Source organism: Xenorhabdus hominickii, assembly GCF_002632725.1.
In the GTDB taxonomy this organism is placed as follows: domain Bacteria; phylum Pseudomonadota; class Gammaproteobacteria; order Enterobacterales; family Enterobacteriaceae; genus Xenorhabdus; species Xenorhabdus hominickii.
In genome coordinates this window covers 1-48,432 of sequence record NZ_NJAI01000013.1, presented here as the reverse complement: position 1 = coordinate 48,432, position 48,432 = coordinate 1, and the positions used below count along the sequence as shown (strand labels likewise).

At 44.5% G+C, this 48,432-nt stretch carries 21 protein-coding genes and 9 pseudogenes; 10 read left to right on the top strand and 20 right to left on the bottom strand.

Annotated elements, in window-relative coordinates; all coding sequences use genetic code 11:
* Positions 1-118 precede the first annotated feature (118 nt).
* Positions 119-328 (top strand): annotated as a pseudogene (locus Xhom_RS47265) (HAD-IA family hydrolase); the annotation flags it as partial.
* A gap of 20 nt (positions 329-348) precedes the next feature.
* On the opposite strand, the pseudogene Xhom_RS23805 reads toward Xhom_RS47265, so the two are convergent.
* Both Xhom_RS23805 and Xhom_RS47260 read right to left on the bottom strand, forming a co-directional pair.
* Positions 349-1,236 (bottom strand): annotated as a pseudogene (locus Xhom_RS23805) (IS982 family transposase).
* Between the two features lie 100 nt (positions 1,237-1,336).
* Positions 1,337-1,446 (bottom strand): annotated as a pseudogene (locus Xhom_RS47260) (IS982 family transposase); the annotation flags it as partial.
* A 464-nt stretch (positions 1,447-1,910) separates the two neighbouring features.
* Here Xhom_RS47260 and Xhom_RS23795 point away from each other — a divergent pair.
* Entirely contained in the window at positions 1,911-2,291 is a 381-nt protein-coding gene (locus tag Xhom_RS23795) for a DUF4158 domain-containing protein (protein WP_274540193.1), read from the top strand.
* 186 nt (positions 2,292-2,477) lie between these two features.
* Here Xhom_RS23795 and Xhom_RS23790 read toward each other — a convergent pair whose 3' ends face one another.
* The 5 genes from Xhom_RS23790 to Xhom_RS23775 all read right to left on the bottom strand — a co-directional run bounded on the left by Xhom_RS23790 (position 2,478) and on the right by Xhom_RS23775 (position 16,517).
* Positions 2,478-7,604: a type I polyketide synthase gene (locus Xhom_RS23790; RefSeq protein ID WP_169928550.1), complete on the bottom strand. Its 5,127-nt coding sequence runs from the start codon at positions 7,602-7,604 to the stop codon at positions 2,478-2,480.
* A 64-nt stretch (positions 7,605-7,668) separates the two neighbouring features.
* On the bottom strand, positions 7,669-10,143 hold the full coding sequence (locus Xhom_RS23785; RefSeq protein ID WP_099140027.1) for a pentapeptide repeat-containing protein: 2,475 nt from the start codon (positions 10,141-10,143) through the stop codon (positions 7,669-7,671).
* 4 nt (positions 10,144-10,147) lie between these two features.
* Positions 10,148-10,801, bottom strand: coding sequence for a hypothetical protein (locus tag Xhom_RS31710; protein ID WP_169928540.1), 654 nt, complete (start codon positions 10,799-10,801; stop codon positions 10,148-10,150).
* Positions 10,802-10,816: 15 nt separating this feature from the next.
* Positions 10,817-12,076, bottom strand: coding sequence for a hypothetical protein (locus tag Xhom_RS23780; protein ID WP_099140026.1), 1,260 nt, complete (start codon positions 12,074-12,076; stop codon positions 10,817-10,819).
* Positions 12,069-16,517 (bottom strand): C-type lectin-like domain-containing protein, encoded by a 4,449-nt coding sequence (locus tag Xhom_RS23775; RefSeq protein ID WP_099140025.1) that lies wholly within the window; start codon positions 16,515-16,517, stop codon positions 12,069-12,071. The genes Xhom_RS23780 and Xhom_RS23775 overlap by 8 nt, the downstream gene beginning before the upstream one ends.
* Positions 16,518-17,022: 505 nt before the next feature.
* On the opposite strand from Xhom_RS23775, the gene Xhom_RS23770 reads away from it, so the two are divergent.
* From Xhom_RS23770 to Xhom_RS23750, 5 genes and pseudogenes are all read left to right on the top strand, one after another.
* Positions 17,023-17,628 (top strand): plasmid pRiA4b ORF-3 family protein, encoded by a 606-nt coding sequence (locus Xhom_RS23770; protein WP_420855274.1) that lies wholly within the window; start codon positions 17,023-17,025, stop codon positions 17,626-17,628.
* A 155-nt stretch (positions 17,629-17,783) separates the two neighbouring features.
* Positions 17,784-18,344 carry a recombinase family protein gene (locus Xhom_RS23765; protein ID WP_099140023.1) on the top strand — a complete coding sequence of 187 codons (561 nt, stop codon included), beginning with the start codon at positions 17,784-17,786 and terminating at the stop codon, positions 18,342-18,344.
* A 49-nt stretch (positions 18,345-18,393) separates the two neighbouring features.
* A pseudogene (locus Xhom_RS23760) lies at positions 18,394-21,401 on the top strand (Tn3 family transposase).
* A 226-nt stretch (positions 21,402-21,627) separates the two neighbouring features.
* Positions 21,628-22,161, top strand: a complete 534-nt coding sequence (gene abiEi, locus Xhom_RS23755) for a type IV toxin-antitoxin system AbiEi family antitoxin (protein ID WP_099140022.1) — start codon at positions 21,628-21,630, stop codon at positions 22,159-22,161.
* On the top strand, positions 22,154-23,074 hold the full coding sequence (locus Xhom_RS23750) for a nucleotidyl transferase AbiEii/AbiGii toxin family protein (protein ID WP_099140021.1): 921 nt from the start codon (positions 22,154-22,156) through the stop codon (positions 23,072-23,074). The genes abiEi and Xhom_RS23750 overlap by 8 nt, the downstream gene beginning before the upstream one ends.
* 179 nt (positions 23,075-23,253) lie before the next feature.
* Here the strand turns inward: Xhom_RS23750 and Xhom_RS23745 are convergent, their stop codons facing one another.
* The 3 genes from Xhom_RS23745 to Xhom_RS23735 form a co-directional block, all read right to left on the bottom strand.
* On the bottom strand, positions 23,254-24,216 hold the full coding sequence (locus Xhom_RS23745; RefSeq protein WP_099140020.1) for a tyrosine-type recombinase/integrase: 963 nt from the start codon (positions 24,214-24,216) through the stop codon (positions 23,254-23,256).
* A gap of 421 nt (positions 24,217-24,637) precedes the next feature.
* Positions 24,638-25,513, bottom strand: coding sequence for a DNA replication terminus site-binding protein (locus Xhom_RS23740; protein WP_099140019.1), 876 nt, complete (start codon positions 25,511-25,513; stop codon positions 24,638-24,640).
* A 276-nt stretch (positions 25,514-25,789) separates the two neighbouring features.
* Positions 25,790-26,281, bottom strand: coding sequence for a hypothetical protein (locus tag Xhom_RS23735; protein WP_099140018.1), 492 nt, complete (start codon positions 26,279-26,281; stop codon positions 25,790-25,792).
* Positions 26,282-26,708: 427 nt separating this feature from the next.
* Here Xhom_RS23735 and Xhom_RS23730 point away from each other — a divergent pair, with 427 nt between their 5' ends.
* Positions 26,709-27,218, top strand: a complete 510-nt coding sequence (locus Xhom_RS23730; protein WP_099140017.1) for an Hcp family type VI secretion system effector — start codon at positions 26,709-26,711, stop codon at positions 27,216-27,218.
* 14 nt (positions 27,219-27,232) lie between these two features.
* Here the strand turns inward: Xhom_RS23730 and Xhom_RS23725 are convergent, their stop codons facing one another.
* The 4 genes and pseudogenes from Xhom_RS23725 to Xhom_RS23710 all read right to left on the bottom strand — a co-directional run bounded on the left by Xhom_RS23725 (position 27,233) and on the right by Xhom_RS23710 (position 29,381).
* Positions 27,233-27,538: a YjeO family protein gene (locus tag Xhom_RS23725; protein ID WP_099140016.1), complete on the bottom strand. Its 306-nt coding sequence runs from the start codon at positions 27,536-27,538 to the stop codon at positions 27,233-27,235.
* Positions 27,528-28,244, bottom strand: a complete 717-nt coding sequence (locus Xhom_RS23720) for a hypothetical protein (protein ID WP_099140015.1) — start codon at positions 28,242-28,244, stop codon at positions 27,528-27,530. Before Xhom_RS23720 ends, Xhom_RS23725 begins: the two co-directional genes overlap by 11 nt.
* A gap of 128 nt (positions 28,245-28,372) precedes the next feature.
* A pseudogene (locus Xhom_RS23715) lies at positions 28,373-28,567 on the bottom strand (DDE-type integrase/transposase/recombinase); the annotation flags it as partial.
* 120 nt (positions 28,568-28,687) lie between these two features.
* A pseudogene (locus tag Xhom_RS23710) lies at positions 28,688-29,381 on the bottom strand (IS6 family transposase).
* Positions 29,382-29,535: 154 nt separating this feature from the next.
* On the opposite strand from Xhom_RS23710, the pseudogene Xhom_RS23705 reads away from it, so the two are divergent.
* A pseudogene (locus Xhom_RS23705) lies at positions 29,536-29,987 on the top strand (IS982 family transposase); the annotation flags it as partial.
* A 564-nt stretch (positions 29,988-30,551) separates the two neighbouring features.
* Here Xhom_RS23705 and Xhom_RS23700 read toward each other — a convergent pair.
* The 6 genes and pseudogenes from Xhom_RS23700 to Xhom_RS23675 form a co-directional block, all read right to left on the bottom strand.
* Positions 30,552-31,370, bottom strand: coding sequence for a class I SAM-dependent methyltransferase (locus Xhom_RS23700; RefSeq protein ID WP_099140014.1), 819 nt, complete (start codon positions 31,368-31,370; stop codon positions 30,552-30,554).
* Positions 31,371-31,389: 19 nt separating this feature from the next.
* Positions 31,390-31,896 (bottom strand): peptide deformylase, encoded by a 507-nt coding sequence (gene def, locus Xhom_RS23695; protein WP_099140013.1) that lies wholly within the window; start codon positions 31,894-31,896, stop codon positions 31,390-31,392.
* Between the two features lie 15 nt (positions 31,897-31,911).
* The gene (locus tag Xhom_RS23690; protein WP_099140012.1) at positions 31,912-38,055 is read right to left on the bottom strand and encodes an AMP-binding protein; all 6,144 of its coding nucleotides are present in this window, start codon (positions 38,053-38,055) and stop codon (positions 31,912-31,914) included.
* On the bottom strand, positions 38,033-43,537 hold the full coding sequence (locus Xhom_RS23685) for a type I polyketide synthase (RefSeq protein ID WP_099140011.1): 5,505 nt from the start codon (positions 43,535-43,537) through the stop codon (positions 38,033-38,035). The genes Xhom_RS23690 and Xhom_RS23685 overlap by 23 nt, the downstream gene beginning before the upstream one ends.
* A gap of 22 nt (positions 43,538-43,559) precedes the next feature.
* Positions 43,560-45,263, bottom strand: coding sequence for a non-ribosomal peptide synthetase (locus Xhom_RS23680; RefSeq protein ID WP_169928538.1), 1,704 nt, complete (start codon positions 45,261-45,263; stop codon positions 43,560-43,562).
* 684 nt (positions 45,264-45,947) lie between these two features.
* Positions 45,948-46,168: pseudogene (locus Xhom_RS23675) on the bottom strand (ISKra4 family transposase); the annotation flags it as partial.
* A 176-nt stretch (positions 46,169-46,344) separates the two neighbouring features.
* On the opposite strand from Xhom_RS23675, the pseudogene Xhom_RS23670 reads away from it, so the two are divergent.
* Positions 46,345-48,144: pseudogene (locus Xhom_RS23670) on the top strand (Tn3 family transposase); the annotation flags it as partial.
* Between the last annotated feature and the right edge of the window lie 288 nt (positions 48,145-48,432).

Below are 48,432 nucleotides of genomic sequence, written 5' to 3'. Positions count from 1 at the left end.
GGTATTGCCTCTGCTTCACCACGATTATTAATATTAAAAATAATTGAGCAATGTGGTATCGATAATTATTTTGAATATATATCTTCAGCAGATGATATAATCATATAATAAACCACACCCATTGGTTTATCTTAATGCAGCCGAAAAAATGAATGTGTTACCTAACGAGTGTATAGGGATAGAAGATTCCAAAACTGGCATGATTGCAGTTAAAGCAGCCTCAATGAAATGTGTAGTTATACCAAATAATATTGAATATGATTACTCATATTGGGATTTAGCGGATTGGAAGATAAAAAAATTATGGGAATTAGGAAACATAATTTAATTAATTAACCTGAGATCGGTTTAAGCCATCACCCGAAGTCCTGTTTTTTCAGCGCTTGTGATATTGAGTGATGGCTTTTTGGGTTTTAAGCAGTAAGCGATTAATCCACCTAATAAATTCAGCATGAAGCCATGCAAACTACGATGGCGGGAATGCTCAATTTGTGTGACGTTCTTAAGCTGATCATTGATGGTTTCGATGATGAACCGTTTAGCCAACATGGCTCTATCCCAAGCCGCCAATAACCCGGGTTTCATGTTTTTTCGTTGCCCTGTAATTAAGGTTATTCCTTCTGTTTTTAAGTCTTCCGTTAATGCCTTGCTGATATAGCCTTTATCCGCATAAAGTTTATCTAAAAGTCCTTTTGATAATTCTCGAACCGGTGTCCTATCATCAACATTCGCGGGGGTGAGTTTTGCCGCAACAATTTCACCAAGATGATTAATAACGAGGTGAAGTTTAAAACCCTAGAACCCTCCCATCGTTCCTTTTCCTCTCGCCGCCGTCTCTTTAAACACTTTATGTCTTGGTATTCTGAGGTTGTGACACACTTTAATACTAGTTGAATCAATAAATTCAATGCCTGTCGGCTTGCCTTTAAGATGCGTAAAAAACGAACTCAATGGGATAAGTACCATTGGCATGACCTCAAGAAAACGGGTGTAGCTGAGCAATGTAGGAAACGCTTTTCTATGATATAAGTAAATGAATCCAAGATAAAAATTCTTGAAATCACGCTGGTGTGACATATGAAAAGCAATAATAATGGTCATAATTTCACTCGTACTCATTCGTCCTTGGCGTAAACGTTGACGTTCACCGCTCTCAATCAGGTACTTTTGCCATTGAGGCATAAAAATCTGACAAAAATCGTCGACATGACAATATAAGTTGACTAAATTACGCATAGCGGGTTCCTTTGTGAGAAATCATTCTTGGTCGAAAGATCTGATCACGGAACTCGCTTTTAGTTCCCTTCTTTTTATCCCGAGTTCAGGTTAATTAACCTCAGCTCTGCTTAAGAAGAGCCAAGTCAGAGCCCCGTAAATTTAAGCTCGGTTTTTGGGTTGAAAAGTGTAAGCAATTAATCCTGACACAACCTCCAATAAAAAACCGAGCGCTTAGGGGTATTGTGCCCAATTCAGCGAAAAGTTCCACGAATGAAAATAAATTTATTAAATTCAATTCATTATGATTAAATTCATTCTATTAATTTAATCTCTTTTGATACTTTAGATATTGTGTGTCTAGAGCAACCGAGCAAGTCAACAATATAGCTATAGCTTTTGTGTTCCCTGAGAAGACCTTCGATTTTTTGGTGCAGTTTCTTGTCTATCGGGCGGCCTTTATACTTACCTTCCTGCTTGGCTTTTTTTACACTTAAATTGTACTACTCGTATCGATTGAGTCATCTTCTCATTATATTATGTCGCCTATTTTTAGCTGATATAGCATGAGAACAATGAAAGAAATCAAATCAAGTCGTATTCAAATTTTGACAGAGCAGGAAATTCATGAGCTGTATTCTCTCCCCACTTTTAATCAAGCAGAGCGCGAAGAATTCTTTTAGTTAGATCCTAGCATCAAAAAATTTCTATCAAAAATGGGAAAGATAGAAACGAGAATATATTTAATTCCCCTGATCGGTTATTTCCGCGCTAAATCAGTCGTACCTAAGTTTAAACTACGAGAGGTCAAGCAAGATGTAGTCTACATCTACGCCACTTATTTCCCAAACAGAGCTCCCAAATATCCATTTGTCGCTAAAAGTACTCGAGCAACATTGATTGTGAAGATGTATGAGATATTGGGATTTGCAAGGCTATTAAAGCGCGATAGACAAACATTAATGGATCGTTTAAAAGACGTAGCAACAATCTGCACGTATCCAAAATATATTTTTGATGAATGTCTGGCTTTTTTTGGGCAAAAACGAATTGGGCTGGTTGGAAGTGGAGCATAATTATGAAAACTTATTTATAATGCTGGAGAATGTTTCTGACAGAAATGGCATTTATATTCAATTAGTTAAAAAACTCTTCCCAAATAGAACATTAGAGACACCGTAGTCCGATAAGTTTCCTATTGAAACCAAATCGCAACTACGTGTCTCTGAATTAGCTATTCTTAAACAATTCGAAGGTTGTTCCTATTTCGTAATTGCCTTAACTTGCAATCGATATGTAATCAATGATGCAAGTTCAGCCAGCGGCTTATCACTTAACAACAATTCCAGCGGAATATCCAAACGTAATTGTTTGTTGATTTTTTGTACCAACATTAAACCATTCAATGAATCAATACCGTTGTTAGTCAAAGGTAGATCGGGATGGAATACTTCTGTTGACGTCCCAACAATCTCACCACAAAAGGTTTGTAGCAAGCTAACGACATCGTCCAGATCACTCACTGCAAGCGCCGCTTCTATGGGTAAAGTCTGAACCACATTTTCTTGCTGAATATCACGCAATAGCGGTAGGTGACGCATCTGGCTGGACAGCAAATTTGACCAATTCGTCAAGAATGGCACCAGTTGCGGCTCAATCCGAGCAAACAAGCGCTCTAAAACAGCTAATCCCTCCTCTGAACCAAATGGCTGTAAGCCACTATTTTCCAATATTGGCAGCGTTCGACTATCCCGCAAAGCGATCCCCGCTTCCCATGGCCCCCAATTAAGGCTTAACGCAGGTAAACCTTGCTGACGCCGTAAACAGGCCAGACTATCCAACATAGCGTTAGCCGCTGCGTAAGATGCCATACCCGGTAAAGCCAATAATGCCCCCAACGAGGAAAACATAACAAAATGCTCTAAAGGTGCATCAGCCAACGCTTGATGCAATGTCCAGGCAGCTAATGCTTTAGTGGCAAATACTCTATCAAACGCCTCGGGGCTGAGTTCACGATATCCCTGATCTTCAACATGCGCAGCGCAATGAATCACCCCACGCAGCGGCTGGCTGGCTTGTTGTCGATACTCAGCCAAACAAATGTGGGTCCTTTCCACATCACCGAGATCAACCGGCAGATAATTAGCCTCGATCCCTTGTTGATGTAGCATTTCCAATAACTTTTGATCAGCCGTATCAAGGGCAAGACGACGCCCGATCAATAACAAATGTTGAGCACCATGCTGTACCATCCAGGGGATCAATTGACGCCCCATATCACCAAAAGCACCAGTCAGCAGATAGCAGCCATCTGGACGAAAACGCACTGGTGGTAGCGCGGGTATTTCAGGTAATGGCACAAGGCGTAGCACATAACGCTGATCATGGCGCAGAGCTAATTGATCCTCGCCATCACCTATCAATAGCGCGTCCCACCATTTGGTTGGAGCCGTGATACTGTCAATATCCAGTAATCCACCCCATAATGCAGTTGCTTCTTGTTGACCAATAACGCGCATCATTCCCCATAATGCGGCGGCAAATGGATCGGGCTGATCCTGCTCAGTAATTTGATGAGCACATTGAGTCACTATCCACAAACGTGGTTTTATCGACCGTTCGGCTAGCGCCGCACACAAATGGATCAACGAATGATAAGCCATCCGCGGAGCCTGCAACGGCCAGAGGATCAGGATCCTTTCGGTTTCAACAGGAAGAGTATCAACTAATTCTTGAATTTTCTGATAACTGTCAGGCAGACCAGAATACAACGAGGCACACCCACCACGGCGTTGCAACTCATCAACTAACTCTTCTGCCAGAGCGTTTTCACCCCCAAGGATAGCCCATTGCGTCACAGACTCTGTTGATGGCTGAGCGGGCAGTTTACGCCACTGTGGTTGGCCGACAACCAGATTGTGCAGTTTGGCAGACAAGCTATTTTTTCTATTACCAACAAGCTGAACGCAAAACCCGCTGATCTGACAAAGCAACATACCGCTATCAGTATAGACGTCAATATCACCAATCCATTGTTGTTGCGTCTGCTTAGTATTTCGGGCATGGGCATGAACCCGACCTGACAATTTACCATTGATACGCAAATGCTGAATACTGACCGGGATACGGAACTCGTTGGCAGGAATTGGCGCGTGAACATCAGCAGACTGAATCGCCAACAATGATTGGAAGATGCCATCCAAAGCCGCTGGGTGAAAATTCATTCCCTCCGGTGCAGGTGGTAATTCAATCTCACAGATTGTTTCTTCTTTACCAACAAACGCATGGCGCAGAGTACAAAAAACACCACTATAACTGAAATGTAGATGTTGAAATGCCTGATACAACATCTCTTGGTTCCACATGCAAGGATAGCGATCATTTACCGCTAATGGAGGAATAGCACAAGCAGTAGCACCCGGTACAACGATGTTCACCTGTGCACTGGCTGCAAGTTGGTAATGTACACTCTCATCCAGATTACGGGTAATGTGTACTTGCACTTCCATTCGCTGGCGATCTAGCTGTGTCTTTAACCTGAATTCTATGCCTGGCTCTAGCAGTAAAGCCGATTGCAACACAATATTATCAAGCGCTAATCCAACGTCAGGAAAACAGATACGAGCCGCCGCCAACATGATTTCAATATAGCCCGCAGCCGGAAACATTGCATTTCCCATGACAACATGATCGAGTAACCAAGGCACTTGTTCTACAGCCAACTCAGCTTGCCAACTCTCGCTGCCCGGCTGAGCTTCGCCCAATAATACACCGCTCAATATACGTAATCGGCGGCGACGGCTAATCTCTGGTTCATACCAATAAGATTGCTGATGCCAGGAGTAAGTGGGTAGATCAATTGGGCAAGCGGTAGGCATCAGAGTCCGCCAGTCCGGTTCAACCCCAGCTTCAAACAGCTGTCCTAACAGTTGTGGCCAGTTCTGCCCTGAGCGACAAGCAAACACCTGTCCTCGATAAGGCTGGCTCCAATCCTTTAATCCTGCACTCAGTAGGGATTTAGGTGAAACTTCCAGAAAATGGTGGAAACCCGCTTTGAGCATGTTTTCTACCGCGTCGTCAAAACGGAATGACGAAACGACATTGTCAGCCCAATGCTCGGGACTCAACTTTCCATTAATCAACTCCCCGGTGACTGATGAAAACACTGGCAACAAAGGTTCTGCCGCGGGAACGGTTGCCGCATCCGCAGTCAACCCAGCCCTGATTGACTCTATATAATGGGAATGAGAAGCAATTCTATAATTGAGCCAACTACTGGCGATACGCTGCTGCTTTAAGCGCTCAGCAACAGCGGTTAATTCACTTATAGGCCCAGACAGTAAGCAACGATTGATACTATTACGCCCCGCTATCACCACGGCAGGCTCGGCACCGGGGGCAGACAAATGAGGCAATATCTGCTCAACTGTCGCCGCCACGATTAATAATCCGCCGCCTTTATTCAACACACGTTCCAGATAATGATAACGCTGATGTAACAGTGTCAGTGCCTGCGTCAGATCATAAATTCCCGCCAGATAACAAGCCGCCGTTTCACCGGAACTATGACCAAGTAACGCAGCTGGTTTGAACCCCCACTTCTGCAACTGCGCAGCCATTGATATTTGTACAGCAAACTGCATTGGCGGCTCTATCAGTTCATCGGCAGAGATCAATGCCGCATATAAGGAAGGTGCAGAAAATCCCGTCCAAATTGCCTCACAACGCTCGAATTGTTCAGTAAATTCGGGAAATTGCTGAAACCAAGCGATAGAGTCTTGCCAATCTTCACTGCCAATACCCGCAAATATCCAAGCCAGACGATCAACTTTTTTATTATTATGCTCCGACGACACATTCAGATTAGTCAACCGCTGTCGCAACTGTTCTCGGTTACTGAATGCGATCCCCTTACGTAACGGAAAGCAGTGACGAGTCGTCGCCAAGCTATAGCACAAATCATCAAGGGCAATATCTGGCTGCTGTTGCAGCAAATCAGCAATGCTCTGCGCTTGTTGCTTCAGAGAAAACTCAGACTGCGCAGACAATGGCAGCATGAAAGCTTGCCCTTGCGTCGTCCGAAGTTGTACGGAAGATTCTGCATTATTACTTAACACCACATGGACATTCGTTCCGCCAAAACCAAAGGAATTCACCCCAGCTATCACTTTTCCTTCAGACAATGGAGTTAACTGCTGTGGAACTTGCAATCCCAACTCAGTAAAACGAATGTAGCGGTTAGGCGGCTCGGCATGTAAATTGCCCGGTACCTGTCCTCGTTGTAAACACAATACCGCTTTAATTAATCCAGCAATGCCCGCCGCAGCTTCCGTATGACCAATTACGGATTTACACGCACCAATCAACAATGGGCGGTCTGTCGGTTCGGGCCGACAGACCAGCCCCAGTGCTTCTGCTTCTATCGGATCACCTACCCCAGTCCCAGTACCATGGGCCTCAATATAATCAATCTCTTCCGGGGAAATCCCCGCCTGAGCACAGGCCATCCGAATCACTCGTTGTTGTGCGGTGCTACTTGGCTGAGTAATCGTGGGAGTGCGGCCATCTTGATTGGCAGCTGAACCGTGGATCACCGCCAAAACGGGATCGCCATCCTGTAAAGCCGCATTCAAAGGTTTCAGCAAAACAGCACCGACTCCTTCACTACGCACATAACCATCAGCGTTAGCTGAAAAGCTATGACAGCGGTTGGTCAATGATAGAAAACCAGTACGGCTTTCTACTACCGAAAAATCAGGCATCAACATTAACTGGCTGCCACCCGCTAGCGCCAGTTGTGATTCTCCGCGCCGTAAACTTTCACAAGCCAAATGGACCGCTAACAGGGACGATGAACAGGCGCTATCAATAGTCAAGGATGGTCCTTGAAAATCAAACGCATGGGATATCCGGTTTGACAACATGGTTCCCATTGCACCGGTTGAGGTATAACCGGTAGTCTGACGCAAATCAGTAAATTGCAGGTGCATATAATCATGAGTGAAAGCACCGATATAGACACCAACCGCCTGACCCGCCAACGATTTTGGCGCTATTCTCGCCCGTTCCAGCGTTTCCCATGTCACCTGCAACATCAAACGATGCTGTGGATCGATAAAAGGCGCTTCTGTATTACTGATATCAAACACCGCCGCATCGAAGCCGGTAACATCAGCGATAAATCCGCCTTCTCGCGCCACCATTTTCCCCGGCAAATTACGATCTCGGGAACTATAAGCCTGAGTTGACCAGCGTTCAGGGGGGACTGGGGTAATTGCGTCACTTGAACCACACAACAGCTGCCAGAATTCCTCTGGAGAGCTAACATCCCCCGGGAAACGGCAACTCATACCGATAATGGCAATCGGCATATTATCGCTTCTCATCATATTAATATCCATAGTGGTATTCTTTACTCCGATTAGTTGTTTGCCAGATCATCGTGCTTACTTATCAACACCAAGTCGTCGGACTGGGAATACATTTTGGCGGATGAGGTGGTAATCCCGGCGTCATCAATGACTGATAGCTGATACCCGTATTGAGTAACTGATAACGCAAACCACTTGGGCAGGTGGTGGCTCCATCCATTGCCTGAGTGATATCAATTGTCACCCCAAAAGCGACATTAACCGGTTGCAATGTATTGTCAGCCGCAGTACGGATGATACGTAATGGCGATCCACCACAAACTTGCAGATGGTTATTACCGACCTCACTCACCCGAATCACCATAAAGTTACAATATCCTCGATAATTCAGATCGGTGTCTGGCGGCTGGTTGGAAATAATCCAATATTGATCACTTTGCTTTTCAATGATTTTGGCATTAGATAACAGGCTGTAGCCGTTATCAGTGAATACCTGACGCAACTCTTTTGAGACTGTGCCACTATTTAATGAACTCATCAGCTCAAGCGCCGCACTGAATAAAGGCACACCTGTTAACTTATTGCCTGTTTCCTCAAACGGTAAAGCCACCGCGCCATTGGTCAGATTAGCGCCGGTCAATTTAGCTTCCGTAAAGATAGTGCCTTGAATTGAAGCAAAGGCCAGAGATGCCGGCTTAAGACCTTCGGTGGGTTCTAACATTGCCTTGCTGAAATCAGTATTCACCAGACTAGCATAGGACAAATTCGCACCAAACAATCGAGCCTGAGTGAAATTCATTGTCGCTAAGTTAGCATTCGACAAATTGACCTGTTCCAAATTGGCGTTATCGGCTCTGGCGTTACTGCCGTACCAATGAGCGCCAGACATATCAACCGCGTACAGATTAGCGCCAGTCAGGATAGCATTAGGCATAAATGTGTTGGCAAGAATTGCCGCATTACCGCCATTATCTTGCGCAACGTTTAATTGCCCATCCTGATAGTGAATAAATAACGGTTTACCATCATGTTCCACCAGCCAGTTCTGGCCCGGCTGACGAACCAACACCTCTGCCTGACCATTAACCAATATCTTTCCCTGATACAAAATTTGACGTAACCGTTCAGGCAGTTGCTGATTATCCAGCGTCTGAGCATCGGCTTCATCCAAATGTGTCACTGTGGATAAAGCACCAAATTGAGCGCCAGTTAAATTAACATTCTCCAGACTCGCATTAGATAAATTCGCGCCAACTAAAGAGACATTTCCCAGAACAGTGGCACCGGCCAGATTAGCACCGACCAGAACTGCGCCATTCAGTGACGTAGAATCCAGATTTGCCTTTTTCATCGACGCCATCAGGAATATGACTTGATCCAGCTTCTGGCTGCTCAGATTAACGCCATCCATCTGTGCCTGAGTAAAATCCGTTTTAGCGGTAATCGTGGCATCAACCAAGTTCATCTCTGTCAGCACCGTCGCTAATAAGGTACTGTCGCTGAGGTTAAGTTGACTATAACCGGTAGTTAACGATAACCGTGCGTTGGTCAGATTTGCGCCACTGAAATTAACATGATTGATATTCGCCCCGGTAAAATCAGTCCCCACTAACGTGGCTTGACTAAAATTCGAGGTCTGCAAAGTGGTATTCTGCAAATTCACCAACGTCATGATCGCCGCGGTAAAATTGCAGGAAGCCAGACTGGCGCCGCTTAGATCAACATTAATCAGATTCGCCTGAGATAAATCAGCATTCTCCATTATCACCGAAGGTAACAATGCTCCAGAGAAATCCGCACCGGGCGCTTTTAGACGATTCAATATCGGCTGACCACCACTGCTCTTACAGCCACGGAAAATGGCGTTCGGTAGCTCAGCGTCAGGCATATTGGTCTCACTACCGACGATACACTTTTCAAAAAGCGCATTTTTACCATGAATATGCGTTAGATCAGTCTTGCTTAAGTCACAACCACTAAAATTACAATCATCAACTTTGACATTAGTTAAATCAGCATCAATCAATGTCGAACCATGCAGGTCGGCATTGGACAAATCGACGGCCATCATCACCATTTCATTCAAATTCTCTTCGGCGAGATAAGCAAAACGCAGATCTGCTCCCATTGCCCCCCATTCTTTAAGGAATTCCAAGTCCTTTGTCACGATAGTACGAGTAAATTGGGCTGACAGAGGCGGACTGCTAGTGACTACCTGCCAAACCAGCCCAGATTGTTGCGCCACCAAATAGCTGTCACCACTGCTACTGATACGACGCAGGCGAAATCCAGATCCTTCTACCTCTTCCAACCGGATCTCGGCAACCGCGCCATTGCGCGATTGATTAGCTTGAGGAGTATTACCGCTCGCGGCCAAGTATTGACCATTGCCCGCCTGTAACCAAAAGCTACTAATGCCATAAGCATTAATCATTTGATTTATCGCCCCTGATTGCTTGGCTGACAGGCTGAGCGTACCATCCGTCTGAACAGTAATCAGTTGGCCGGAAGTTGCTGCAAATTGCCATTTACCGGCAAAAGATCTGGATTCACTCATGTCATTATCCTCTTGATTGAACTACAGAAACCTTTCCGGCTCTCCCGGCCTGACCACCACTGGCGCTAATACCGCCAATGCCATATCCCCCATCGGGTGCATGTGAACCATCACCATTTACACCCCCGCGCCCAGCAATCCCCCCAGCGCCACCTGGCTGTCCGACGCCGCCATCCCCGCCATCAGAGGTGGCAGATATTGGTTTCGGTAAGCTAGTCTGGATGTATCTGACCCAAACATTACCGCCATCGCTGCCAGCCCCGCCATTGCCTCCATTTCCACCATTGCCACCGTTACCGCCGATACCACCCGGCTTCCCTGACGATAATGAACTACCACGGCCACCATTACCGCCATCACCACCATTGCCGCCATAACCCGCTGTACCACCATTACCGCCATTACCGCCACTATTGCTAATACGCACCACGCTCTGTACGTCAAAACGATTACAACGCAGGGCAAACCACCAGCCAGAACCTGATTGACCATCCAGGCCATTCTGACCGGGTTGACCATCACCACCAGGGCCACCGGCAGTGGGTGGCTTGCGTCGAGAGCCATTCTGACCATCAACCCCCCGTTGACCATCAGCGCCATTGGCTCCATCGGCACCATTCACGCCATTAGTACCCAAAATTTGAATATCTGCGACCATGACTCCTCCTTGCCGTTATTGTTTTTTGCCGTTGACATAAACTGAGCCTACGGTACCTGCTTTTCCGGCAGTTCCTGTGCTCCCTGATGTACCATTTTTACCTGAGCTACCACTGGAATAACCACTACCGCCGCCGCCGCCGACACCACCAGAACCACCATTGCCACCATTACCACCATTGCCGGCAATTGCCCTGGCCTTAAAGGATGCGCTCCCCCCTTCGTCGTAAGTAAAATAGATGTTACCGCCGTTACCCGCGTTACCACCATTACCGCTGGCACCACCATTGCCACCACTACCGCCATTACCGCCGTTTCCAGCCCTACATTCGCTGGTAGAGCCACCGCCATTCCCTCCTTTCCCGCCATTACCACCGTTACCACCATTACCGCCATTACCACCATTACCGCCTTGTGTCAGCATATTCACAAAGCCTGTGATGGTACCGGTTTTAAAATTGACATCCTCTGCATTCCCTCCTTTCTCGCCGTCACTTCCTCTGGCGCCATCAGTACCACCGCCACCCGCAGTACCTGACGTAGCCTGCGTTGCACAGGAGTTTTTATTATCTTTACCGGGGTTACCATTACTGCCGTCTTTCCCATTGGAGCCACTGTTTCCGCTCCCGCCATTGCCTCCGTCCCCTCCAATATTTTCAATGTTCGTGCCATCATTATCTGTACCTAAGGTATTAACTATGATCACTTCGTTCGCCTGAACCGTGCCATTGGTGAGATAAATAATTTTACCGCCAGGTTGAATCGTTATCTTATTAAAATTTAAGTTAACAGGTTCTCCGTGACTCTCTTTACTTCCAACAATCAATGGATTACTGGCAGTAACAACGATATCTTCACCACTGTATAACGCGACTTTCATCGGGAAACGTTTAGCGTTCAGAATATCTTCATAATCTTTGACCAAAGGAGAATAACCATAGATATAAGCGCGGAAAGCTTTACATATATCAGCATGATTACCGGTGACATTTGCCAACCGTTCAGCAGAATAGGGTTCAGGTAGCGGATGATGGGGTTCCATTCCGCCTGGTCCATACTCACTGTCAGGCACACCCCCAAGTTCCTTCAATTCTTGTATGGTTTGTACGGTAAAAAACGCGGGTGGCACAGTGGCTATTTTCGGGTCGTTAGAAAATATCACCGGCCCGTCAAAGTCCGAAGTGTTCAATTGCTTTGGCTGCCGCTCGGTACCGGTCAAATGATAATGCTCACGCAATTCAGCCAAAGTTTCGTTAACCGTTTTCATTTTATTCATGGGAATTCTCCTGAGTTTTGGTATAAGTTTGTACGTTTAGAATCACAGAGGCGTCACATATCAGTTGCCCACCTTGCTTAAGCGCCAAAGTGTCAACCACCACCACTATCGGTCTTGAAGTCGGATTGCTAATGTTCAGAACCCCGTCATCAGCAATCTCCAGTTCAGCAATCGCAAAAACATCAACGGTTGCCGGAAAGGATATCGGCGCTTCAACAGGGGGGATACCAGAAAGGGTCAATAGCTCCGATGCTGACGACACTTCTGCCGTATAAGAAGGAGCCAGTGACTGTGGGTCGTCAGGCCGTAAAGAGCCTTGCGACGAAGATGCAACAACGACTTTCTCCGTTACATCGCTCTCTGGGATACCTAATAATTGCAAAACCTCTTTAAATCCTGAGCTATAATTTTTTAATGGCATAGTTGTCTCCGAGAAACTGTAAACAGAAATAATCTGCTGATTATCGCCATCCACGGTGCAAATAACTGGGTAACGGGTACTAACATCAGTAATGATGAAATAACCATTTTCATTGATAGTTTCGATCGTTGCCTTGTTACTAAGAGGGTGTTTGTTGTCAGCAAAAACTGAGCGGATTTTATCCATATCGTGTTGCTGGAATATCGGTAATTGATCGATACCCAGATCGAATATTGGTGTAGTTGGCATCCACTGGCTGATCTGTGGTTGGGTACGTTGATTTTCACCCAAGAATTTGCCGTAATTCATCGCCACCAGAGTACGGAACGAATCTATCGCCAGATGTCCAGCAACAATATGCTGGCGTTTAGCTGGATCAGGCACTAATGTCGAATCAGGGACAGTTACCAGGAAAGTACCGTCAGGATTATAGATATCAAGGATATAATCCGTTGGATCCCGCCCTTCGTTACGGTATGACAAGACATAAATATATCCCTTCGCCTCAACCGCAACATCCAGATACGTAATCCCGGCTGGCTTATTCAGTGGCATATAGGACAGATAATCCGCTACCGTAATCTGAGCAGGATTCGTTGCATTAAGGGTTAACAGCCAGGATCGAGCGCTGCTAAGATCATCAATTTGCCATTTGACACCTTGACCGATAGCGATAACCCGTACATTACTCAAATCGTTATATACAGATACCGTTTGTCCCTGAGCGGTCAGCGTGTAAGTCACGGGTTTCTGCGGATCATATACCAACCAGCTCTGCCCTTGCTGTATCACGTCAACCGTTGTGCTGCCAACTGGGTCAATATTACCGTCTGCGGTCTGGTTATAACTTAGATAGATCCCATCTTGCGCAAAGGTGGCAATAATCTGCTCGTCCAGTACTCCAGCATTCAGCGAACGTATAAAGTTTGGATCACTGTTACTGAACAGGAATGTCAACCCCTGCTCACGAAATGCTTGTTGTAATGCCGGGGAAAACTCCTGAGCATTCAGTGTTGCCTGATAATCAGCGGTAGCAAGTTGAAACAGTGTTGCACCCGCAAAACTCGGGAATGAGTTCCCTTTAGTATCAAACGCCTGAATACGGGTATTGATTGTCTCCAATAATAGTATGCGGCCATCTGGCGTTACGGTCAGGGCAATTGGCCCATGGGTTAGCCCTTGCCGAATCCCTTCTCCAGAGACAATCTGTGCCGCTGGAGCCTGATCATCCGGATAGCCCTGATCACCCAACGCCAGGATCTGCATCTTGCTATATTGCCAACTGACAGCAATGACATAGCCGCTCGGGTGAACCACCATCGCATCAAGATATGGAATGGTAAAAGTCCCCCACGAAAGCGGATTATCCGTCAAACCAAAATTATGGCTGCCATCACGCAGGTCCACCCGACGTAAGTGATATTCACCAAACCGTGAATCAATAATAAAGTTATAAGGCGTGATGGTTTTTTCGTCCGGTCCAGCGCCGAAACTGTTATAACTGATCAGCGGTTGTACTTTGAAACCCACCTCGGATAATTTCAGACGTTCATTCAACGTGTCGTTGCTCAGAGTGGAAATGTTTTGCAACACATACATCTGGCCGCTATTTGGCGGACTTAATGGATCTTCTAGTGGGATATCCTGACCGGAAGCTTGATAGCAATAACCAACCTGATAATCCGAATCCAATATTGTCATATTGACCAGTTTACAGATGTTCTTGCCCACATTGCTGCAATTGAGTGAAGACTGGGTTTCCAACGGCACGCTGCCTTCAATCCACTGGTACTCTTTTTTATCTCTATCGTAAGACAACTGTTCCCAATATTCGTATTGAGTCACCTGAGTCAGCGGCACCAACATCTCTTTTATATTACCGCTGACGCGCATGATGCCTTCATTAGGGTCGTCTGGCTGCGCATTCAGCAGATCACTGGTGTAGCTCCCCGCTAACCAGCCAGTGGCTGAATAGACATTAGCCTTGATTTTGAGTGTTCCACCCCAGCCAACCGAATTGAAATTAAAAGATAGTGGTGTATTGGAACCTGTCGTGGGTAATGGAATAGTCTGGGTATAGTAGGTGCCGTTGGTATATTCAACGGTCACCTGGCACTGTACTGCCACCGGCGGCCAGATTGCGGTTTCCGGACGGCCCGCTTCACCATGAGCAGGATCAGGATGCAGAGTAAAAGCCAGTGTCATCTGACGCTTGATATCCACTTCCAATGTGGCGGGCGAGGAAAGTAATTCACCTGTAGTTACAGCGATCTGTGCCACATCCAGCGCAATTGCAGCTAGCCGGAACGCCCAACCAACCACCGGAACCGCCTGCGCAGCCGCACTGGCTGCTACTTGGGCTGTAACATAAGTCGCTAACGCTTCCATCCCTTTTTTAGCCAGAATACCAATGGCAATGCTGGCTAAACTGGTTAGCACCTTTTTAGTATTGAATAACGCTGAACCGACAGCGGCACCACCACCAATCAATGGGAAAGCAATACCGGCCAGTATGGCAACGTTGTCCTTATTAGAAATAAAATCTTTATACCACTGGCTGTTAGTTACCATGGCTCCAGCTAACATCATCAGAGCCGGAATACCGTATTGGAACATACCGGTCAAAATCACACCCGGCCAAACAATCGGGTTCTCCCAACGGGAGGTTCCCAGGCCACCAAACAAGAATTTAGCTGCCTGGGCTTCAGCCGGCCAGGGCAAGCCAAATTTAGTGGGATCAGTGGGCATCGGGATCCCCATGATCGTATTGACATTAGCCAATACGCCCAGGGCCTTTTGTGATGGCGTTTCGAATAACGCGGCCAACTCTTGAGGGAAATAAAATGGCCAATTACCGTCAACCTTTGGATTATCGATCGGCTGTTCCATCTTCGTGTCTTTAAAAAATTGAATATAGACACCTAGCTGACGTAAATATTTGTTCTTAAAGTCAATGGAAAAATGGTTTTGGCTGCTATCGTAACGGATGCTGTTGGCATACACATCCATACCGTGATTAGGAGTACGGTTGGTGGCAGTCCAGATTTGGCTGGTGTCCCGCTTAAGAGCCAATGCTGCTGCCTGATCTTTGAATTCGGCAACGTCCAGAGACGCACTTTGGCTGACACTCCAATTATGATTTTGCAGGCGACCATCATCACGCGAAGTTCTCAACGCATTGGACGCAGGTGAACCTGATCCTCCCTCTGTTTCATCTGATAAATTATATTGCATCACCGGATCACCAGCGGGAAAAATCACCTGCCCATCTTGACCGACCCAATCAAACTCGTAGAACATTTCGCTGCCATCAGGGGCAACCAATTGCCCATAAGTGGCAAACCCCCCAGTTTCCGTTGCTGGCCCTTGACTCGATATCGATATAGCCAGTTCATAAACTCGGTTATATTGCAACGGGTCTATTGCCTCCGGTGGGGCAATATGTGCATTCATGACAATTGATGCCGAATAGGCCTGACTGTTAGCCAATTCCGGATGGGAAAACACAATAGAACAGGCAACATCCCACGGCGTTTTTACTTCATTAGCTGCAATCAACAGATCACTGCAATGAATAGAATTTAGCGCCAAATGTTGACTATTAACACCAAAAGCACTGAGTTTGCCAGGTAAAGCTATACCCACATTATTTACTGCGAGTTTTTCTATATTACGTTTAGCATAACGACGTAAATGAGCATTAGGAATATGATAAGAAAGATGATAAAGAACCGGTAATGAAGAACGATAAGGCCCGGATTTATCACCAACCACTTTAATTAGCGTAACGTGATGAGGTAAAAAATAGTGTTCAGGTACCTCCGCGAAATGGCTAATATTGTGTGAACCGTAACGCAGAACCATATCTATTGCAGGATTTTCTCCAGCTGCTCTGGCTAAACTTGACTCATCATGTTCTTGCAACGGTATATTATATTCACCAACCCAAAGGTTTAATTGACTGGATTGGGTACGTAAATGGCTTTGAGCTAGGTCAAAATGTAGAATATGCGTTTTCATTTGGATTTTATCTCTCTAAATAACTATTTTCGTTATCACAATAAATACTCAATAACCGTATAAATAATTCGGCGGAAAATCCCGAAAAAATAATCCCCATGAGAATGAATACATCCTCCTATAAACTTATTTTTTAAATGATAAATACCTGAAACTAAGTAGAAAAAGATTTATCTACTTTACAAAAATCAATTGAATGTGACATTTAAGCTACACAATTAATAACATTAATGCGATTTCAAACTTTTTTCATCAGTTAAAGAAGATATTTATGTGACGCATAGCTAGCTTTCAATTTTAGCTAATTAATGGTTTCAATTTTAAATCTTTATTATCCGATGTTATTAGTATGAGTTAAATTAAGAGTAAAAATAATCATCTAAAATTATAAAACCTATCTTCAATAATAAAACAAACCTTTAAATAAACTAATCTCATAAATTAAGAGGAGACCATAAAAAACTGTGGGGCACGGTGTTAAACCGGCGATAGAATGAACAGTTAAGTGCACTTATTAGTCCGATATTTCACCATGAAAATTTATGTCGTTAAAATCGCCCTTCGGGGTATTAGCCCAATGGTCTGGCGCCGATTCAGACTATCAGGCGAGACATCTTTAGCCGCTTTTCATTATATTATTCAGATCGCGCAGGGATGGCAGGATGATCACCTTCACCAATTCCGTATTTATGCTAAAGATTACGGCATTTCCTACTCCGGCGGGATTGCATTTTCTGATAATCCTTACAAAATCGCGCTGGATGACTTTGGATTTGATGCTGGTGACCGTTTTACCTACGAGTACAACTTTTTCGAGCACTGGTTTCACGATATCCGTATTGAAACTGTTTTCGAAAACGCTAACCTGAAGTCACCTTTTTGTTTGGCCGGAAACCGAATGCCCGGGGCGACATTAGCCGATGAAACGACTAAAACACTAGCATTGCTCAACGCGATTATTCATGCTGATGAAACGACCACGGTCGGAGAGATCCGTCCCTTGATTGAGGCACTTGATGCCGTCAGATTCAACCGTCCAAAGGTGAACCGCCAATTAAGCAGACTCAACCTTGATTCACCGGAACTGGAATCCATCGTGATCGGGCTGTAGTGGATAGCGATGATCGGTATCCATAAAGGTATACCCTAACCTGACGTCAGGCCTGATAATGAAAAAGTGTCAGAGTAAAGTCTCTATGCACATTTATTGACACAGGCAATTAAAGGTCATAGATTCTTTTCTGACACATTCAGTATTGGAGGAGTATGAAAGGTCAACGTATTGGCTATATACGGGTAAGTAGCTTTGACCAGAACCCAGAACGACAACTGGATCAGACTCAGGTGGACAAAGTCTTCGTCGATAAAGCATCGGGTAAAGATACTCAGCGGCCAGAGCTGGATTCACTATTGTCATTCGTGCGTGATGGAGACATCGTGGTAGTTCATAGTATGGACAGGCTGGCTCGTAACCTGGATGATTTGCGCCGTTTGGTACAAAAGCTTACCCATAAGGGAGTGCGTATCGAGTTTGTTAAAGAATGCCTGACATTCACTGGCGAAGATTCACCCATGGCAAACCTGATGCTCTCAGTGATGGGGGCTTTTGCCGAGTTCGAACGTTCTTTAATCCATGAACGTCAGCGTGAAGGGATCGCTTTAGCCAGGCTGCGTGGAGCTTATCGTGGACGGAAAAAATCACTGTCCTCAGAACAACAAATTGAAGTTCGACGGCGAGCAATGGATGGTGAGAAAAAAGCTCAGCTTGCTCGCGAGTTTGGTATTAGTCGTGAAACGCTGTATCAATATCTGAAACAGCCTGATTAACATCTTATTTTTATGTATTCGTATGTGATCCGTAGCTAGGGAGGCACATTTGCCAGCAGATTTTTTAAACACGGAACAACGTGCAAGTTATGGTCAGTTCTCTGGTGAGCCTAATGGCATTCAGCTTGCTCGTTTCTTTCTGCTGGACGAAGTGGATATGGATTTCATTAACCATCGGCGCGGAAGGGCAAACCGTCTGGCGGTGGCATTGCTGATTGGCAGCGTTCGATTTCTTGGCTCATGGCCTCATGACTTGTCAGCGATCCCAACCAACGTATTGTGGTTTGTTGCCCGACAGCTGGGTATATCCGATACGAATGTTCTGTCCGACTACTCCAGAAGAGAAACCACGCTGCGTGAACATCAGGCTCTGATCCACCGTCAGTATGGCTATCGTGATTTTTCTTGGCCGTGGACTTTCAGATTGAGCCGATTACTGTTCACCCGCAGCTGGCTCAGCAACGAACGACCGGGTCTGCTTTTCGATCTGGCTACCAGCTGGCTTCTGCAAAATAAAATACTGTTACCGGGCGTCACCACGCTGACCCGTCTGATATCCGAAATACGTGAAAAATCAGCAGACAGGCTCTGGTCACGGCTGTCCGGGCTGGCATCAGGCGAACAGTGCTCATTACTTGAAGAACTGTTACAGGTGCCTGAAGGAGTACGCACCTCACGTTTTGATCAGTTAAGAAAAGGTCCGGTTTCCATCAGCGGCCCAGCATTTAATCAGGCCGTTTCGCGCTACCTGAAACTGAAAGCATTTGGCATGCAGGATCTCGACTTCAGCGGTATTCCTCCAGTGCGTTTCAATGCACTTGCCCGGTATGCTGATATGATTTCAGTGTACAAAATAGCCCGGATGCCGCCGCAAGACGAACAGCGATGCTGGTTGCCTTTGTCCGCTCCTGCGAAATATCGGCACTGGATGACGCGCTGGATGTTCTGGATGGGGTTATCGCTGATATCGGCCGGGAGGCGAAAAAAATTGGGCAGAAAAAACGACTGCGGACACTGAAAGACCTTGATAAGTCGGCATTAGAGCTGGCACAGATCTGCTCGGTGCTCCTGGATGAAAATGTTGATAGTGAATTGCTCCGTTCGACGATATTCAGGAAATTTCCTCCAGCCAGGCTGGCCGATACCATCGCATTTATAAACGCCATCGCCCGACCTTCTGACACCAGCTTTCACGATGAAATGGTGGAACAGTATGGGAGAGTCCGCCGCTTTCTTCCCTGTTTGCTGGAAAATATTGAATTCAGCGCCGCTCCGGCAGGTGAAACAACGCTGGAGGCTATACGCTACCTTGCGGCGATCCGGTCAACCCGTGGGCAACATATTGATGATGCGCCAATGGCGATAATTACCGGCCCCTGGAAACGACTTTGCTATGGTAAAGACGGTCATTTATCCCGACAAGGCTATACCCTTTGTGTGATGAATAAGTTACAGGATAGTCTTCGACGTCGGGATATTTATGTCGCACGGAGCGAGCGCTGGGGAGATCCGAGGGCTAAACTTCTCCAGGGTCAGGACTGGCATACCAACAGAGTGCAGGTATATCGCTCCCTTGGGCATCCCCTCAACGCCGGAGAGGCCGTCAATGCGCTGACCCGGCAGCTTGACGCTGTGTATCGGCAGGTCGCTAAAAATTTTGCCGATAATCAGGCTGTTTCGCTGGATTTCACTGGTAAACGCACGAAGCTGACCATTGCTCATCTGAACGGACTGGATGAGCCACCAACGCTGAAGTTACTCTCGAAGCGTATATCTGACCTGCTGCCAGTTGTCGATCTGACTGAACTCCTTCTTGAAATTAACGCGCATACAGGGTTTGCAGATGAATTTACCCATGCAAGCGAAGTGGGTGCGCGTATGGATGACCTGACCGTCAGTATCTGTGCGGTATTGCTGGCTGAAGCCTGTAATATTGGTATGGAGCCCTTTATTCGACCCAATATTCCGGCGCTGACCCGTTATCGCCTGAGTTGGACCAAACAAAATTATCTCAGGGCAGAAACGCTGGTAAAGGCAAACGCCAGGCTGGTTGATTATCAGTCTACCCTGCCTCTGGCTCAGAAATGGGGCGGTGGTGAGGTTGCCTCTGCTGACGGCATGCGATTTATTGCCCCGGTACGAACGCTACATGCAGGCCCCAATCGAAAATATTTTGGTTCCAGCCGTGGGATCACCTGGTACAACTTCATTTCAGATCAGTACTCCGGATTTCATGGCGTTGTCGTTCCAGGCACGCTAAGGGATTCCATATTTGTACTGGAAGGGCTACTGGAGCAGCAAACCGGACTAAATCCGACTGAGATAATGACAGATACGGCCGGTTTCAGTGATCTGATCTTCGGTCTTTTCTGGTTGCTGGGCTATCAGTTTTCTCCCCGTCTGGCTGATGCGGGAGCCTCTGTATTCTGGCGTGTGGATAAAGATGCAGATTATGGCGTGCTGAATGATATCGCCCGTAATGCTGCGAATGCCCGGAAGATAGAGCAGCACTGGGATGACATGATGCGCATGGCCGGTTCCCTGACGTTGGGGACAATTCGTGTGTCAGTTTTGATTCGTTCGTTGCTGAGCAGCGATCGCCCTTCAGGATTAACACAGGCCATTATCGAAGCCGGGAAAATAAATAAGACACTATACCTGCTGAATTATATTGATGATGAAGATTATCGACGTCGCATCCTGACCCAGCTTAACCGGGGAGAAAGCAGGCATGCTGTCGCCAGAGCCATTTGTCACGGGCAGAAAGGCGAGATCAGAAAGCGCTATCAGGATGGGCAAGAGGAGCAACTGGGCGCTCTGGGGCTGGTGACCAATGCCGTCGTGCTCTGGAATACCATGTATATGCAGGCAGCACTGGAACATTTGCGGGATGAGGGCGAAGCCATTAATGAAGATGATGAGTCCCGGCTGTCACCACTGCGCCATGCGCATATCAATATGCTGGGTCACTATACATTCACGCTGGCAGAACAGGTAACAAAAGGACAGCTAAGGCCACTTAAGCAAGCGGAAGAGAGCGATGAATGGCCTTTATAATTATCTTTTGTCATGGCAGCGAAAGTACTGGTTTGGTTAAAAAACATACTTAGCGTACGTTTTCGTACGGTTGGGCTTCAGACCCCTAATCCTGCCGCGTTCCCCTTATTATTATATCTTTACACAAAACACCCATAAAGGGGGTTTATATGTGGATATATAATTGGTATGATAACTATCTATACACAAAAAAACATATCAAGGGTATAGCTGTGGAGATAATGGAATGGATAGGATTACAGCAATTAACACATTAGACAAGTTCAGCAAAATGGGAAAACGTATTTTCCTTTTGCGGGATTTGGAAGTTATCTTTGCTGATGACTCCCCTCGGACACTGCAAAAATCTATTGATCGCCTCATCAATGCCGGATTGTTAGTCCGTATCACCAAAGGTGTTTATGCGTATGCGCGGGATGGTCTGGGGTCTTATCCGCTGGAGACAATTTCAACAAATATCCGTCGTGGCGAATACAATTACGTCAGCCTGGAATCGGCGTTGTCTCAGTATGGCCTGATTTCACAAATTCCCATCGACCGACTGACGATTATGTCTACTGGCAGATCGGGAGAATTTGAAACGCCGTGGGGCGTTATTGAGATCACCCACACCAGCAGGGAGCCAAGCGAAATTCTGAAAGAAACATTGGAAAACCGGGGACCACTGCGCATCGCAAGAAAAGAAACCGCTCTTCGTGACTTGAAAAGAGTGGGGAGAAACATGCACCTGGTTCAAATGGAGGAATTTGCGCATGCCTGAATACGTCAATTTTAACGCCCTTGTCGATGAGGTCATTACCCAAGATGGGCTTGCCAATATCAGGCCTGTCGTGGAGAAAGAGCTGCTGCACTATGACATTCTGTTTTGCCTCGCTAAAGACGGTTTGCTCAGGGAAATGACCTTTCAGGGCGGCACATCGTTAAGACTCTGCTACAGTTCCAACCGATTCAGCGAAGATCTAGATTTTGCTGGCGGCCGTGACTTTTGTTCAGCGGACATGAGCAGGATTAAGGTGAGCGTGGAAAGTTACCTGGGGGCGCGTTATGGGATTGAAGTCACGGTGAAGGAACCCAATGAGCTTCGAAAGGAGCCGGAGTATGCCGATGTGAAAATCGATAAATGGCAAATCTCCGTCACAACAGCCCCGGAAAGGAAAGATTTACCAAAGCAACGCATCAAAATTGAGATCGCCAACGTCCCGGCGTATACAAGAGATGCACGTCCATTAAAGCGGAATTACTCCGTGCTGCCTGATGGCTACTCCGAAACCATCGTATCGGTCGAGACACTGGCTGAAATCATGGCGGATAAGTTGATTTCGTTCCCGGTGACAACATCTCACATTCGCCATCGCGATATGTGGGATTTGGTGTGGCTGAAACAGCAAGATGTTGAGCCCGATTTAGACCTAATCAAGAGCAAATTATCAGATTATCGTATTACTGATTTTTACAAACTCGTTCAGGCACGACTGGACTCTATCGACAACCTTATTGCTTCCGGTAACTTCCAGACTGAAATGAAACGATTTATTCCCGCGCCCGTTTACAACAGAACTATCGGGCAGGATCCTTTTTTACACTATCTCACAACGATCCTAAAAGAATTACTAACGACTGTGCAAAAAGGATTGTACTCACCGGGAACCCGTACCGTTCCATTCAAAATGTAACGATTAAACCTGTAATCATTTTTATGCTCTCTAAGAACTCCAAGTTAGCTAATCGTTTTAAGCCGTTATCAGGTCAGATTTTTTCAGCCCTTTATTGCTAAAGATCCTGTATAGTAAAAACCAATAATAACTTCATATTGTTACAATTTAACCCTCATTATCACTTTTTCATCTTTTTCTTATTTGAATGTTAATCGCTGAGCCGCCTCTTGAAGACGTTTTTTACCCCGTTTATCGTATTGCTGGGTTGTCGTTACACTGGCATGACCCAGGGCATCTTTCACGGTGAAAATATCTTCACCATTTTCAAGTAATGATGAAGCATAGGTTCTTCTTAAATCATGTGGTGTAAATTCCTTCATATTACTATTTAAATTTTTCAATAATCGTTCAAAAATAAAACGAATTGATGATGTGCCCAGCTTGTTACCTGTCACATCATCATTTTTTAATATACGGTTAAACAGATAGCCTGCGTGGGGTCCTCGTACCTCATTCACCCATAACAATAACCGTTCTTTAATTTCGTCAGGCATATAATTCTCACGCTCTTTATTCCCTTTACCGTGAATAATGATAAGTGAGCTTTCAAAATCAATATCCTCATATTTCAAATCTACAACTTCAGAACGCCTTAACCCGCACCCTACCATGACGGCAAACATGGCTGCATCACGGACAGCAATGGCACTGTTAAGACTGTCAAAGTACTGGAATATTTTTTGAATTTCACTCTTCTCCAGCATCCTGCCTTTACTGACACGGACACCTTTGAGCCGTTTTACCGATTTAATGTCCTGATACGTATGGCTGTCGATGTGACGGCTGGATCTCGCTTCTTCAGCGACACCTTTGATCGCACATAACATGAGATTGATGGTATTGGGGGCTTTGTTTTGGTTAATTAACCGTTTGATCACTATCTGGACCTTCGTTTTATCTAATGTTGACCAGTCAAATGTCGTTAGGTCAAAGGCTTCGAACATGTTCGCTATTTTATTCAGACATGAGCGCATGGTTATTTGGCTTTTGGTCGATCGTAATCTCAGCAGATAACTGACCGCCGGGTTGATAGCATTATGTGTATTGACTGTGAGGTCATACGATTTTGTTACGTTGTCACTAATTATCAAATCATTCATTATTTACCTCACAGGAACACTCAATCTGAACAGGGTTCATTTTTTAAAATTCAAATGGATTTCATTGGACTATAGCATGGATTTTTTCTTACTGCTTTAAACAGCTATTTAAAACAGTAATGTTGCAGGTCTGTCTTAGGAATAGGAATTTGTTGTTGTGTAGGGACAATATAGTTTGTACACAAGGGATGACTACTGATGTGCAACATGTTGATATTGCTATTTTATATTCATCAAAAACTACTGACTTAGTGAAATACTAGTAAAGTGAAACGAGCATGATAAGCAACTGTGTAAATATTAGAAGGAACATATTTAGGTTCTTTCTCTGGTAATTCAGACATGATTTTCCCTTTGCTAACGAAACACCTTATGTATTATTGGGGATTTGTGCTCATTCCCGCGCAAAGTTCATTCACCGCTATTCCGGGAAAGATTCGATGGTGACGCCAGCGAAAGTGCCAAGGACTTCCGATGCCACTCGGTCCGAGCGTGTCTTACGTTGCTCTGAGGCATCGAAGCTCCGAAGCATCTTGATCCGGATGTCGTGGTCCTGGAGCAGAATCAAGGGCATTGGGGCGGTTACCGTCTTCAATACGCCCGCGGCCATGATGTTCGCTACCGGCTGAACCTTTACTTCCCTTCTCTCTCTGAGAAAGGGTTCAGGCGTTGTAGCAATCTTCCGAATGAGTTGTTCAAGAGGGAGTTGGTAATCAGGCCCTGACCGTTCCAGCTCATCCCTGATCCGTTGCAGGAGCTCATCCTTCACCGGTTTTTTCAATGCGTCCTTCCGTTGCCAGGTAAAACCGATGGAGTCCACGTCACCTTGCGAGTAGCAGCGGATCTGCCTGTACAGGTGCAGTGTCATGACCCCGGGACATTCGGCCCGAAGCGCCTCAAACCGTTCTTGCCTGGTTGGGTATGTCGCGATAATGAACTCTTCTATGCCTGCTTTGGCCGCGTTGATGCGGTCGACCACAGCCTGTATGTCGTCTGCTGCGCCGCTCCGGGCAGGGGAGAACCAGAGAGTCCCCACCGTGCGCCGGGCGAACTTCTGAGAAAAATCCGGGTTGATATGGAGATCCTGATAGCAGGTTGCAGCGAGAGCCAGCGCTTCGCGTCCGGTCTGTTCCGATACGACAATCTTTCTGACGGGCTCGCTTTCCATTCCTTTAGACGTGGGGGTTATGGCCGCCACTCGTGCGTACCGGGGAGAGAGCCGTTTTATCAGGGAGGACAGTTGCGTCAGGTCGCGGCACATGACCGAGTATTGTTCAGAAATGACGTTTTTAGCCATGTTGCTGCCTACGTGTGAATGTGTTTCAACCGGTCATGAGTTGCATAATAGACAACAGTAGACCATCATGCAAATTAGAATACAAAAGACCCCAGCTACCTCCCTACCTTGCCCTGCCTTTTCTTCTTTCTCCCTTTTTCTCAATTTTATCTCAAAAAGGGTCAATCAGGACGCCTGACGACGCTCCGCGGAGACGGATATCGGTTTTTTTCCTTTATTGCATGATGGTCTAATATTGTGGGGTTGTCCAATTTTGGTTGGCCAGGGTTGGGGGTTTTAGGACAGATTGCGGTCCATCCAGGCAGACTGGCGTAAGAGGGCGATGGCATCCGATGGGGTGACTTTCCACGCGGCGGAGAGCTGACGGACCGTGAACACCGCGAGCTCCATGCGGTCATCGTCATTGATGAAGTTCTGGAGCGGGTTACCGCGCTCGCTCAGGACGATGGCGACACCGGCCTTGCCGTTGTTGTAGACCGCAAAGCTCTTATTCTTGGCCTCGCCATGATAGGAACCCTTAGCCTCGCTCCGGAGACCAAACAGTACACTGCAAAACGCGGTCAGCTCCCCACGAGTGAGCTGCACCGTGATCTTGCTCTTCCAGTCGGGGCTGGTTACGGACTCCCTGATGGGGGCGACCTCTATGCTCACCGTCGGATAATCCCCCCTGGTCAGCGTATGCTGGACGTTCAACCCGGTACGCTTTGTGGGGTCTTTCTGCCCATCGGAGAAAAACTTGAGGCTTTCACCGTAAGACTGTGCTGTCATGTCACATTACCTTGTCGTTTTCATTATCTTCATGGTTGAACGGAACCGGCATGAAGGTGTGTTTTTTGGGCGATTCAGCGGCACTGTAATGATTTCGCTCTGCAAAAATTACGATTATTTATCCACATCATCTTACTCAATCCACCTGACTTTTTCAAAATGTTGCCAGGTGAAACTTCTTTAACTGTTTTGCCGCATAAGGGCCCCAGACTTAATGGGATGGCCACCCTCACTCATTTTGGTCAAGGTTACAGTGAGGTCGTCATAAAACTTATAACAATTTGTTTTTAATGATATTGTCTGCTCTATTTAACCTCTTAACCGTCATTATGGTTCCTTTGCTCCTGAAACCCCGTTATAGTGGGATGTTTTTGTATTATTGGCGCTGTTAATGGCAGGAATACTCTATTAATCGAAAGGAGTTTGTGTGGCTAATTTAATATACGCAACGATAAAAGGAAAGAAACAAGGTTTAATATCTGCGGGGTGTTCTACCGTTGATTCTATCGGCAATAAATATCAGACGGGTCATGAAGATGAAGTGCTGATACTTTCTTTTGAACATGAAATAACAAGAATGAGTAATGTGAATTATCGGCCAGTCTCATTCATTAAGCCTATCGATAAATCTTCTCCCTTGTTGGGGGTGGCGATAGATAATAATGAAGAACTGGAAATAGAATTTTTCTTTTATAGAACCTCGATGTCTGGCGGAAATGAATTATATTACTCCGTGAAATTAAAAGGCGCATCTATCGAGAGGGTGAACGTTAATTACCCTCATTCGATAAATCACAATAATCATCAGCCAGAAGAAATGATTTCTATCAACTACAAAAGTATCACATGGCAACATCACACCGCTGGAACATCGGGTTATAGTTTCTGGGAAGTTTCTGGGAAGATAGAGTTTATTGATGTGAAAACCCCCTCTTAACGCCTATGGAGGGGTTAACACCACATTATTCTGATGAAGAATCGCCATACCCAATAGGCGATTAATGATAATGTCATGATATTGACCAGCCATGATTTACATTTCAATTTCACCGCGATAATAAGCAATGGAATGATGAATAACGCCGCGATAGGTGCGGTCACATCCCTGATATCATCAACCACCAGCGCCCTGTGAGCTTCACATGCGTTTTTGATGTCAATACCATCAATATAGAATTCCTCTTCAAAAAAAGAGCTGATATTTATAATCAATAAACAAAACGCGAAGTATGTGAGAGATAGTATTTTACTCCTCATAATTGATACCAAGAATCATGTATGTTGATTTTTTCTTTTCCAATAGTCTTCTACCATATGAACTATATTCTCTTTCAGGTGCGCCTATAGGGGCTTTCAATGAGTCTAATATGCTTTTTTTATCCCTTTCTATTCCTCGATTATATCTGACAGCGGCTAACAATATCTGTTCATCATTTAGCTTTCCGGTGTCAGTAATATTGGGATTATCATGAAGAATTAAATCTCGGAGATGAAAAGCGACAACCCTTATGTTGAATTCATCCATTAATAAGCAATTTGCTAATTGTAGTTGCTGAGTGTTTGTCAATGTAGATGGGTCTATGCCTAATGTTTCAGCCGCTGCCCTTAACTGAATGGCTAATACCCCCACAGAGGTGGCATTTGATTTTTTATTATTCCCATTCCATGTATCATTCAGCATTTGCCTTATTTGAAGAACGCCATAAGCCTTGAATCTATCTGGGGTTCCTCCTGCTTCTGCTACTGCCACGCCAGCCAACAAAAGAACAGGAATATTTGCTTCATGGGCATATTTTTTTATTCTCTCCTTGTTATAGTGTAAGTACGCTGCCTTATAAGCCCATAAGTAACTTTCTCCTGTCACAAGGTAAGGATTATCGGGAAGCCACTTGGCTCTCGCGTAATCAGTAGCATCAAATCGGGGAAATCCTAACTCATCAACGACGCAATAAGGATTTTTCATTTTGACATTTTCCATTCCATTATGAGATGGAATAATTTTGTGGCAATTGCAGAAGAAAATCCATGTATATTTACAGGGCACTGTTGCAAATAAAGTTGTCAATTTGATCTGTTCCGGCTCGAAGCAGGTTATAGACCAAATACTCGATTCACTAGACGCACTTCGCCTAAAGGTTGCCCATAATAAAAGCTTTCTGCCTGACCTTTGCGCAGAGCGCGCATCACTTCAATTCCTTTTATCGTCGCATGCGCGGTTTTTATCGATTTAAACCCTAATGTGGGATTGATAATACGCTTCAATTTACCATGATCACATTCAATCACCTGAGTGGGTCTACTCATCCAAATCCCCGATATTAAATCCCGCCGTTTTGATCTCCCGGAGTTGGTTTGGCAGTGTCGCGTTAACAGCGGCAAGTTAGCAAAAGTGGTGTTGCCGGTTATTTAGGCAGCCAGCAAATAGAATTGTTCCGCGGGTGATAATCCATCACTTTGTGGATGTTGATATTGCCCTTTGCGTATCATGTGAATCAGTTCGGTGCCGACCAGGAGCGTCTGTGCCCGGCGAAACGATTTGAACCCCAGCATCTGCGTATCCGACGTTTGATATTACGGTGATCTTGCTCAACCAGGTTATTCAGATACTTGCTTTGCCTGATGGTGATGTTTTCCTCTTCAGGTTTGTCGGCATTGAGCGTGGCCAGAGCCGCAGTATTGGTGCCGCTTTTATCGATCGTCACCATTTCAGGTTCGCCGTGGTGACGGATGGCCTTGCGAAAGAAACGCAACGCGGCGGCGGCATCCCGTTTGGCGGTTAGCAGAAAGTCGATGGTCTGCCCCGTGCTGTCAACGGCCCGGTACAGGTATTTCCACTGGCCTTTGACTTTGATGTCGGTTTCGTCCATTCGCCAGCGGCGGCCTACCGACCGGTTATGCCGGCGAAAGGCCTTATCCAGCAATGGCACCAGACGGATGAGCCAACGGTGAAGCGTGGAATGATCAACGATAACACCACGCTCAGCCATCATCTCCTCGAGATTGCGCAGACTCAGGGCATAGGCCAGGTACCACCGAACACACTGAGGATAACATCGGTGGGATAATGCAGGCGCCGGAAGGCTTTTCGGATCAATGACATGGTCAGGTAACACCATAAAAAAACAGCATGTTACCCGACGATGCCTTAATGCGACAGAACCTCATGGCGCGGGCAAATAAGTCCTTTATGACGCCGGATATATGGTAGCAAACCGTATCGACTCAATGCTTGCACAACCGGGGGCGTCCATATATGGTTTTACGGTTTCAAATTACACTTGATTGTTAACCATCAGGGCGAAATTCTGGCACTTAAAGTCACCGCGGGTAATGTGGATGATCGGGAACCTGTTCACGAATTAGTAAAAGAATTAACGGGTTCTCTTTATGGTGATAAGGGTTATCTTAGCCAGGAACTGGCAGAGGATTTAGCGCAAACCGATATCACTTTCATCACGAAAAAACGCCGTAACATGAAAGCGCATGCGCTGGCCGGTGGGATAAGATGATGTTATCAAGGCGTTTTATCATCGAAACAATTAATGGGCAATTAAAAACAATTTCTCAAATAGAGCATTCTCGCCACCGAAGTCTAAAAGGATTTTTGTTGACCGTTTTAGGTGGACTGATTGCTTACTGCCTTAAATGGAAGAAGCCGTCACTGAAAGTTTTCTACTCAGAAGAAAATTTTTCAGAAACGGCTTAAACGGAATTCGGGTTAAAGAAGCTTTAGAAACGTCAATGCCCACGCAAAGTGGATTTGGCTGACTCATATTACCCTGCCTTGCAAATACGTTATGGATGACGGACAACTGTTCGGGTTTCAGATGAGTGGCTCAGTGTATGCGTCAATAGCTCCTCAACGGGCTTAAAACCCTCAGGGGCTGGCGAGTTGCATACACTGTGCCAAATCATTTTTATGATAGTCGAATTTCAAGATACAAGGGGGCTGTCTGGGTGACTGGACAGCTCTACTCACCCAATACCCCGAACCGGTCAACGGATTACATCGAGGCTCGCAGCATCGACTGCAATAAGGCCGGAGAGCTGCAACCTACCGTCGATGTCAGCGTGATTTTTGTCTTGCAAACGGGATGCGTTCATATAGCCGATTTATGATTGAATTCGGTGACTGCCTAAACGGTCACATTTAATAAGATTAAGTGGCGATTACACAAAATCTTAAACAAGGTCAATTATTTATGGTCTCCAATATATGAAACACAATGATATTCAAAAAGATTCTGAATAACTTCTTAACTAGTAGGTTCTATGCGAGCTCTGTTTCAACCATAAAGAAATGTTTAGTCAACTCACCTTTTTCTAACTGACGGCAAATGATATGTGCTTCTTTATAGCCAGCTTTTTGTAATAACTGATTGAAATCATACAGTTCAAAACCAAAGAAAACCCCTTCATACATGCTGGTTTGTGCCGAATCGGTAATCACCATATTTCTATCAATCAGGGTTTTTTGATCTTCAAACCAGACTCGTCTACATAGCTGATAATGCGGTTGTTCACTTAGCAGACCACCTTCTGGATGGAACACCCAAGTACCATTACCCTGTTCCAGTGACTTCATGAATTCCAGATCCATCAATTCAAAGACCAGCTTTGCACCGGACTTTAAGTTGCGTTTTAGTTTTCTTAATAATGTATCAAGTCGTTCCAGATTGTTTGCGATACCGAAAAGTAACAGCACTAAATCAAACTGTTCGTTAGAGTCAAATTTATCTAAGTCAATTTGTTGATATGTTTCTGCTGATGTTGCGTGCTCTTTTGCATACTCTATTGCAGCAGGCGACACATCCACCCCTAATGTGGTTACACCTTTTTCTGCAAAACGCGTGGTGTATAGACCTGGGCCACAACCCAGATCAAGTAACTTATCTCCTTGAGTCAGATATTTATCAAACAGAAAGCTCACTTGGCGGTCTATTTCCGAAATAGTTCGACTGGCAAATTCACTGCCTTGATTCAAGTGTTCTTTGAGCATTCTTTGACTAAATGCCCTATCACCAAAATCCATGATGTAATCACTGCTACGTATCGCAGGAAGAAAGTCCTTTAATATTTCTGTATTCATTGTTTGAATTCCTAACACTTCATTTGTTATTTATCATTTTTTGCTTTTTAATCTTTTTCATCGCCATTTGACGCTTTAGTGGAGATAGGTAATCAATGAATATTTTGCCATGCAAATGATCTATTTCATGCTGCATAACGATTGCTAAGTAACCGTCATCCTCAACAAAAAACTCTTCACCTTCACGGTTTAGCGCCTTAACTTTGATTTTCTTAAAACGCTTAACATTGGCATAAAAACCGGGTACTGAAAGGCATCCTTCTTCACCAATATATTCACCATCGGTTTCAACAAGTTCCGGATTAATCAAAATTAATGGATTATCCCTAGTTGTAGAGATATCTATAATTGCTACGGCTTCTGTTCGCCCGATTTGTGGCGCGGCTAAGCCAATACCATGATCGGTGCTGTAAACAGTGTCTAACATATCGTCAATCAGTGTTTGCACCGTGCTCACACACTCAACTTTTTGATAAGTTACACGTAATCTTTCATCTGGAATCTCTATTATTTTTCTAACTGTCATTTATTTGCCTAATGTTTAATTGCCTAAATTAATTTTTTCAATGACTGCCGTAAATGCAGCAAAGAGCTCACTTGGAGTACCTTGTGTATAGAGATCTTTGACACATTCGACTTCAGCCATGCCACCTTGTTCATTCAGTGTCAGATTAAACACACTATCAAAGCGGCTGTATTTGTTGTTTAGTTCTACATCGAAACCCAACACTTCGGTTGTCTCACCAGTGTGGAATGAAAACGCATTCTGTACGAGTAACGCGTAATGCTCATGCCTAACGACATCAGGCACAAACGGAATGGTTTGAGATGTAGGACGCATCTGTATGAAACGTCGGTTTTGTGCTATCACTTCTTTGAGTTCAGGCACGCTATGCTGCGGGGACACCAATTGCACTCTGCTAGGGATGATGTCAACAAAATACCCAACCGCATCAAGCAGATTGTGTTCGGCTCGTTCAGAATAAGGGAAACCAATCACGATGTCATCTTTTTGTGTAAGCTGAATAACTGCTAATTGGTATACAGCCAAAGACAGCTCAAATAGTGATGCCTGAGTTAATTGGCTAAGCTGCGTTAGCTTCGCCGTATGAGCCGAACTCAGTTCAAAGCGTGTTTTAAAAGCCTCATTATTAGTTTCTTGCAGTCGCTGTTGAGTCGTGAACTTAAGTAATCCATTGTACCCAGCAAACACGTCCTGCCAAAACAATAAATTATCCTGTGGATTTTGCTGTGCAATCATCGAATTCTGATACCAGCAGAAATCCATAAAATCACATTCTGACGCAGGTAAATCGTCGCCATTATATAGTGCAATAAGCGCTTTATATATAGAAACGATACTCGCTTCATCTGCAATGATGTGATGTATGTTGATGAAAATCAGTGATTCTACTTTGTCTGCCAACGGCAGATAATAACATTCAAACAGCTGATCTGAATCCAACTCAAACGACTTCATCGCCAGCTCTTTACAGATTGTGATAGCTTCTGCTTCGTTCGCAACAGGATACACCTTGAGAGCCAATGTGGTGTGCTGCTTACACATCATCACCAGCTCATCGTTGTCATCATATTCAAAGGTTGCGCCTAACACGCGATGCCTGAGCAACAACTGTTGTAACGCAATTTGCAACTGAGACTCGTTAAAATGTTGTGTAAAGCGCTTACCAACCGGAATGTTGTACAGCGCTTGATGACATGACAACTCATGAGAAAAATAGAGATTTAACTGCTGAGAGGTCATCGGGTAACTAGGGTACTCAGTCGGTATCATTATACAACTCGGCACATCGTCTGATGTCAGCGAATCAATATGTTCAGCCAACCCTTTGATTGTAGGGTGCTGTAAAAAGTCTACAAAAGAGAGACGTTTTGACAGCGTGCTTTGCACAAAGTTAATAACTTTAGGTACTAGTAAAGAGTGTCCACCAATATCAAAAAAGCTATCAGTAATACAAAACTGGTTGGAATTTAATAATTGCAGCCAACATGTAAGGAGTTGCTTTTGGGTGTCTGTCGTCGCAGCGATGTAGTCACACCCTACACTACCTACCTGTAAAGGTAGCTTCGATTGATCAACTTTGCCATTAATCGTTAATGGAATTTCATCAACCACAATAATTGCCGAAGGGATCTGGAAAGGCTCTAACTTATGACGCAAATAGGTCAGCACATCACTGTGTAAATCGTTATCAGTAATATCGTGTTTACCCTTAACAACATAGGCATAAATGCTCTTACCATTATTGTCTACCACGCAGACATGAGAGTTTGCCACGTACTCATGAGCAGAGAGCACTTTGTTGATACCACCAAGCTCAACGCGATTACCACGGATCTTCACCAGTTTATCTAAGCGCCCAATGTACTCAATGTCCAGGTCTGGATTGTAACGAGCAAGATCTCCTGTCAGGTACAGGTAATAGCAATCATCCAAATCATAGTTTGGATTGATAATAAATTTCTCGTCGTTCAGCGCTGCTCGTTTGTTGTAGTTCGGTCTCAGCCATGGCGCACCTATAGCTATTTCGCCGACTTCACCGACTCGACAACTCTGCTTTTCAGTGTTAAGAATATACACAAAGGTGTCATTGATAGGCTTACCAATCGGCACACAGGTATGTTTATCCTGCAACTCGAAAATATTAAACCAGGTAGCAAAGGTTGTGCACTCTGTCGGCCCGTAGCCATTAACAAACTGATTTAGTCGGCAATGTGAGCTGCTTAAAAATGCACGAACGGTGGTGATCTGTAGTGCATCTCCACCAATTAACAGGTTTTGGAACGGAGCCAAGGCTTGTGGGTAGTTCGCATAAATATCGTTAAAAAGCGACACGGTAAGCCACGCGGTGTTAATCTTTTTACTGATCAGCTGCGCTTCGAGAGTCTGATAATTTAGTAATTCTTGCTTGGTTAAGATACTGCAACTGATACCGTTGAGTAACGGCACAAAAATCTCCAGCAAAGACGCATCAAACGCAGGGGACGATGCAACCAAGAAGCGATCATTTTTATTCAGCTTAAGAAAATTAGGCTGTTGTGCCAAACGTAAAATTGAATCTCGACAAATCGACACGCCCTTAGGAACCCCAGTAGAGCCTGAGGTATAAAGTAAACAAGCTTCGTTACTATGTATGTCAGTCGTTACAAGGTTTTCATTAGTCATTATGCTCAGTTCAAGTTGGCCAACATAAATAGACTGCTCGGCAGGTTGAGTCACAATAGTGGCAACAAGTTCTGCATCCTCGGCGATAAACTCTAATCTTTGTTGTGGGTAATTTGCATCGAGTGGCACAAATGAACACTCGGAAGACAAAATCGCCATAATAGAGACAATGTATGCATATGATGGTTCAATCTGCACCCCGATACGGCTACTAGATGGCATGTTACGTTGTTGCAAAAACTGCTGCATACGAACAACATCACTAGCCAGTTGTGAAAACGTGTAACTGTTATCTTGCTCAATAACGGCAATTTCATTGGCCGCGGTCTGACAGGCTAATGTAAGACAATTCATCAGTGGTGTTGGCTTAAGTACATGATGACTATTCTGTGCTATGAGGTTCAGCTTTTGGCTCGTCTGAGACTCGTCATCCCATTCCACAGAATTGCGAATTTGCTGTTTGAAAATATCTGCGATAACTTCAACATACGCTAGATAGATGTGTTCACTGTCAAACTCAAATGACACCTCTAATTGATCATCAATTAAGCGACAATGAGCAAATAGGTCAAAGCGTGCTTTTTCAATCGGCAACTGCATAAACTGAGACTCACAACCCACAAGAGTCAGAGCTTTATCATGTCCCGTATTTTGCATTGCGATGCCTACCTGTAAGCAATTTAGGTTTACATATATTCGCTGTGCAGCGCAGTGTTGCTTGATTTCATCTAAATAGGCCTTGGCATGGCACAAACATTCACAAATATTTTGATGCACCTGTTTTAAAGTAGGTTGTTGTTTGTAATTCAGACGCACAGGAATGGTATTGACAAACATTCCCACGATATCAGCAGCGTCATCTCTGTTTGCACTAGGAACGGCCAGTAACACTTCATCTAATGCACTGAAGCGACAAAGTGCTACGCCGTAATAATACACTAAGTAGCCAAATAGGCTGATGTTATGCTCTTTTGCCCGTTGCGAGATTAAGGCTGTTAACCGACGTCCAAGCGTTACGCTAAACTGATTTTTGTGCGTAGTTATCTGGCTGGTTTGATTGAGCGTTACATCCGTTCTTGGAATGATCACAGGGTCTGGACTGTCTTGTAAGTAAGTCTGCCAGTAAGCTAAATCACTCACAAACTGCTCAGAATCACGATAATTAAGCATATTATACGTGGCTTTTGAGTAAGCAAAATTCGGCGTGTAATCAAGAAATTGCCCACTGTTGAGCAACTGATAGTTAAAACCAAGCTGTTCTATGAGCAAGCTAACTGACCAGCCATCCAAAACAAGGTGAGTCGAAAACACCAGCAACACGAATTGATGCTTTTGTTGTTCAATCAGTCGAAAACGGATCAATGAGCCGCCATCAAGCTCTATAGTATGCTGAACTTCGTCTTGATAGATCTCTTTCCAACGTCGCCCTGTCAGGTGCTCGAAGTCTAATACATTGCTGGTCGCAACATGTTGCATTAGCTGACCTTTGTCTTCTTTTAGACTGGTTTGTAGGACATTGTGTTTGGCAAGTAACGCAGCACACGCTTCACGCAAATGCTCCACGTTTAATGGGCCGTGAATTCGATAGCCAAATGTCAGCAAATTCTCATGTTGTTTGGTAGAGATCTGCTCTACATACCACAACCTTTTCTGGGCGGGTGAAATAGGTAACTGACTTAGCAACTCACTACTTATCTGTTCATTAGGCTGCGCAACATGTTGCGCTTGTTTGGCAGTAATACACTTCGCCAGTGCCGCAATATTGTCATTTAATAAAAACTCACTAATCGAAATTTGTATACCGAGTTTGTCGGCAATTTGACCCAACAATGCATATATCTGTAGAGAGTTACCACCTAGCTCAAAAAAGCCGCGGTGGATATCAGTGTGTACATTAGCATGTACCAATGTTGTCTCAAATGCGCGCGCAACAGCCTCGCTCACTGCACAGCCATAAACAACATGCTGTGATGGAGCTGTTTGTTCAATTCGTAACTCCAGTGCTTTTAAATCAGCTTTACCATTTCGTGTCATGGGTATATCATCTACCACCACAAAACGATTCGGGATCATGTATTGTGGTAATTTTTTCTGTAGATGACGACGAACGGTTTGCTCACATGTAGATAAGAAGTCTTGACTAGTTTCAATGTAGGCAACCAGAGCCTCATGATTGTAACGCGTATCAGGTCTGACGTAGCAAATACGCACTGCTGGGACGGTATTAATGATTTGCTCAACCTGTGACAGATTGACTCTAAAGCCCCTAATTTTTACTTCGTTATCTTTACGGCTAATAAACTCTAAATTTCCACACGACAATTGTCGTACTATGTCTCCAGTTTTATAAAAGCGTTGTCCTTCAACCCAGTAGAATTTCTTTTTAGTTTCTTCTGCACAGGTATACCCCAGCGCCACGCCCTCGCCTGAGGCGATTAACTCCCCAGCTTCCCCTTCTTTTACCGGATTTAAATCGCTATCCACAATGCTCAGTGAAGTACCTGAAATCGCCTTTCCAATTGGTACACTGGTATGCTGCTGCGCTAACTTAAAAATATCATAAATTGTTGTAAAGGTAGTATTTTCTGTTGGCCCGTAGCCATTTAAAAACACCTCTAAATGACAATGCTCACTGTTTAAAAACTGCCTAACTATTTCAATATTCAGCACATCGCCACCGATCAGAAGCTTACGGATATGCGATAATGCCTGAGGGTGACGCGTGACTATCGTATTGAACAATGCCACCGTGAGCCAAAGTGTATCCACCTTCTTAAGTTGCTGTTCAAAACACGCAAAGTCTAAAACATCATGTTTATCGATAACATATACACTGCCGCCATTGAGCAATGGATACCAAAGTTCAAGGGTCGATGCGTCGAATCCAATCGATGAACAATGTGCAACACATTCACCTTCACTGGGTGTCAAAAAATTATTATTGATCACTAACCGTGTTATGCCTGAATGTGGTATTAGTACGCCTTTTGGCGCACCAGTCGAGCCTGACGTATACATAATATACGCCGAATGACTCATCATATTTTCGGCGATCGAAGTGGTTCGTCCGTGTGCTAAAATATTATCCACCAGATAACAGTGAATATCTTGCGCTAACGCTTCATCGCTCATCACTTGTTTAGCGCCACAGTCTTGACAAATAAAGGCCAATTGCTGGGTTGAATAAGTTTTATCAACGGGCACATACGTCAGACCCGCTTTCGCAATACCCACTATCGCTATCACTGCTTCAATAGATCGCTGAATGTACACAACAACGGGCGTATTGACCTTATCTGCAAGCAAAGTATTGGCCACCTTGTTAGCAGCCAAATCTAGTTCCCGATAGGTTAAGCGCTGATGCTTATCAAACAGGGCAATTTTGTCTGAGTGGGTCTGTGCAGAGGCATTAAATAATGAGCCAATGTCAACACCGCTACGTTCAGTTAAACTTTTATCCTTAATTACTGATATATCAAGACGCGAAAAATTGGTCATTTTCCAAAAACTCCACCAAATTACTCATAAAATCTTTTGGCTCAGGAAAAGCCAAGTTCAATGAACGTGTCAAAGCCGCTGTGTTATCTACCACAACATTACGATAGTCATGAGCCAAGTCATCTCTATGCGTCTGCTGCGCGTAGTAAGGTAAAATTGGGTACAGTGCATTGCTTTGGTCAACTTTGCTTAGCTCATGCTCAATCCAATGCTGATAAGGTACACCCTCAAGCTGGTGGCCACGCGTTTTGAGCAGCGAAAAGATGTCTGTCATTTGTGCTACATGAGGGGTGGGCACGTTGTACACTGTGTTTTCATTACACAGACAAATAGTCACTATCAGCGTCGCCATAAAGTCTACCGGTGTGAGATTGATTTCATTTTCAACATCGGGATAACTTCCTAACTGCAAACAGCCTTTTACAAACAACCATAAGTGGTCACTGTATGGATTGAATGTGCCCTTGGCTGAGTCGCCCATAATACTTGAGGGTCGAATCACGTTGACACTGTATTTTCTGTGCACTGCTTGCTCTAACAACACCTCTGCCGCCCACTTAGAACGGGCATAACCATTTGCACCTGATGCAGGCTTGATAGCCAAGGTTGGCAAATGCTCGGTATAACGATGGGTATCATTCAGCTCAAACGCACACGCGAGCGTCGACACAAAGTGTAAATGCTTGTGCTGATGAGTAGACGCCATTTCCAATAGCGTTATTACACTAAGCGTGTTTGTTGGCTTTAGACTACGATAATCCAGAATATGATTAACCTGTGCCGCATTATGTAGGATATCCGTAACGCTCTCGCATAGTGCTTGATATTTATTGCTATCAAGGCCCAGTAAAGGTTCTGCCACATCGCCACACAATACACTTAACTTATCTTGTGACTGTCCTGGCGCATAGCGCTGCAACTGAGATGTGACTCGCTTGTACGCATGCTTATGATCTGTACCTCTAACCAGTGCAATCACCTTGGCCACTTCATCACGCGCCAACAAGGTAGAGACTAAATTGGTGCCAAGTAAACCCGAGGCACCTGTAACTAAGAAGACTTTCTGGGGGTTGCCTGCCAAAGCAAGTGGCTGTAACGATGCCGGCAGTACTAAATCGTCATACACATCATCCGTCGTAGAATGTGAAGCATCTTTGCAAATTAGTTCTACCAAGTGTGAAATCGTCGGATTATCAATAAACTTGTGTAGAGGCAGCTGAAAACCTAGCTGATCACGAATACGCTTGGATAGTTGTGTAAAGATCAACGAGTCACCACCTACATCAAAGAAATTATCGTTCTGATTAACCACAGGTAAATCAAGTAATTCTTGGAAAATCTCGGTTAGTTGCTCACTTACTTGTTTTGTGGATAACCCTGTTAGGCCCGCCTCAGCCTTAAGTATCTCTATCACATTATGCAGTGTTGGGTTATTGATGAATTCATGAAGCGGCAGCGACAAACCTAGCCTATCTCTGATTTTCGCTATGAGCGAAGTAAACATGACAGACTCACCGCCTAGGTCAAAAAAGTTGCTGTTCAAGTCAACTTTTTCAATCTCAAGGCAGGTAATAAACGCCTGTTTTGCAACTTCTTCTATATGATGTAGTTCATGATTTTGTGCACTTGCACGCGTCGATATTCCCGTCGTCACCCATTGCTCAATACGTGTTTGTAAGTCATGTGTCGATACAATCACATGGCGCTCATTCATCAGTTGGAAAACATGATTAAAAATGTCGGCACAATCCAGATTATTAATAGACAATGCTTTGATTTCTTTAGACAGTTCAGGATCATCATGTAAGTCCCAGCCATCCCACGACACACTCAGCCAACGCGTACCCGTGGTACTTGCTTTGAACGTTGCAAATTCATTCATATACTGGTTCACAAATGCATACGTGCCAAGACCAACACCACCAAGTACCGTGGAGATGGAAGACATTAATAAACAAAACTCTGGCTGATATTTTTGGCACAGGTTATCTAATGTCGTTAAGCCATAGATCTTCGCAGAGAAGTGCTTTTGCATATTCTCAGCATCTGTTGATAGCACAGGTAACAACCCTTTTGAATCTGTGTATGCGGCACTGTGAATAATGCCTTTTAACGGACCTGACTGCGCACTGATGTTGTCGATGAGATCATGCCAAAGTGGTTCATTGGTTACACATGCACAGGCATATGAAACACGTTCACAGTCCTTTAACATGGCAAACGCATGCTTGTTTTCGATGTTATCAATAAGCGAGTCATCCAGCGCGGCCAATTTAACATGAGGGAGGTTTGTCGATTTTCGACCAAGCAGCACTACATCTAATTGGGTCTGCTCAATCAGATATTGCGCCAGCGCTAAACCCACTTTGCCCAATCCACCTGTGATCATCACAAAGCCTTGTTGTGGCAAGGTATAAGGTTCATCCACTGCGCGCAGAGGTGCGTACACCTTGTGCCAAAGATGTCTGCCATCGAAGTGCAGTGCATTAGATTGCATATTCACTTTGCTTAATTCTGATGTCAGTAACTGTTGTCTATCAGTGCCATAGCTCAGCAGCTTAAAACTAATGCTCGGTGATTCTTGTGCGATGACATTACACAAAGCGCTCAGCGCATAACCATAACATTGTGACAATGACTCAGCACAGGGCACTGAGCTACTTTTGTACAGTACATAACCCTGCATAGTCCCTTCCGGACGCAGGGTTTTAAGTTCATCAATGAATGTCGTTAAGCTATCAGGTGTAATGTCATTAGCTAATTCAAAGCCGGTATAAATAAAGCTATCGCGCTGTTGCAGCCAGTTTGCATAACCCGCAATTGGAGTCGCTATATCGACAACCGTCAAATTCGCTGGGTTGATAGCCCATGAATCTTGATATAACCACTGAGCAACATCTTGTTTTCCCTGCTTGTAGAATACTTCACTAGGCTTTTGAAAGTATTCCACTTTATCAAAAACATATCCAGGCATATTCAATTTTTGCCACTGGAAGTCGATATGTGGGTTAACCTTAATACCGTATGACCAGCACTGCCCCAGCAATTGGGTTATCCCGCCATTGTTTAATGTGCCTTTTACTTTGACATATTTATCGCTCACATTAGTGGTATTGTTAAAAACTATATTCTGCATAGTACTGCTGACCCCTAAGTCAACATATACCGCGCTTTTTGCATTGATAGCCTGAATACTTTGCCCAGCCAACACCGGAGCCATAACCTGATCTAGCCAGTATTGTGCATTGCATGTTTTTCTAAATGGCAGTTTTTTACCCGTTAAATTAGAGTAAACGCTGCCACCGACCTTATTAAATTGCACTGAGTCTAAAGCGGCCTGTAAGGCTGGCAGTGCGCTTGCAATCATAGGGCTATGAAACGCTTTATTGGTTTTCAATTGATTACATTTAATTCCCACACTGTTCAAAGTACGGTTCAAACTTGCAATATCATTTTGTGAGCCAGATACCACAGTCATGCTTTGGCTATTAATCGCGGCGATGGTCAAAGTACCAAATAAAGATGATTCAAGCTTATTAGCTTCCTGAAAGACCGCTAACATTGCGCCATCTTGACATGCTTGCAATGCCACCGCACGACAAGCAATTAATTTGACCGCATCATCAAAGCTCCACAAGTCTGCAATAGCAGCAGCTATCCACTCACCTAAACTGTGACCAATATATGCGTTAAATTGAACGCCTTGCGATTTTAACAGCTGTGCCAATGCATATTGAATAGAAAACAAAATGGGCTGCGCGTAGAGCGTCTGATATGAGCTAATATCTTTATCGTAGACTTCATCCAGTGCCACTTTTGATAAATCATCTGGCATTCCCGAGCAGTTTGCGAAAGCTTGCATACACCTGTCAAAGTACTGGGCAAAACCTGTCACATGCTCATAGTAAAAACCAGCAGCCCCTTTGATATCACTGCCTTGTCCTTCAACTACCACAACAACGTCTGGAGTTGCCACGGTTGAGACAATTTTGTGCTCTGCACTGCGCAGGCTATTTTTCAGAGTCTTGATATCGTTTACTATATGAAAGCGGCGGACTTTTTCCTGTGCCCGGCACAAGGTTTGTGTACCAAGAACATCTTCAAATCGCACCTCTGGGTGTACGTCTAACCAGTGAGCGAGAGTTTGTTCCAAGGCATTAAGTGCACTTTCACTTCTGGCCGAAATAGGCATAACATATTCACCCACCTGAGCCGATACAAGTGATTGCGGCTGCGTGCCTTGATACGCCTGCATGATCAGGTGACAGTTGGTACCACCCATACCAAATGCGCTCACTGCGGCGTACGGTTGAGGCTGGCTAAACGGCTGATTCGCGCTAGGAACAGTGAATGGACGGCACTCCATCGCCAACTCAGGGTTGTAGTCAGTCAGATAAGGTGAACCAACAACCATATTGTTTTTCAAAGACATCGCTACTTTGATAACACTGGCAACTCCCGCCGCAGCATCGGTATGGCCTATGTTCCATTTCACCCCACCCAGTGCATAATGGCCGGCACTTGGCTTGTCATACACTTCACTCAGTGCTTCTATTTCAATCGAATCACCAATCGCTGTGGCCGTACCATGGCATTCTATAAATTCCACTGCTGATGCATCAACGCCGCTATTCACTAGGGCTTGAGCGATAACCTCGCTTTGACCTTCTATACTCGGTGCAGTGTAACCTACTTTTCTGGCACCATCATTATTGATAGCGCCACCTTTGATCACCGCATAAATTTTGTCATCATCGGCAAGTGCGTCTTCTAATCGTTTAAGCACTAACACACCAACCCCACTTGAAGGAATTGTACCGTCACTTTCGCTCGAGAATGGCTGACACCTCCCCGACTCAGACAGCACGCCACCTGGCATGTACTCATATCCTTCACCGTGCGGTGTATTAATACATGCACCCCCAGCCAACGCGACATGGCTTTCGCCATTTGTTAAGCTACGGCACGCTTGATATATAGCGACCAATGAGGAGGAGCAGGCAGTAGATAGCGTATATGCAGGCCCCTGCAAATTTAATCGATAAGCAACCTGAGTTGCTACACAGTGATGACTATTCCCTATGGTCAATGAGTACTGTAAATTTTCATCCGCATTATACTTTGAATTCGCAAGGGATTTATTAAAATACTGATTTGTTCCCACACTCAAAAAAGTACCGATGTGATTTCTATCAAGGTGTGCTGTGATATTGCCGTCATAAAGCGCCAATACACTGTGTTCAAGTAACTTTCTTAACTGTGGATCCGTTAGTTTTGCATCACGTGGGGAGAGATTAAAATAAGGCGCATCGAAACTATAAGCATCTTTTAATACTCCCTCAGCAGCTATTTTGTGATTAAGCACTGTGACAGGATCCAAAGACGTCACAACCTTGTGATCTTTAATCATCTGCCAGAATTCATCTTTTGAATCTGCGCCGGGAAACGCGCAAGAGATACCGATTATTGCCACATCAGCCATGTTTACTCCGTTAACATATTAATTATTGGCAAACAAGAGATTTGACTAACTCTGCCTGTTCCTTGATGGAAGGTTTTTTGAACAACTCTGTGACTCTAACCTTTATCTTAAAGGCTTTATTCACTTCTCTTTGAAGCTTTAAGATCAACACCGAACTTCCGCCAACATCAAAAAATCTGTCATCATGGTCGATGTCATTGGTGCCTAGTAACTTGCTCCAAATTTGGCAGATTTGCCCGTCTATATCAGACGCGTCGTGGGTATCGCTCGCTTCGCACGCATCTGTGATTTGTGCCAATAAGGCTTTTCTATCAACCTTGCCGCTAACGGTATGCGGAAATTGCTTAACTCTGATTAAACGGTTGGGTTGCATGTAGCGTGGAAGGTGCTGCGATAGCCAGCTTTGAATATCAGACTCAGTTAACTCGCTTGCACAATAGAACGTAATGATCTGATCTTGTAGGTTATTCTTGTACAAAACAGTGGCTGAACAGATTTGTTTATCTATTTGCATCACCATATTATCTATTTCAGTCAGATTGACACGAAAGCCATTGAACTTAATGGTGTTATCAGTTCTGTGCGAGTAAACCAGTAAGCATTCCTCATTAAAATAAGCAATGTCAGAGGTTTTGTAATACCTTTGCTGATCTATCTCAATAAATTTTTCCTGAGTTTGTACCGCATCCTTAAAGTAACCTAGAGTAACGCATTGACCACCAATCAAAATTTCGCCATGTACATTGGGTAAAGTAATGTCATTTAGGTGTTCATCTACGAGCTTAATCGTGGCGTTACTCAAAGGTTTGCCCAAAGGCAAAGGGAATGAGTCATGAGTTACAGGATAGGTAACATTCCAAATACATGCTTCAGTTGGCCCATAGCAATGAATTAGTTCAAAATCGAGCTTGCTAAAGATATCTGATATGATGTTGTTTTTTAATGGCTCCCCACCAAAAAAAAGGCGATTGAAGCTATCGATATGTTGAAAATAAGGGAGAACCCCTGCATTGATCAACGCGGTTGTGATAAACGCTGTGGTTACCTCTAGATCCTTGAGTGATTCTTGAGCTTTGTGTGGATTTGACCACACTTCAGGTGGCATTAAACACAGTGTTCCTCCGTTTAATAGAGCACTCCATAATTCAAACTGAAAAGCATCGAATGCCACAGAAGAAAACTGTGCAATACGAGCTGTACCATCTATATTTTTTGTTGCCTCGATAAAACTGAGTATATTCTCATGGCTCACCATAACTCCCTTTGGTTCTCCAGTACTTCCAGATGTATAAATAATCGTAGTAAGTTTATTTTTGGCTGTTTTGAAACCAGTTACTTCGACTTTAGCAGATAATTCATCAAATCGGATTGAATCACAAACATCATTTTTACTTGATATTATTAATTTTGATTCGGATTGTTTAATTATATTCCGCTTTCTAGATAATGGGGTTTTATTATCAAAGCAAATATACGAGCAATTAACTTTTAAAACCCCAAGAATACATATTATTAACTCAGGAGAAGGAGTTATATCAATACATATTGTGCAACCAATGAAACCTCGATTATACAAATTTTGTGCAACCAAATCAGATTCAGTTTGAAGCTGGGAATATGTAATTTCTATTTTATCACCCAATATTGCAACTTTTCCTGGGTTATTCTTGATACTTTGCTCAAAAGCATCCACTATACTAGAATGTAAAAAATTATCTTTATTCATTGAATAGCCTAATTTTTTTATGTTCACCATGGAGGTTGCGATTAAGTGAAACGCATCTTCCTTGAGGAAACCTTAAATCATCTTTTTGATGCTATGAGGCTCAAATATTTAAATTTTTAAATTTTTACTAATTAAACATTGCCGCAATAGCGCTTTACTGACCTTTGCGTTCAAAGGTTTCATGTTCTTGGTTCTGCCGCATCAGGGTGAGAGTGTGAACGTTTTATGAACACAATTGGCGCAAAAACAACCCTCAATTAGATTGAATTTAGAGCAAACTAACACACCCTGTCACCAAAATAGCTTGGATATTGTTCGTGTTGTTTTTAATTTAAGCACTCGCGCTCTCGCCCTATCTGTCGCATTAAGTAGTGCTCGGGTAATATATCGTGTTTTGATTGATAATTCTGATGGTTCTGTCGCATTAATCAGTGCTCGGATTAATTACATTAGGAATGATTTACCCTCTAAATAAACTTGATATTAATTCATGTCAATATTATTTTTTGTTTGGTTGAAATGGTATTTTTATCGGACTCGTGCTTTTAGCTGTTTTATTTAATCTAAATAAGAACCATACAGGTGTTAATATCGGATACTTATGCAAGTTACTTATTTTGGTTGCTATGATACTTTTGTGTATTGGTACAGGGTGAGGGCGGCCATCTCATTAGTGTGGGGCACTTATGCAGCCATCTTTTCTGCCCAAGAATGCTCAGCTTCGTCACCTAATTTTATGCCCGGATACCAATGCTCAAATTGGGTTTTCAAATCATCATTGAGTACCGCCATGCGGGTTTGAATTAAATAATGCGTACCTTGCTGGCTCCATTGCATCTGCTGCCTTTTCACCATCTGTTTGGCATGACTTTATTGATCGTCCATTCAACAAATGAAGAGGAAATGAAGAGCGTAAAAAAGTGTGGGGCATGGATTTGGTGAGAGCTGGATAAAATAGTTTAACAACTCAGGTTACGGGGAATTGTGGCGATTGAGTGATTCTCACCGCTATCTGATAAATACGCTTAATTGCTTAATTATATTGAGCTAAAAAAGTGCCCCACACTTTTTTACGCTCTCCTATATCGGTCTGGATTTTGCCGGTAGTGATCCTGCCAGTCCATGGCTTAAAGCGCTCATCTGGGCTAAAGATATCTTCAGCAAAAAACAGCGTTTTTCACAGCGGCCGCTGGCAACATTACCAAAGCGACTACGCCCGTATCTGCTGATATTTGACGAGGACGGCAATCCGGCTCATTTGCACGCCGACCGCTATGAATTCTGGCTATACCGTCAGATAAGAAAACGGTTTCAGTCAGGCGAATTTTACCTTGATGACAGCCTGCAACACCGCCATCTTTCCGACGAGCTGGTTGCAAATGAAGAAAAGCGCGATGTTCTGGCGCAAATGGAGATCCCTTTCCTACAGCAACCTGTTGATGTTTTGCTGGATACCCTGTCATCTGAATTACATCAGCAATGGCAGGTTTTCAATCGCGAACTGAAACAAGGCCAGCTTAAACATCTGGAATACGACAAGGACACACAGAAATTACATTGGCGCAAACCCAAGGCGGATAATCGAAAACCCCAGGAGCAAATATTTTATGCCCGGCTGCCGTTCTGCGATATTGCCGATGTCCTCAGCTTCGTGAATGAACAGTGTCATTTTCTGTCGGTGATGAAACCTTTACAGCCACGTTATGCGAAAAAACAGGCCGAAACTGACAGTTTGATGGCGGTCATCATTGCTCAGGCCATGAACCACGGTAATCAGGTGATGGCACGAACCAGTGATATTCCCTACCACATTCTGGAAAATACTTATCAGCAGTATCTGCGTCAGGCGACATTACAGGCCGCCAATGATTGTATCAGTAATGCGATTGCCACACTGCCGATCTTTCCGCATTATTCGTTTGATCTTGACGTCTTGTACGGTGCGGTCGATGGACAGAAATTCGGGGTTGATCATCCGACTGTGAAAGCTCGCCACTCACGTAAATATTTTGGACGAGGCAAAGGTGTGGTCGCTTACACCCTGTTGTGTAACCATATCCCTCTCAATGATAGGCACAAACGAATATGAGGCTTACCATGTCTTTGATATCTGGTATCGCAACACCTCGAATATCGTGCCAACCGCTATCACCGGTGATATGCACAGTGTTAATAAGGCTAACTTCGCGATTTCGCGATCCTGCACTGGTTCGGCCTGCGTTTTGAACCTCGTTTCACCAGTCTGAATGCGCAACTCCAGATGTTGTATTGTGCTGACGATCCGGGAATGTACAAAAAATGCCTGATTCAACCCATTGGCCAAATTGACCGACAACTCATTATCCGCGAAAAAGCCAATATTGACCAGATTGTTGCCACGTTAGGGTTGAAAGAAATGACCCAAGGTCTGCTTATTCGTAAGCTGTGTACTTATACGGCACCCAATCCAACGCGACGCGCTATCTTTGAGTATGATCGGTTGGTACGCAGCCTCTACACATTGCGTTACCTGCGTGATCTGCAGTTAGAACGGAACGTACACCGCTCACAGAACCGGCTTGAATCTTATCATCAACTCCGTTCAGCCATCGCACAGGTCGGCGGCAAAAAGGAACTCACCGGACGAACCGACATTGAAACGGAAATCAGTAATCAGTGTGGGCGATTGGTTGCTAACGTAATCATCTACTATAACTCCGCGATTTTATCCCGGTTACTGAATAAACCAGAGGTATCAGACAGCATCAAGACACGGGCATTGATAACTCAAATGTCCCCTGTCGCCTGGCAGCATATTTTGCTGAATGGGCATTATACCTTCCAAAACGAAGGTAAAATTATTGACCTTGATGCGCTTATCGCAGGGCTGAATTTCGGCTGACGAAATTTTCGGCGGTTCCGGCTTAGCAATGGCATTCGGTTAAATCCTTATCGGCGCATCAAAAGAATTCCATCGTGTTCTGGGTTTCATCGATTTCCGTGGGTAGTGCCTCTCTGGTCTCACCCGTTGTATCATTCTTGCCATAAGTGCATGAAGAGTGTAATAAAATGATTTTAAATGCTTTTTTATCTTACCTTGTATTAGTAGAGGGAGATGTTTGACGACAAAAAACAAACAGTTTTTTGAATTCAGCTTCTGTTTTTTATCCAGGCTCTCCTTGTTATCGAC

Bases quoted from the DNA above. Each gene is read 5' to 3' on its own strand.
- Xhom_RS23790 (WP_169928550.1), bottom strand. From the start codon at position 7,604: ATGATGAGAAGCGATAATATGCCGATTGCCATTATCGGTATGAGTTGC.
- Xhom_RS23785 (WP_099140027.1), bottom strand. From the start codon at position 10,143: ATGAGTGAATCCAGATCTTTTGCCGGTAAATGGCAATTTGCAGCAACT.
- Xhom_RS31710 (WP_169928540.1), bottom strand. From the start codon at position 10,801: ATGGTCGCAGATATTCAAATTTTGGGTACTAATGGCGTGAATGGTGCC.
- Xhom_RS23780 (WP_099140026.1), bottom strand. From the start codon at position 12,076: ATGAATAAAATGAAAACGGTTAACGAAACTTTGGCTGAATTGCGTGAG.
- Xhom_RS23775 (WP_099140025.1), bottom strand. From the start codon at position 16,517: ATGAAAACGCATATTCTACATTTTGACCTAGCTCAAAGCCATTTACGT.
- Xhom_RS23765 (WP_099140023.1), top strand. From the start codon at position 17,784: ATGAAAGGTCAACGTATTGGCTATATACGGGTAAGTAGCTTTGACCAG.
- abiEi (WP_099140022.1), top strand. From the start codon at position 21,628: ATGGATAGGATTACAGCAATTAACACATTAGACAAGTTCAGCAAAATG.
- Xhom_RS23750 (WP_099140021.1), top strand. From the start codon at position 22,154: ATGCCTGAATACGTCAATTTTAACGCCCTTGTCGATGAGGTCATTACC.
- Xhom_RS23745 (WP_099140020.1), bottom strand. From the start codon at position 24,216: ATGAATGATTTGATAATTAGTGACAACGTAACAAAATCGTATGACCTC.
- Xhom_RS23740 (WP_099140019.1), bottom strand. From the start codon at position 25,513: ATGGCTAAAAACGTCATTTCTGAACAATACTCGGTCATGTGCCGCGAC.
- Xhom_RS23735 (WP_099140018.1), bottom strand. From the start codon at position 26,281: ATGACAGCACAGTCTTACGGTGAAAGCCTCAAGTTTTTCTCCGATGGG.
- Xhom_RS23725 (WP_099140016.1), bottom strand. From the start codon at position 27,538: ATGAGGAGTAAAATACTATCTCTCACATACTTCGCGTTTTGTTTATTG.
- Xhom_RS23720 (WP_099140015.1), bottom strand. From the start codon at position 28,244: ATGAAAAATCCTTATTGCGTCGTTGATGAGTTAGGATTTCCCCGATTT.
- Xhom_RS23700 (WP_099140014.1), bottom strand. From the start codon at position 31,370: ATGAATACAGAAATATTAAAGGACTTTCTTCCTGCGATACGTAGCAGT.
- def (WP_099140013.1), bottom strand. From the start codon at position 31,896: ATGACAGTTAGAAAAATAATAGAGATTCCAGATGAAAGATTACGTGTA.
- Xhom_RS23690 (WP_099140012.1), bottom strand. From the start codon at position 38,055: ATGACCAATTTTTCGCGTCTTGATATATCAGTAATTAAGGATAAAAGT.
- Xhom_RS23685 (WP_099140011.1), bottom strand. From the start codon at position 43,537: ATGGCTGATGTGGCAATAATCGGTATCTCTTGCGCGTTTCCCGGCGCA.
- Xhom_RS23680 (WP_169928538.1), bottom strand. From the start codon at position 45,263: ATGAATAAAGATAATTTTTTACATTCTAGTATAGTGGATGCTTTTGAG.